This is a genomic window from Polaribacter sp., from assembly GCF_965660385.1.
Taxonomy (GTDB): domain Bacteria; phylum Bacteroidota; class Bacteroidia; order Flavobacteriales; family Flavobacteriaceae; genus Polaribacter.
Genome location: NZ_CBFHZT010000027.1, coordinates 1 through 42,413, shown reverse-complemented (window position 1 = coordinate 42,413; position 42,413 = coordinate 1). Strand labels below are relative to the sequence as shown.

General features: G+C 29.5%; 41 protein-coding genes and 1 pseudogene. 18 read left to right on the top strand and 24 right to left on the bottom strand.

The window, feature by feature from the left end; genetic code table 11:
• Nucleotides 1–171, top strand: a 171-nt coding sequence (locus ACTG3V_RS09685; RefSeq protein ID WP_439131966.1) for a T9SS type B sorting domain-containing protein, incomplete at its 5' end; no start/stop codon positions are given.
• Between the two features lie 248 nt (nt 172–419).
• Entirely contained in the window at nt 420–2,150 is a 1,731-nt protein-coding gene (locus tag ACTG3V_RS09680) for a glycosyl hydrolase family 18 protein (RefSeq protein ID WP_439131965.1), read from the top strand.
• A 75-nt stretch (nt 2,151–2,225) separates the two neighbouring features.
• On the opposite strand, the gene ftsY is transcribed toward ACTG3V_RS09680, so the two are convergent.
• From ftsY to ACTG3V_RS09640, 8 genes are all read right to left on the bottom strand, one after another.
• Nucleotides 2,226–3,197 (bottom strand): signal recognition particle-docking protein FtsY, encoded by a 972-nt coding sequence (gene ftsY / locus ACTG3V_RS09675; protein ID WP_439131964.1) that lies wholly within the window; start codon nt 3,195–3,197, stop codon nt 2,226–2,228.
• A 328-nt stretch (nt 3,198–3,525) separates the two neighbouring features.
• Nucleotides 3,526–3,678 (bottom strand): DUF4295 domain-containing protein, encoded by a 153-nt coding sequence (locus ACTG3V_RS09670; RefSeq protein ID WP_439131963.1) that lies wholly within the window; start codon nt 3,676–3,678, stop codon nt 3,526–3,528.
• Between the two features lie 52 nt (nt 3,679–3,730).
• On the bottom strand, nt 3,731–3,913 hold the full coding sequence (gene rpmG, locus ACTG3V_RS09665; RefSeq protein ID WP_439131962.1) for a 50S ribosomal protein L33: 183 nt from the start codon (nt 3,911–3,913) through the stop codon (nt 3,731–3,733).
• A gap of 83 nt (nt 3,914–3,996) precedes the next feature.
• Entirely contained in the window at nt 3,997–4,236 is a 240-nt protein-coding gene (rpmB, locus tag ACTG3V_RS09660) for a 50S ribosomal protein L28 (RefSeq protein WP_439131961.1), read from the bottom strand.
• An 84-nt stretch (nt 4,237–4,320) separates the two neighbouring features.
• Nucleotides 4,321–5,565, bottom strand: coding sequence for a competence/damage-inducible protein A (locus ACTG3V_RS09655; protein WP_439131960.1), 1,245 nt, complete (start codon nt 5,563–5,565; stop codon nt 4,321–4,323).
• Nucleotides 5,566–6,004: 439 nt separating this feature from the next.
• A complete protein-coding gene (locus ACTG3V_RS09650; protein ID WP_439131959.1) occupies nt 6,005–6,613 on the bottom strand; it encodes a fumarylacetoacetate hydrolase family protein in 609 nt (202 codons plus the stop codon).
• Nucleotides 6,614–6,696: 83 nt separating this feature from the next.
• Entirely contained in the window at nt 6,697–7,566 is an 870-nt protein-coding gene (purU, locus tag ACTG3V_RS09645) for a formyltetrahydrofolate deformylase (RefSeq protein ID WP_439131958.1), read from the bottom strand.
• A gap of 77 nt (nt 7,567–7,643) precedes the next feature.
• On the bottom strand, nt 7,644–8,483 hold the full coding sequence (locus ACTG3V_RS09640) for a 1,4-dihydroxy-2-naphthoyl-CoA synthase (RefSeq protein WP_109404960.1): 840 nt from the start codon (nt 8,481–8,483) through the stop codon (nt 7,644–7,646).
• Nucleotides 8,484–8,552: 69 nt separating this feature from the next.
• Between ACTG3V_RS09640 and ACTG3V_RS09635 the strand changes: the two genes are divergently transcribed.
• A complete protein-coding gene (locus ACTG3V_RS09635) occupies nt 8,553–9,710 on the top strand; it encodes an alpha/beta hydrolase-fold protein (RefSeq protein WP_439131957.1) in 1,158 nt (385 codons plus the stop codon).
• A 32-nt stretch (nt 9,711–9,742) separates the two neighbouring features.
• Nucleotides 9,743–10,762: a threonine aldolase family protein gene (locus tag ACTG3V_RS09630; RefSeq protein WP_439131956.1), complete on the top strand. Its 1,020-nt coding sequence runs from the start codon at nt 9,743–9,745 to the stop codon at nt 10,760–10,762.
• On the opposite strand, the gene ACTG3V_RS09625 is transcribed toward ACTG3V_RS09630, so the two are convergent.
• The 3 genes from ACTG3V_RS09625 to ACTG3V_RS09615 are packed head-to-tail and all read right to left on the bottom strand — an operon-like array spanning nt 10,759 to nt 12,389.
• Nucleotides 10,759–11,238, bottom strand: coding sequence for a hypothetical protein (locus tag ACTG3V_RS09625; RefSeq protein ID WP_439131955.1), 480 nt, complete (start codon nt 11,236–11,238; stop codon nt 10,759–10,761). The two genes, ACTG3V_RS09630 and ACTG3V_RS09625, sit on opposite strands and share 4 nt — an antisense overlap.
• A gap of 8 nt (nt 11,239–11,246) precedes the next feature.
• Nucleotides 11,247–11,891 (bottom strand): hypothetical protein, encoded by a 645-nt coding sequence (locus ACTG3V_RS09620; protein ID WP_439131954.1) that lies wholly within the window; start codon nt 11,889–11,891, stop codon nt 11,247–11,249.
• A 3-nt stretch (nt 11,892–11,894) separates the two neighbouring features.
• A complete protein-coding gene (locus ACTG3V_RS09615) occupies nt 11,895–12,389 on the bottom strand; it encodes an RNA polymerase sigma factor (RefSeq protein ID WP_439131953.1) in 495 nt (164 codons plus the stop codon).
• A gap of 120 nt (nt 12,390–12,509) precedes the next feature.
• On the opposite strand from ACTG3V_RS09615, the gene ACTG3V_RS09610 reads away from it, so the two are divergent.
• The 9 genes from ACTG3V_RS09610 (at nt 12,510) to ACTG3V_RS09570 (ending at nt 20,979) form a co-directional block, all read left to right on the top strand.
• Nucleotides 12,510–13,403: a MerR family transcriptional regulator gene (locus ACTG3V_RS09610; RefSeq protein ID WP_439131952.1), complete on the top strand. Its 894-nt coding sequence runs from the start codon at nt 12,510–12,512 to the stop codon at nt 13,401–13,403.
• Between the two features lie 62 nt (nt 13,404–13,465).
• Nucleotides 13,466–14,932 carry a phytoene desaturase family protein gene (locus tag ACTG3V_RS09605; protein WP_439131951.1) on the top strand — a complete coding sequence of 489 codons (1,467 nt, stop codon included), beginning with the start codon at nt 13,466–13,468 and terminating at the stop codon, nt 14,930–14,932.
• Between the two features lie 2 nt (nt 14,933–14,934).
• Nucleotides 14,935–15,777: a phytoene/squalene synthase family protein gene (locus tag ACTG3V_RS09600; protein ID WP_439131950.1), complete on the top strand. Its 843-nt coding sequence runs from the start codon at nt 14,935–14,937 to the stop codon at nt 15,775–15,777.
• 1 nt (nt 15,778) lies between these two features.
• Nucleotides 15,779–16,234: a sterol desaturase family protein gene (locus ACTG3V_RS09595; protein ID WP_439131949.1), complete on the top strand. Its 456-nt coding sequence runs from the start codon at nt 15,779–15,781 to the stop codon at nt 16,232–16,234.
• A 21-nt stretch (nt 16,235–16,255) separates the two neighbouring features.
• Nucleotides 16,256–17,734 (top strand): 1-hydroxycarotenoid 3,4-desaturase CrtD, encoded by a 1,479-nt coding sequence (gene crtD, locus ACTG3V_RS09590; protein ID WP_439131948.1) that lies wholly within the window; start codon nt 16,256–16,258, stop codon nt 17,732–17,734.
• Between the two features lie 2 nt (nt 17,735–17,736).
• Nucleotides 17,737–18,366, top strand: a complete 630-nt coding sequence (locus ACTG3V_RS09585) for a carotenoid biosynthesis protein (RefSeq protein ID WP_439131947.1) — start codon at nt 17,737–17,739, stop codon at nt 18,364–18,366.
• Nucleotides 18,366–19,517, top strand: coding sequence for a lycopene cyclase family protein (locus ACTG3V_RS09580; RefSeq protein WP_439131946.1), 1,152 nt, complete (start codon nt 18,366–18,368; stop codon nt 19,515–19,517). The genes ACTG3V_RS09585 and ACTG3V_RS09580 overlap by 1 nt, the downstream gene beginning before the upstream one ends.
• A gap of 83 nt (nt 19,518–19,600) precedes the next feature.
• A complete protein-coding gene (locus ACTG3V_RS09575) occupies nt 19,601–20,389 on the top strand; it encodes a metallophosphoesterase family protein (protein WP_439131945.1) in 789 nt (262 codons plus the stop codon).
• A gap of 2 nt (nt 20,390–20,391) precedes the next feature.
• Complete coding sequence (locus ACTG3V_RS09570; protein WP_439131944.1) at nt 20,392–20,979, top strand: hypothetical protein; 588 nt, start codon at nt 20,392–20,394, stop codon at nt 20,977–20,979.
• Between the two features lie 12 nt (nt 20,980–20,991).
• Here the strand turns inward: ACTG3V_RS09570 and ACTG3V_RS09565 are convergent, their stop codons facing one another.
• The 6 genes and pseudogenes from ACTG3V_RS09565 to ACTG3V_RS09540 form a co-directional block, all read right to left on the bottom strand.
• Nucleotides 20,992–21,720 carry an esterase family protein gene (locus ACTG3V_RS09565; RefSeq protein WP_439131943.1) on the bottom strand — a complete coding sequence of 243 codons (729 nt, stop codon included), beginning with the start codon at nt 21,718–21,720 and terminating at the stop codon, nt 20,992–20,994.
• A 26-nt stretch (nt 21,721–21,746) separates the two neighbouring features.
• The gene (locus tag ACTG3V_RS09560) at nt 21,747–22,364 is read right to left on the bottom strand and encodes a GDSL-type esterase/lipase family protein (protein WP_439131942.1); all 618 of its coding nucleotides are present in this window, start codon (nt 22,362–22,364) and stop codon (nt 21,747–21,749) included.
• A 104-nt stretch (nt 22,365–22,468) separates the two neighbouring features.
• Nucleotides 22,469–24,346: a hypothetical protein gene (locus ACTG3V_RS09555; protein ID WP_439131941.1), complete on the bottom strand. Its 1,878-nt coding sequence runs from the start codon at nt 24,344–24,346 to the stop codon at nt 22,469–22,471.
• A gap of 72 nt (nt 24,347–24,418) precedes the next feature.
• Nucleotides 24,419–25,498, bottom strand: a complete 1,080-nt coding sequence (locus ACTG3V_RS09550) for a 3'-5' exonuclease (protein ID WP_439131940.1) — start codon at nt 25,496–25,498, stop codon at nt 24,419–24,421.
• Nucleotides 25,499–25,525: 27 nt separating this feature from the next.
• Nucleotides 25,526–26,227 (bottom strand): annotated as a pseudogene (locus ACTG3V_RS09545) (YggS family pyridoxal phosphate-dependent enzyme); the annotation flags it as partial.
• A 24-nt stretch (nt 26,228–26,251) separates the two neighbouring features.
• Nucleotides 26,252–27,487 (bottom strand): DUF1015 domain-containing protein, encoded by a 1,236-nt coding sequence (locus tag ACTG3V_RS09540; RefSeq protein WP_439131939.1) that lies wholly within the window; start codon nt 27,485–27,487, stop codon nt 26,252–26,254.
• A gap of 173 nt (nt 27,488–27,660) precedes the next feature.
• On the opposite strand from ACTG3V_RS09540, the gene ACTG3V_RS09535 reads away from it, so the two are divergent.
• Complete coding sequence (locus ACTG3V_RS09535; RefSeq protein ID WP_439131938.1) at nt 27,661–28,092, top strand: DUF4268 domain-containing protein; 432 nt, start codon at nt 27,661–27,663, stop codon at nt 28,090–28,092.
• A gap of 86 nt (nt 28,093–28,178) precedes the next feature.
• Here ACTG3V_RS09535 and ACTG3V_RS09530 read toward each other — a convergent pair whose 3' ends face one another.
• The gene (locus ACTG3V_RS09530) at nt 28,179–28,517 is read right to left on the bottom strand and encodes a DUF4870 domain-containing protein (RefSeq protein WP_439131937.1); all 339 of its coding nucleotides are present in this window, start codon (nt 28,515–28,517) and stop codon (nt 28,179–28,181) included.
• Nucleotides 28,518–28,734: 217 nt separating this feature from the next.
• Between ACTG3V_RS09530 and ACTG3V_RS09525 the strand changes: the two genes are divergently transcribed.
• The 3 genes from ACTG3V_RS09525 (at nt 28,735) to mnmE (ending at nt 31,699) form a co-directional block, all read left to right on the top strand.
• Nucleotides 28,735–29,235, top strand: coding sequence for a Dps family protein (locus ACTG3V_RS09525; protein WP_439131936.1), 501 nt, complete (start codon nt 28,735–28,737; stop codon nt 29,233–29,235).
• 100 nt (nt 29,236–29,335) lie between these two features.
• The gene (locus ACTG3V_RS09520; RefSeq protein WP_439131935.1) at nt 29,336–30,217 is read left to right on the top strand and encodes a mechanosensitive ion channel family protein; all 882 of its coding nucleotides are present in this window, start codon (nt 29,336–29,338) and stop codon (nt 30,215–30,217) included.
• Between the two features lie 87 nt (nt 30,218–30,304).
• Complete coding sequence (gene mnmE / locus ACTG3V_RS09515) at nt 30,305–31,699, top strand: tRNA uridine-5-carboxymethylaminomethyl(34) synthesis GTPase MnmE (RefSeq protein WP_439131934.1); 1,395 nt, start codon at nt 30,305–30,307, stop codon at nt 31,697–31,699.
• A 524-nt stretch (nt 31,700–32,223) separates the two neighbouring features.
• Here mnmE and ACTG3V_RS09510 read toward each other — a convergent pair.
• The 6 genes from ACTG3V_RS09510 to ACTG3V_RS09485 form a co-directional block, all read right to left on the bottom strand.
• The gene (locus ACTG3V_RS09510; RefSeq protein ID WP_439131933.1) at nt 32,224–34,509 is read right to left on the bottom strand and encodes a CHRD domain-containing protein; all 2,286 of its coding nucleotides are present in this window, start codon (nt 34,507–34,509) and stop codon (nt 32,224–32,226) included.
• Between the two features lie 436 nt (nt 34,510–34,945).
• A complete protein-coding gene (locus tag ACTG3V_RS09505) occupies nt 34,946–35,137 on the bottom strand; it encodes a YgaP family membrane protein (RefSeq protein ID WP_439131932.1) in 192 nt (63 codons plus the stop codon).
• 1 nt (nt 35,138) lies between these two features.
• Entirely contained in the window at nt 35,139–38,345 is a 3,207-nt protein-coding gene (locus tag ACTG3V_RS09500; protein ID WP_439131931.1) for an efflux RND transporter permease subunit, read from the bottom strand.
• Nucleotides 38,346–38,357: 12 nt separating this feature from the next.
• On the bottom strand, nt 38,358–39,443 hold the full coding sequence (locus ACTG3V_RS09495) for an efflux RND transporter periplasmic adaptor subunit (protein WP_439131930.1): 1,086 nt from the start codon (nt 39,441–39,443) through the stop codon (nt 38,358–38,360).
• A 3-nt stretch (nt 39,444–39,446) separates the two neighbouring features.
• Nucleotides 39,447–40,763, bottom strand: a complete 1,317-nt coding sequence (locus ACTG3V_RS09490) for a TolC family protein (protein WP_439131929.1) — start codon at nt 40,761–40,763, stop codon at nt 39,447–39,449.
• Between the two features lie 393 nt (nt 40,764–41,156).
• Nucleotides 41,157–41,891 carry a DUF6263 family protein gene (locus ACTG3V_RS09485; RefSeq protein WP_439131928.1) on the bottom strand — a complete coding sequence of 245 codons (735 nt, stop codon included), beginning with the start codon at nt 41,889–41,891 and terminating at the stop codon, nt 41,157–41,159.
• Between the two features lie 238 nt (nt 41,892–42,129).
• Here ACTG3V_RS09485 and ACTG3V_RS09480 point away from each other — a divergent pair, with 238 nt between their 5' ends.
• Entirely contained in the window at nt 42,130–42,330 is a 201-nt protein-coding gene (locus ACTG3V_RS09480; RefSeq protein ID WP_439131927.1) for a hypothetical protein, read from the top strand.
• Nucleotides 42,331–42,413 lie beyond the last annotated feature (83 nt).

The window sequence follows — 42,413 nt, the reverse complement described above, 5'->3', positions numbered from 1 at the left end:
TATGGAAAATTAGTAGCGCAAGTGCCTATTGATAGCCAAGGTTGGAACGGAATTTATCAAGGAAACTTACTTCCTGCAGATGATTACTGGTTTAATATTACTTTAATTCCAACTGAAAATTCCAACAAACCCGTCATCAATAAAAAAGGAAATTTCTCGTTGTTGAGGTAGTAGGAATAGTTGTTTTCACCAAGATTCTGTCGTTATCTAATTTAAAGAAAAGAAATAAATGAACTTTAAAAGCTTATATTTTCTTTAAATAAATTATTATCATAATCTCAAAAAATACATTTTTTTTAATCAATAAATAAGAAAAATATATTTTTTATGAAACAAATTGAGTAAACCGTTTTTTTTTAACATTTTGTTTGGTAATTTATTTTTAAATATATTTGAAAAAATAAATTACCAAATCCATTATGAAATTAAAATTACTTATCACTCTTTTTTTTATTGGGACATTACTAGGTAATGCTCAAGTTATTTATAGTGACGAATTTGATGAAAACATCAATAAGCTTGCATCTACGAGTTCTTTGTCTTCAGTAATTAACTCTAATAATTTAGAAATTACAGGAAATGGAACTTCTGGTAGTTACCAAAACCTTGTTTATAATTTTCATAACTCAGGAACAAATACCACCATTAATGCATCTGCATCTCCAAAAATATATGTAAAAATTAAAGCTGAGAATTCACCCACAGTTCGTATAGATTTTGTAGATAAGAATGGATATTCAACTTCTTTGCATGGTCTTATTGCAACTCCTTCTTCTGAATATCAAATTTTTGAATTAAATTATACAGATAGACTTATTGATGGGGGCTATGGAGGCCCATGTACTTCAGGACCTTGTAACTTAGATCCAACTCAACTTACACAATTGTCATTCTATATTAACCCTGGTACTGGTGGATATACAGGTAAAATTAGTATCGAATGGATTTCTATAGGGGAATCTTTAGAAGTAGAGCCTGATCTTAATTTAAAGAATGCAAAAGTCATTGGATATTTACCTGATTATAGATTTAGTTTAAGTAATGAAATTGATTATACTAAATTAACTCATTTAATGATTTGTTTTGCAAACCCTGATGCTTCTGGAAATTTACAAATATCTGATTTCTCACAAGTTGTTGCTGATGCTAGAGCACAGAACCCTAATATAAAAATTTTATTATCATTAGCTGGAGGTGGTATCGAAAATACTCAAATAGCCAATTATTGGTCTAATCTCATAGATATTCCTGCAAACAGACCTGCATTTATTTCAAAAATCGTCAATTATGTAAACACACATAATTTCGATGGTATTGATATTGATTTAGAATTTGATTTAGTTACTCCTGGATATAGTGATTTTGTTTTGGAATTAAACACAGCATTAGACGCACACAATAAACTTATTACAGTTGCTTTTCCGAAAGTTTATTACACACATTTAACTCAAACTGCTTTAGAAGTTTTTGATTTTATTAACTTAATGGCTTATGATAATGCAGGTCTTTGGAGTGCATCTCCTGCTCAACATAGCTCGTTTACATTTTCGGAAGAAAATATCAATTTTTGGAAAACTACCGGTAAAATTAGCCCAGAGAAACTAATTTTAGGGGTTCCTTTCTACGGTCATAATTTTGATGCAAATACTTTTGTAACTTACGGAGAAATGGTTCAACAAAATCCTAACAATGCAAATGTTGATCAAATTGGAAACACTTTTTACAATGGAATACCGACTATTGAAAACAAGGTAGAACTGGCCTATAACAAGGTAGGAGGCATTATGATTTGGGAGTTGGGTCAAGATTCATTTACAGAAAACTCTTTATTAACAGCAATTCATGAAAAATATACTGACCTTAATGTAACAACTACTGGGTTAGGAAGCAATAGTACAACCTTATCTATTGAGGATAATTTAAATTTGGGTAATTTAATAAGCATTTATCCGAATCCAACAGAGGGAATTTTAAATATAAAGTCTGCAAATAAAATTAAGAATATAATTGTTTACAATACCCAAGGTAAGGTTGTAAATGTTTCTAAGTCTAAAAATTTAGATTTAAAAATATTAACAAGAGGCTTATACTTTTTAAAAGTGATTACCGAAAACAACAATATTATTACAAAAAAGGTCATCAAAAATTAAAAATAATCATTCAATGCAATTAGCAGCGAACCACTAAAAGGTTTAAAATTTTAATACTAAAATTAGTCCTTTTTTTTACTTAAAAAAAGAATCTACAAATTCTACTTTATTAAAAACTTGTAAATCGTCTATGCCTTCACCTACTCCAATGTATTTTACAGGAATTTGAAACTGGTCTGAAATACCGATTACAACACCACCTTTTGCTGTACCATCTAATTTAGTAACTGCTAAAGAAGTTACTTCTGTAGCTTTTGTAAATTGTTTGGCTTGTTCAAATGCATTTTGTCCTGTAGAACCATCTAAAACTAATAAAACATCGTGAGGAGAATTATCTACCACTTTTTGCATAACACGTTTAATCTTCGTCAACTCATTCATTAAATTAACTTTATTATGCAAACGACCTGCAGTGTCTATAATAACCACATCAGCATCTTGAGAAACTGCAGATTTTAAAGAATCGTAAGCTACTGAAGCAGGATCAGATCCCATTTCTTGACGAATAATTGGTACCTCTGTTCGGTCTGCCCAAACTTGTAATTGATCAATAGCAGCTGCTCTAAACGTATCTGCTGCTCCTAAAACTACTTTTAAACCTTGCTTTTTAAATTGACTAGCTAACTTACCAATTGTTGTTGTTTTCCCTACACCATTTACACCTACAACCATTAAAACATAAGGCATTTTTTTGCCATCTTTCTCAGAAATTTCTGGTATCGAAAACTCGGTTTCATTACCAATATTAGTTTCTGATAAAAGCCCAGCAATCTCTTCTCGAAGAATTCTATTGAGTTCGTCTGTACCAACGTACTTGTCTTTAGCAACACGTTCTTCAATTCGGTCGATAATTTTTAAGGTTGTGTTTACACCTACATCTGATGCTACCAATACCTCTTCTAAATTATCTAAAACATCATCATCTACTTTTGACTTTCCAGCAACTGCTTTCGATAATTTACCAAAGAAACTTTCTTTAGTTTTCTCTAACCCTTTGTCTAAGGTTTCTTTTTTTTCTTTCGAAAATATATTTTTAAAAAAACTCATTTTTCGAGTTGTTAATGGTGATTATTATTTTTTACTTGTCTAAAACTGTACCAATTTAAATAATTGACAAATTGGCTGTTAATCAACTCCTTTTGCAGACAAGTTGCGTTAGGGATTGTAGCATTTGTTTGAGCTCTTTTTTCTGGTTCCTGAATTTAATTCAGGAACCAGAAAAAAAGCGAGTGCGAAAAGCCCGACTTTAATCTTGAATGCTTTCAAGATAAAGTAACGCCCAACCTTTAAAAAATTTAATGATTAGGAAAAGTAAAGGTAAAAAAAAAGCTACAATCTAAAAGAATGTAGCTTTAAAATATTGTATAGTAAGTGATTACTTTTTTGCTAAAAAGTCGTTTACTTGAGATGGATCCATAATTGCTTCTACAAATGTATAAGCTCCTGTTTTTGGAGATTTCACCATTTTAATTGCTTTACTTAATCTCTTAGATCCTGTTTGTAACGATGCTACTGATTTCTTTGCCATTGTATAAATGTTTTAAATCTATGTGCTCTATTCTGAGTTCTAGATAGTTGTATTATTTAATTTCTTTGTGAACAGTCATTTTCTTTAAGATAGGATTGAATTTTTTAATTTCCATTCTATCTGGAGTGTTCTTTTTGTTCTTGGTAGTAATGTATCTAGAAGTTCCTGGTTGACCAGAAGTTTTGTGCTCTGTGCACTCTAAAATTACTTGAACTCTGTTTCCTTTTTTTGCCATCTCTATTCGAGTTTAAAAGTTTTAACGTTTAAAAGTTTGAAAGTTTTACAATTGAAAACTGAAACTGTAAACTGCGACTTATATTATTTTGTTAAAAATCCGTTTGCTCTTGCTTCTTTAATAACTGCAGAAATTCCTTTTTTATTGATATTCTTTAAAGCTGATGCAGATACTTTTAAAGTAATCCATTTATCTTCTTCCGGAATATAAAAACGCTTTGTCATTAAATTAGCGTCGAATGTTCTTTTGGTTCTATTTAAAGCTTTAGAAACGTTGTTTCCAACCATTGCTTTTTTTCCTGTTAATTCACAAACTCTAGACATCTTCTTACAGTATTTATAGTGTTATCTCTAAACGAGGTGCAAATTTACAAATAATTCTAAATATGAACAAAACAAATTTACTAATTATTTTAATATTTCTTTTTGAAGCAATTCTAAGGCCTTACTTACGGTTCTATTGATTACTTTTTCTCGGGGTTGCCCAAAATTGAATTTATCTACAAACTCATTTTTATCAGAAACAATGGCTATATAAACTAAACCTACACTTTTATCATTATGATCGGTTGTGGGCCCAGCATTACCTGTAACTGAAATAGCGTAATTTGTGTTAAGTTTTTCTTTAGCTCCTTTAGCCATTTGCAAAGCCACTTCTTTACTTACCACTGAATATTGTTCTATGGTTTTTGGTAAAACACCTAATAAATCGATTTTGGTTGCTGCTGAGTAGGTTACAAAACTACCTTTGTAATAAGCAGATGAACCTGCCACTGAAACTAAATTCGATGCTATTTTACCTCCTGTAAGGCTTTCTGCAGTACAAATGGTTTGATTATTTTTTTGCAACAACTCCCCTATTCTTTTTTCTAAAGAACTATCATCATCTAAACCTGTTATGATATCAGGAATTAATTGATAAACCTCTGCAACTTTTTCATTGAGTTCTTTTTCTAATAACTTTTTATTTTCGCCTTTGGCGGATAAACGTAAGCGAACTCTACCAAAGGATGGTAAATAGGCCAATTTGATATGCTTTGGCAAATTATCTTCAAAATCTTCAATAATTTCTGCAATAGTACTTTCTCCTTGTCCATAAGTCATTATAGTTTTATGAAGGATAAAGGGCAGTTTAAATTGTTGCTGAATTTTAGGCAAAACCTTGTTGGTAATTAATCCTTTCATTTCATACGGAACACCTGGTAGAGATACAAAAACAGTTTCATTTTCATAAAACCACATACCTGGCGCTGTTCCGAAATCGTTCATTAATAAGGTTGCTTTGGATGGCAGTTGCGCTTGATAACGCTGAATTTCTCTAAAAGGGTGATTTATTTTTTCAAAGAGTCCTTTAATATGTGTAATTACCTCTGGGTATTCTATAACTTTATCATCATTAAAAAATTTTGCAATTGTTTTTTTGGTGATATCATCTTTTGTAGGCCCTAAACCACCAGTTATAATAACGATATCAACTCTTTGCTGTGCCTCTTGCAATGCATTTAAAATGTGTTGTTGATCGTCTTGAATAGAGGTAATCTGATATACAGAAACACCTATTTTATTTAATTGTTGCCCAATAAACTGTGAATTGGTATCTACAATTTGCCCTATTAAAATTTCATCTCCTATCGTTATGATTTCGGCTTTCATTTTTTTTTAATCTAAAAATTTTAATATCCTAAGAAATTTATACATTGCTCAACCGTTATTTTTTATTCTTTTCCGATGTCATTTATTTTTGGAATAGCTGCATTATTTTTTTGCAATCTTTTCTTTATCAATATAAAGACAATAAATGAAACGATAATACTCAACACTATTGACAAGTTTCGATGATTGTCTAAATTTTGATGCACTTTAAAATTAGTAAACACACCATAAATCAAGAGATATACAATTCTAAAAATTAAACAAACAAAAAAACCAATACAAAAATAGAAGGCTTGATTTTTTTGGTATTTCTTGGCTAAAAACACAAAACTCCAGCCTATAAAAACAGAAGTTATAATTTGTATGATAAAATTGAACATTGCGCTAATTATCTATAAATTAAAAAAACAATATACTATTCTTCTTATACTAAGCCGAATTATTTAATCCTTATTTGAAATGCTTCTTTGCCTTCAATAATTCCTTTTAAATTATCATTTTCAGAAACATTACCCACTCCAGAAGGAGTTCCTGTAAAAATAATATCACCTTTTTTTAAGGTAAAATATTGAGATACATAGGCAATTAATTCGTCTATTTTCCACAGCATTGCATTTGTATTACCATCTTGAACCATTTCATCGTTTTTATACAATTGAAATTTTAAATTTTCTAAATCGAATTGCTCCTTTGGGTAAAATTCACCTACAACTGCACTTCCATCAAAAGCTTTGGCTTTTTCCCAAGGCAACCCTTTTTCTTTACATTTGGCTTGAACATCTCTGGCAGTAAAATCGATTCCTAAACCAATTTCATCATAATATTTATGTGCAAATTTGGCATCAATGTGTTTACCTACTTTATTAATTTTTACCAAAACCTCAACTTCATAATGTACATCATTAGAAAAAGGAGGAATAAAAAATGGATTTTTTTTAGGTAAAATTGCTGAATCTGGTTTTAAAAAAACAACAGGATGTTCTGGTTTCTCATTTGCCAATTCTTCTATGTGTTTTGCGTAATTGCGCCCAATACAGATTATTTTCATACTCAATTACTAATTTTAAATTACCAATTACGATTGCAATCCTTTATAGTTTAAGTTCGTAATTATTAATTCGTAATTATTTTTTACTCTCCAGCTTCCGGAAAAACTACTGCTCTATTTCCTGATACTATTATTTGATGATTTAAATGACATTTTACAGCTCTTGCCAATACCAATTTTTCGATATCTGCACCAATTCTTTTTAACGTTTGCGTGGTACTCTCGTGGGTTACTGGTTTTACATCTTGCTCTATAATTGGTCCTTCATCTAAATCTTCTGTGGCATAATGCGCTGTAGCACCAATTAACTTTACACCTCTTTCATAAGCTCTCTTATAAGGATTTGCCCCTTGAAAGGCAGGTAAAAAAGAATGATGAATGTTGATAATTTTATCTTTAAAATGATTGATAAAATCTGATGACAAAATCTGCATGTATCTTGCCATAACTACCAAATCTATATCGTTAACCTCTAGTAATTTTTTAACCTGTTCTTCTTGCTCTTTTTTAGTATTTTTTGAAACCGGTAAATGGTAAAAAGGCACTGCAAACATTTCAGCAATATGTCTTAATTTATCATGATTACTAATCACCATTTTTACTTCGCAATTCAACCTTCCTTCTTTATAACGCTCTAATAAATCGTATAAATTATGACTGGTATGTGAAACCATAATTGCAACATTTTGTTTTTTATCACCATAATGTACAGACCATGTAAATTGTAAAGGATTTGCTAAAGCTAAAAAACTTTTTTCTAAAGCTGATTTTGAAATCGCTGTTCCCTCTGCATTTAAACGAATACGCATAAAATACATATTCTCAACAGAATTTACATATTGCTGACAGCTTAAAATATTGAATCCTTTTTCATAAAAAAAACTGGTAATTTTTGCTACCAATCCTTTTTGATCTGGGCATTTTATTAAAAAAGTAACTACTTGTGATTTCATTCTATTTAATTATGAATTATTAATTTAAAATTACGAATCTAACATTGGTAATTTATAATTCTAAAATTTACAATTGTCTATGGTATCCATTTTTTAGGAAAATTAGGTTTTCTTTTTTCAAGAAACGCATCTCTTCCCTCCTTAGCTTCGTCTGTCATATAAGCTAAACGCGTAGCTTCACCTGCAAAAACTTGTTGCCCAACCATGCCATCATCTGTTAAGTTCATGGCAAATTTTAGCATTTTGATTGAAGTTGGACTTTTCGCTAAAATTTCTTGCGCCCATTCATACGCTGTACTTTCTAACTCATCATGAGGTATTACAGCATTTACCATTCCCATTTCATAAGCTTCTTGAGCCGAATAATTTCGTCCTAAAAAGAAAATTTCTCTTGCTTTTTTTTGCCCCACCATTTTAGCCAAATATGCAGATCCATAACCCCCATCAAAAGAAGTTACATCTGCATCTGTTTGTTTAAAAATAGCGTGTTCTTTAGAAGCTAAAGTTAAATCGCATACTACATGTAAACTATGTCCACCACCAACAGCCCAACCTGGAACCACACAAATCACAGCTTTAGGCATAAAGCGAATTAGTCTTTGCACTTCTAAGATATTTAATCGATGATACCCATCATCACCCACATAACCTTGATGCCCTCTTGCTTTTTGATCTCCTCCAGAACAAAAAGAGTAGACACCGTCTTTTGTGCTTGGTCCTTCAGCAGATAATAAAACTACCCCAATATTAACATCTTCGCCTGCATCATAAAAGGCATCATACAGTTCTGATGTTGTTTTTGGCCTGAATGCATTTCTAACATTTGGCCTATTAAAAGCTATTCTTGCAACTCCATTGCATTTTTTATAGGTAATATCTTCATATTCTTTAGCAGTTTTCCATTCAGGTTGTATCATAATTTTGTATTTTGGACGTTCATAAAGTGAACAAAAATCATCATCAGCAAAAATAAACATTCATAATTTATGATTAAGAAAACAGCCTCATTATTATTCATTCTTTTTTCTTTTGTAGGATTTTCTCAAAAAATAATTGAAAAAAGCTTGACATCTGAGATTTTAGAAACCACAAGAAATTTAAGAATTTATATTCCTGAAGGATATGAAAAAGATAGTATTAAAAACTATCCTTTAGCCGTAGTTTTAGATGAAGAATATTTGTTTGACACTTATGTGGGTAGTGCTGTATTGTTTGCAAAAAAAGATAAAGCCCCAAAACAAATAATAGTAGGGGTATCTATGGAAAAAACCAAAAACCTTGATATTGGCTTTAATCGCACTAATGGGCAATTAAACGCAGAAGCGAGATATTTTTATGAATTTTTAAGAGATGAAGTTATTTTTTATATGGAAAGCACTTACAGAACTTCTCCGTTTATTTCTTTAGTAGGTTATGGATATTCAGGGAATTTAGTTTCACATTTTTTAAAGGAAAATACGACTTTTATCAATTCTTTTATTTGCATCAATCCAAGTTTTTCAGATTTTATTGGGGGCGAATTGCAATCTTACAATTTAGGAAAGTTTGGCAAAGAAGATAATACATTTTATTTTTACACGAACAATTCATCATCATTTTCACCAGAAAAACAAGCTAAAATTAGCCGAGTTCAAAAAGGACTTAAAGGCCTAGATATTGAAAATTTTAATGTAATTAATGATGAAATTAACACAGCTAGCTCTATTTCTGCCATTGCTGAAGCAGTTCCAAGAGCAATGACTAAAATTTTTGAAATTTACTCTGCGATTTCTAAAGAAGAGTATGAGAAAAACATTAAAGATTTAGCCCCAAAAGATGCCATTTATTATTTAGAAAATAAATATTTAGAGATTCAGTTTTTGTTTGGTACAAATTTAGGCATCAGAGAAAAAGATATTTACGCCATTGAAAACATCATTATAGAAAAAGAAAATGGTGATAAGTTGAGAGATTTTGGTAAAATGATTTTAAAGCTTTTTCCAAGTTCGCCATTGGGTGAATATTATATAGGTAGATACTACGAAACAGGAAAAATGTATAAAAAAGCACTAAAATATTATAAAATTGGTTATGGAAAAATGGATCCTTCTGATCCTAATTCTGACGCTTATTATGAGAATATTTTGCGCTTAGGAGGACAGTAATGTAGTAAAAACAAATAAAGAATCGAAGAATAATGATTATAGATTTAATTTCGGATACTGTTACCAAACCTACTGCACAAATGCTAGAAGCCATGATGCAAGCAAAAGTTGGTGATGATGTTTTTAAAATGGATCCTACTGTAAATGCATTAGAAAGTAAAGTAGCCAATTTATTTAGCATGGAAGCTGCTCTTTTTTTTCCTTCTGGAACAATGGCTAATCAAACTGCCATAAAAATTCAAACACAACCAGGTGATCTAGTAATTTGTGACAAATACGCTCATATTTATAATTATGAAAGTGGAGGCGTTGCATTTAACTCTGGTGTTACCTGTAAATTGGTTGATGGTAATAGAGGAATGTTTACAGCTGAACAAATTGAAGAAATGGCTTCTGTTCAACCCCAAATCTATTTACCTTACACTAAAATGATTTGCGCTGAAAACACCACAAATAAAGGAGGTGGCGCTTGTTGGAATTTTAATGAATTACAAAAAATTAAAAAAATTGCAACAAAAAATAATTTAAAATTTCATTTAGATGGCGCTCGTTTATTTAATGCAATGGTGGCAAAAAATGAAACTCCAAAACAATATGGTGCTATTTTCGACACCATTTCTATTTGTTTTTCAAAAGGTTTGGGTGCACCTATTGGCTCTATGCTATTGGGTTCTAAAAAAGATATCAATCAAGCATTAAGAATTCGAAAATTATTGGGTGGAGGAATGCGTCAAATTGGTTTTTTAGCAGCTGCAGCAAATTACGCTCTAGACAATCATGTTAATCGATTAGCAGAAGATCATAAAAAAGCAAAAGAAATTGCCACTGTTTTAGAAACTTGTTGGTATATCACGAAAGTTGAACCCGTAGAAACTAATATTCTTATTTTTTATGTTGATGATAAAATTGGAGCTGATAATTTTATCCATAAAATGGCTGACAAGAACATTTTATTAACACCAATGGGAGAAGGCAAAATACGTATTGTAACGCATTTAGACTATACAGATGTGATGCACGAAAAACTTTTAAAAGAGTTAAAAAACTTTTAAAAATAAAATCGTATTACAGGAGATATTGGTGATGCAAAAATACTTTTATTCGTATCATATAAAACATCATAACGAATACCAAAAGCAAACCTGCCTTGATTGTAAGCAATACCTAAATGTAAGGCTGGAAAATTGGTTTTAAATGTAGTAAAACGATCTGTTTGTGAGGCAAAATGATACTCAAGATCGCCCGAAAACTGAATACCAAAATTAGTTTGAAATAACGAGATAATACTAATATTGTAAGCGTTTGTTGAAAAATCGCCTATTTCACGATACATATACCCTAAACCAGCTCCTGCTGCAAAACCGTTGTTAAAATTATATATGGCACTAGGTGAAATCCCTATATTGGTTTGATTTCCAAAACCTAAGGTAAACCCACCACCAAATTGCACATTATCCCAGAAATTTGAACGTTGAGAAAAGGTTGCTAAGGAAAAACTAATACAAAATAATAAGGCTATTTTTTTCATAACATAATTTAACTTAATGCATCTAATTTAGCCAACTCTTTATAATTTCTATTTAATTTTTTTAATAAAATTCCATAAACTATTTTGTAAAATAACCACAATAAAACTAAAGCTATCAACAAGAATATTATTTGTGAAACTATGGTGATAATAATGATTTGGGATGAATCTAAAGGCAAGTTTTCAGGATTCATAAATTCCATTAATTTTTCCGAATCAGAAAACATCACAATATTTAAAATTAGACTTGTTAAAAATACAGTCGCTAAATTGTAGAATACATAATATTTTACTGTTTTTCGAATACGTAAAATATTTCTCATCAGCTTTTTTGTATTGTCAGTTATCGATACTCTTTGATGGTTATTGTAAAACAGATATAAGAAAATAGTAATTACAACATAATGTAATACTAAAAATATGTTCATAAAATTAGTAAGATTCAATTCTTCATAAACCTGATAAAAACTATCTGGTATAATAAAATTTAACGCAGACCAAAATAAGAATTCCAAAATCCCGATAATAAAAATCCATTTTACAATAGATGATGATTTTGAATGCGCTAACTTATAAATATCTACTGTAGATAATTTACGAGTTTCTTCGGGTTGATTGCCCCAAATCTTTTTATAATTTTCTAATACATCCATAAATTATGGGTTTAGTATGTTTTTTAATTTCTCTTTTGCTCTATTCATTTTCACCCTAGCATTAACAGAAGTGATTCCTAGTGTTTCAGAAATTTCTTTATACGGTTTATCTTCTAAATACAAAAAAATCAAAGCCTTATCAATGTCATTTAAATTATGAATAGCTTTATACAACGATTTTAATTGCACTTCTTCTGTATCATCATAATCTGTAGCTTTAATTTTATAAGCAAAATCACTAATATCTTGCGTTTTAACTCTTCTAGTAGATTTTCTATACAAAGAAATGGCTGTATTTAAAGCCACTCTATACATCCAAGTACTAAATTTAGAATCACCTCTAAACTTTGGGTAATTTTTCCAAAGTTGTATAGTTATTTCTTGAAACAAATCATTGTGTGCATGTTGGTTTGTAGTATAAATTCTACAAATTTTATGCGCAATATTCTGATTTTGTTCAAAGTCTGATAAAAATTTAGTCTCTAAATCTTTCTGCACTTTAGCGATGATTAATTTTACATATAAGTAGCAAAGAAATAACAAATGTTACAATTATGTATAAATTTATTTTATTATCAAATAAATTTCCTAAATTTGTTGAACTTAAAAGGTAATAAATTGAACAATATAAAGCAAGATTTTACGATAAGAGATCTAGAAAACATTTCTGGTATCAAAGCTCATACAATCAGAATTTGGGAAAAGCGTTATAATTTGTTGCAACCTCGAAGAACAGAAACAAATATTCGATATTACACCCCACAAAATTTAACCAAACTATTAAACATTGTTTTATTAAATAATAACAATTATAAAATCTCTAAAATTGCGGCAATGTCTGAAGAGATGATTACCACAAAATCTAGGGAATTGGCATTTAGTGTTGCTACAAATGATGAAGCAATCAATTCGTTTAAAGTTGCTATGTTTCAGTTTGATAAAATTTTATTTAATAACACTTACAACAAACTTTTACATAAAAAAACCTTTAGAGAAATCTTCAAAGACATTTTTATTCCTTTTTTAGACCATATTGGTTTGTTGTGGCAAACAGAAACTTTATTACCAGCACACGAGCATTTTATTTCTAATTTAATAGCTCAAAAAATTCAAATTAATACAGAAAAACTACAGTACAGCATTGCAAATACAAACAAAACTTATGTACTATTTTTACCCGAAAATGAAATACATGAGCTGGGTTTAATGTATTTAAATTACGAATTAGTGCTAAGAGGTAATCATACAATTTATTTAGGTCAAAGTCTACCTTTAAATAATTTAAGCTATTTTTTAGATAGTAATCGCAAAATTTGTTTTGTAACTTCATTAACAATACAGCCTTATGATGATAAAATTGAGGAATATTTTAATGAGATCGCAGACGTAATGAAAAGCACAGACAATCAATTTATTGCTATTGGTAGAAAGGTTGAAAAAATTCAGGAAATGGATTTAACTGACAATATTAAATTGTATAAATCAGTTTCTGATTTGTTAAAACTCTTATAAAATTCTTGCCATTTTCATTTTTTGTTTGATTAATAATTATATTTGTTAAACAAAATCAATCAATGCATAACCAAATATATATTATAGGTTCAGGTTTTTCTGCCTTATCTGCTTCATGTTATTTATCTAAAGCAGGTTATAAAGTAACTGTACTCGAAAAAAATGACACTCTTGGAGGTAGAGCCAGACAGTTTAAGAAAGATGGATTTACTTTCGACTTAGGTCCCTCATGGTACTGGATGCCAGACGTTTTTGAACGTTTCTTTTCCGACTTTGGTAAAAAACCTTCAGATTATTACACATTAGATAAATTGAGCCCAGGCTATGAAGTGTATTTTGGTAAAAACGATTCCATTAAAATTTCAGATAAACTAAATGAAATTTATCAAATATTTGAAACTGAAGAAAAAGGTAGTAGTAAACATCTTAAAAGTTTTTTAGCATCAGCAAAAGCAAATTACGATACAGCTATCAAAGATTTGGTTTATAAACCAGGAATTTCGCCTTTAGAATTAGTTACAACTACTACAGTAGCCAGAGTAACTCAATTTTTTTCAACTATTAGAAAACAGGTTAGAAAAAATATCAAAAGTGAAAAACTTATTCAAATTTTAGAATTTCCAGTTTTATTTTTGGGCGCAAAACCTAGCAATACTCCAGCTTTTTATAATTTTATGAACTATGCAGATTTTGGTCTAGGTACATGGCACCCAAGAGGAGGCATGCACAAAGTAATTGAAGCTATGGTTACCTTAGCAAAAAGTTTAGGCGTTGAATTTGAAGTAAATGCAAACGTTGAAAAGATTATTGTTGATACTAATAAAAATGTAAAAGGGTTATTGGTAAATGGACAAGAAATTAAAACCAACTTAGTTTTAAGTGGTGCAGACTACCATCATACAGAAACCTTATTAGATAAAAGTTTAAGACAATACTCAGAATCCTATTGGAGCAAAAAAACATTTGCGCCATCCTCTTTGCTTTTTTATGTTGGTTTTGATAAAAAAATAAAAAATGCAAGCCATCATAATTTATTTTTTGATTCAGATTTTGATGCACACGCAAAAGAAATTTATGACACCCCAAAATGGCCTACAGAACCATTATTCTATGCAAACTTTACTTCTATGACAGATAAAACCTCTGCCCCAGAAGGTAAAGAAGCTGGTTTTTTCTTAATTCCATTAGCACCAGGCATTAAAGACACCCCAGAATTAAGAGAAAAATATTTTCATAAAATTATAGATAGATTTGAAGCATTAACTAATCAAAAAATAAAAGAAAACGTATTGTTTAAGAGGTCTTTTTGTGTAAAAGATTTCGAAGAAGAATACAACTCTTATAAAGGCAATGCGTATGGTATGGCAAATACATTATTACAAACTGCATTTTTAAGACCAAAAATAAAGAGTAGTAAAGTAAATAATTTGTATTTTACAGGGCAGTTAACGGTACCTGGTCCTGGTGTTCCTCCAGCTTTAATATCTGGTAAAATAGCAACAGAATTAATTATTAAAAAACAACACTAACTATGAAAGAATTATTTGACCTTGTTTCTAACGATTGTAGTAAACTTGTAACCAAACAATATAGCACTTCTTTTTCGTTGGCTGTAAACATGTTATCTCCTAAAATTAGAACCGATATTTACAATATTTATGGTTTTGTTCGTTTTGCTGATGAAATTGTAGACACTTTTCATGATTACGACAAACAAGTTTTAATGAGTAATTTTGAAAGAGATTATTACGTTGCTAAAGAACAAGGCATCAGTTTAAATCCTATTTTACATTCTTTTCAACATACTGTAAATCGATATAATATACCTGACGAAATGGTACAAGCTTTCTTAAAAAGTATGAAAGCGGATTTGCATAAAACAGAATACCAAACCAAAGAGGAATATGACGAATACATTTATGGGTCTGCAGATGTTGTGGGCTTAATGTGTTTAAAAGTTTTTGTTGATGGTGATGATGAAAAATATAACGAATTAAAGGATGCTGCAATGCGTTTGGGTTCTGCATTTCAGAAAGTAAATTTTTTAAGAGATTTAAAAGATGATTTTGAAGTTCTAAATCGCTCTTATTTTCCTAACATTAATTTAGGTGAACTAGATGCACAGTCAAAACAACTTATTATCGATGAAATTGAAGAAGATTTTGATTACGCCTACAAAAATGGTATTTTAAAGTTACCAGTAGAAGCCAAATTTGGTGTATATATGGCATATAGATATTATAGAAGATTATTAAAAAAACTAAAATCTGTGCCATCAGAAAAAATTATGGACACAAGAATTCGTATTTCAGACCCAATGAAAATTAATTTATTGGCAAGAAGTTATGTAAAATACAAGTTAAATATTATCTAAAATGATTTTCGCATTAATTACACTTATTACTTTCATTATAATGGAAGGAGTTACATGGTGTACCCACAAATATGTAATGCATGGCTTTGGGTGGTTTTTGCACGAAGATCATCATCAGCCAGGTTATCCACACGTATTTGAAAAAAACGATGCTTTTTTTGTAGTATTCGCTATACCAAGTTCATTATCTATTTTTTTTGGTTTAGAACAACAATTATTTTGGTTGGCAGCAATAGGGTTTGGAATTCTTTTTTACGGACTGGCGTATTTTTTGGTGCACGATGTGTTAATTCATCAACGTTTTAAATGGTTTAAAAACACCAAAAACAGGTACTTGTTAGGCTTGCGTAAAGCACATAAAATTCATCACAAAAATATGGGTAAAGAAGAGAGTCAATGCTTTGGTATGCTTTTCGTACCTTTTAAATACTTTAAAAAGCCTAAACTAAAAACATAGTTTTGCGCTTTCAATTCATTAATGGATATTCAAAAGAAAAAAGTAATTGTAGTTGGTGCTGGTATTGGTGGTTTGGCAACTGCCATACGTTTACAATCAGCTGGTTTTTTAGTAACCATTTTTGAAGCTAATTCATATTTTGGTGGTAAACTAACCGCTTTTTCTGAAAATGGGTATCGTTTTGATATGGGGCCTTCTTTGTTTACAATGCCTCAATTTGTAGAAGATCTTTTTAAAGTTGCAAATAAGAATAGTGCAGACTATTTTCAATACAAAAAAAAAGAAGTTGTCTGTGAGTACTTTTATGAAGATGGCACTCGTTTTACAGCAGTAGCAGATATGCAACAATTTGCTAAAAATGCAACTAAATCTTTTAATGTAGATGAAACTAAGTTAAAGAATTATTTTGATAAAAGTAAAAAAAAGTACGATTTAACAGCTTCTTTATTTTTAGAAAAATCTTTACACAAATTAAGCACCTATTTATCTAAAGACACCATTAATGCCATATTTAACATCAATAGTTTAAACATCAATACAACTTTACATAATTACAATGCTTCAGTTTTTAAAGACGATAAATTGATTCAACTTTTTGATAGGTTTGCCACTTACAATGGTTCATCACCTTATAAAACCCCTGGAATTATGTCTATGATTCCACATTTAGAACAATATTTTGGCACTTATTTCCCTAAAGGCGGTATGCACTCTATTACAAAATCTATGTATGAATTAGCAAAAGATATTGGTGTGCAATTTCGTTTTAATACTTTGGTTGATGAAATTATTGTAGAAAATAATGAAGCAAAAGGCATTATGGTTCAAGGTAAAAAACACCTCTCTGATATTGTAGTTTCTAATGCTGATGTAGTGCCAACGTATCGTAAGTTATTAAAAAAACAAAAGGCGCCAGAAAAAATATTAACACAGCCAAGGTCTAGTGCTGCACTTATTTTTTACTGGGGAATTGAAAAAGAATTTCCTGAGTTAGATTTGCATAATATCTTTTTTTCAAAAGATTATAAAAAAGAGTTCACCACTATTTTTGAGAAAAAAAATGTATGTAACGATCCTACAATTTATGTGAATATTACCTCTAAAGAAGAAAAAAACGATGCTCCAAAAGGTTCAGAAAATTGGTTTGTTATGGTAAATGTACCATCGAATACTGGGCAAAATTGGAACGAAATCATCAAAAGAACCAAAAAAAATGTTATCGAAAAATTATCTAGAATACTAAATATTGATTTTGAAAAACTCATTAATTTCGAATCCATTTTAGATCCTAGAAAAATTGAAACAAATACGCAATCGTATCAAGGCGCTTTGTATGGTGCCTCTAGTAATAATAAATATGCAGCTTTTTTAAGACACCCTAATTTTAGTCAAACTATAAAAAATCTATATTTTTGTGGAGGGAGTGTACATCCAGGAGGTGGAATTCCACTTTGTCTGCTATCAGGAAAAATTGTATCAGAATTAATAATTAAAGACTAAAAATGATTGCTAAATATAAACTCTATATCTCTATTTTTATTATTTGGTTATTCAATATTTCTGGTATAATTGGCATATTATCAACACATTCAGACTGGTTTTTGGTGTTAACACCTTTAAATTTAATGGTGTATTTTTTTGCAATACTAGTAAATTTAAAAAAGTTTAATTTCCGTTTTTTTCTAGCTTTTTCAATTCCTTTTTTTATCGGTTTTATAACAGAATTTTTGGGTGTAAATTATGGATGGTTTTTTGGAGACTATAAATATGGCGAAAATTTAGGATTTAAATTAGGCGAAGTTCCTATAATGATTTGCTTAAATTGGGGAATTTTAACAGTAATTACAGCTGATGTAGCAATAAAAATAACAGAAAATAAAATCTTTCGCTCTTTGTTTGGTGGTTTTTTAATGATGTTATTAGACGTAATAATCGAGATATCTGCACCAAGATTTGATTTTTGGGAATTTGAAAATGGAATAGTACCTATAAAAAACTATGTTGCTTGGTTCATAATAGCATCAATTGCACACTTTCTTTATAATTTATTTGAAATTAAGACTAATAAAAAAGTGTCACTCAATATTTTTATTGCCATTATTATCTTCTTCTCTACCTTTTTATTCTTTTAATGAAAAACTACGATTACATAATTGTTGGTGCTGGTGCTTCTGGTTTAATGATGGCATTTAGAATGGCAAATGATCATTTTTTTGATGATAAAAGTATTCTTATCATTGATAAAGAAAAGAAAAGTACCAATGATAGAACTTGGTGTTATTGGGAAAATGGCAAAGGCGAATGGGATGATATTTTACACACTTCTTGGGAAACTATAATTTTTGAAAGTGAAACGTATCAACTAAAAAAAAATATAACTCCATATACTTATAAACTCATCAGAAGTAGAAATTTTTATGAAAAAATATGGACTGTTTTAGATGAAAAAAATCATTTTGAGTTTCTAAAATCTGATGTAAAAAGCATTCAACAAGAACAAGATTTTGCAACTGTTACCACCAACAATTCAAAATATGCTACCAAAAAATTATTAAACAGTATTTTGTTTGATACTGCTTATTTGCAACAAAAAAAATATCCTGTTTTAAAGCAACATTTTGTAGGTTGGTTTGTGGCATTACAAGAAGATACTTTTAACGACAAAGCAGCTACTTTTATGGATTTTAAGATTCCACAGCAATACAACACACGTTTTATGTATGTTTTGCCATTAAGTAAAAAAGTGGCGCTTTTTGAATATACCTTATTTTCTGAAGAATTGCTTGCCTATGATATTTATGAAAAAGCCATAAAAACCTATTTAAAAGAAAAAAACATTACCAATTATACCATTATTGAAAAAGAAGATGGTATTATACCCATGACATCGTATAAATTTTGGGAAAAGAACTCTAAACATATAATTCATATGGGCACTGCTGGTGGATGGTCTAAAGCCAGTACTGGTTTTACATTTATGAATACTTCAAGAAAAACAAAGGAACTAACATCTTATTTAAAAACAAATAAACCACTTACCAATTTTCATAAAAAGTCCAAATATTGGTATTATGATTTATTACTATTAGATATTTTAGCTAAAAAAAACTACTTAGGTTCTTCGTTATTTACCAGGCTATTCAAAAGAAATTCTACAACTAAAATATTTCAATTTTTAGATGGTGATACTTCGTTTTTTGATGATTTGCAAATAATGTTAAATATGCCAAGGTTATTATTTGGTAAAGCTTTGTTAAAAAGAATTTTAACTCAAAAAAAGTAAAGAGTTTGTAAACTTTACCACTTTTTAACGATTATTTCAACAAAACCTTTCATCTTTTCTTTGTTTAAACTGTATTTTTGAGCATGAAATTTAATAAAATATATATTTTACTACTCACTATTCTAGGCTTAATTTCTTGCGATAATTTTTTTGAATATACCGTTTACGATGCTGAAGTAAAAGAGGAGCATAAACATACAACATCCAAAAATTTAGACCAACTAAAAAATATTAAAGTAAATGGTACAGATTTTAAATTTGCGTTTTTAACAGACGGTCATTACTACTATGATAATCTTAAAACAGTTGTAGATCACATTAACAAAAATGATGAAATACAGTTTGTAATTTTTGGTGGAGACATTACAGAACAAGCACTTTTAAAAGAATATGAGATTTTTTATGATATTATGCACCATCTTAAAAAACCATATTTAACTGTTATTGGCAATCATGATTACAATTCTAATGGTAATTTAATTTACTCAAGAATGTTTGGTGATTATAATTATACTTTTCAATTCAATAATAATAAATTTATTCTTTTTGATGATATTGTTTGGGAAAGTAAAAAAACTCCAGATTTTGATTGGTTGTCATCAGAATTAAACAATACTAATGCTTTTAATGAAGTATTTGTAATTGCGCACATTCCACCAAATGGTGACCAATTTACTAATGAAATGAGCGCCACTTATAAAAATATTATGACGAATAACAATGTACCATTATCAATTCATGGGCATACACATACGTATAATTACGAAAAAGGAGATGTTAGTTATTTAACCATACCTTCTTTAAAAGAGTTAGCTTATGGTATTGTTACAGTTAAAAATAAATCTTTTAACGTAGAACTTATAGAATTATAAAAATGAAAAAGCTATTTATATTATTTTTTATATTTCTTTTTTCTACACGTTTTTTTGCACAAGATGTTCAAGAAAAACAGAAATCTTGGTATGCACCAGATTATGCTTCTCTACAATTTGCTGGTAACATTGGTTTATTTTCTACAGGTATAGGATATGAAATCTATGATGATATCTGGTTTTTAGAACTTTTATATGGTTATATTCCTGAGTCAATAACTAAGGCAAAATCAACTCATTTAATTACTTTAAAAAATACATTTCCTATTTTTACTAAAAAAATAAAAAAAGAGTATTTTATTTCTCCGATTGCAGGTTTTACTGCCACTTATGATGCTACTACAAATACATTTACAACCTTACCTAGCCAATTTACAAAAGGTTATTATGTTTCTAACGCAATTCATTTTGTGATTTTTGGAGGATTCAAAATTCATAAAGATTTTGATACTAAAAGTTTTATAAAAGGAATAGATTTTTATTACGAAATTGGTACTGTAGAGTCTTATTTGTGGTATGCAATCACCTCAAAACAAGTACCCATGAGCGAGGCTTTTAGTTCCGCAATTGGAGTGAATTTTTATTTTTAGGCGCAATTAGTTTTACAAATATATTTGTACCATTTTCCTCCAATATCTGGCTTTATGAGCTCTGTCATCCCATTCAAAAACTTGATGACTTATTCCTTTTTCATGTAAAATATTTGACAATATATAATTACTTTCTAAAAATGGATCTTCTTTACCAATTACTAAAACAATATCCATTTTATCAATTTGTGCAATCAAAATAGGATCACTAAGGTTTTTTAAATATTGATTTGGCATATTAAAGTACACAAAATCGTTATGAAAACCGCTTAGCAAATCTTGAAAATATCCTTTAGATTCGGTTAAATCATATCTACCACTTAAACCTACAACTTTACAAAACAAATTTGGGTGACGCATTGCCACATTTACAGCATGATATGCTCCTAAACTACAACCAGCAGAAATTATACTTTTATTATTATTTATTTTGTTTGCTAAAGGTAAAACTTCTTCTAAAACATATTTTTCGTACTGAATATGTCTGTAAATTCGATAACCAGGATGCACAAAACTATTGTAAAAAGATTCTAAATCTACGCTATCAACACAAAATATTTGCAGATGACCGTTGTTAATTTTGTCCTCTAATGCTTTAATTACCTTCCAGTCTTCATAATCATAAAAACGCCCCATTCTCGGTGGAAAAAACAAGACTTTTGCTCCAGAATAACCAAATATCAGAAGTTCCATTTCTTTTTCGAGATTTGAACTATACCATTTATGATACTCGCGTTTCATAGGTTATTTTAAAGCATATAGCATTATTAAATATTTTCAAGGATTCTTTCTGAAAAAATAGCTTTCTTGGAATTCAAAGCTTTTTTAAGCACATCATAACCTTTACTATTAAAGTGTAAACCGTCTTCTTCAAAGTACTGATAATTAGGATTTCCGTTTTCATCTAACAAGTCTTCAAAAATATCAACAAAGAAAAAATTCTCATCTTTATACATTAACTTTTTAATACAGGTATTAGTATAATGCACACTATCTAACAAATGTTTACGAGCAATACTTGGTTTTATAGAAATAAAGGTACATTTTACATTGCCGTATTTTTGTCTTATTTTATGTAATAGATTTTCCAAAAATAAAACTACTTCTTCTGGGTGCCTTCCATCTCCTAAATCATTATCACCTGCATATATCACTATAGACGCTGGATTTTTAATACTTTTAAAAACTCGATCAAAAAACCATGTGCAAGCCGCTAAACTAGAGCCTCCAAAACCAAGATTTACAGGGTTATATTGACTAAAAACAGCTGTTAATTCTTTCCATAAAGTAAATGTAGAACTTCCATAAAAAATCATTTTAGGTTCATACTCTAATTGCTCTATTTCGCTCTCTATTCGTTCTAAATCTGGATGATACCAAAACATAAATCTTCTTTTTTAGTTGCTGGCTAATATAATATTTTATCACTATACTAGTAAACTATAGTTTTTAAATATAGTAACTTACTATTTTAGTAAACTCACTGAGTTTACTTATTTTTCTCTAAAATAATGTAGGAATTTTCAGCAATTATAATCTGTTTGTAAAATTCTTTTAATGCGAAATATTCATTAGATGGAAAAGTACTTTTTGAAATGACAATTCTAGAATATAAACTTACAATATCATTGTTCTTAACTACTTTTAAAACAAATAAACCGTCTTTATTGGGTAGTGAAATCGCGAAATTTTTAGGAAGTTGGGTAATTGTATAGTGCTCAGGTATTTTTAGACTTAGTACAAAATTAGATTTTCTTGTATATCCAAAATCTACAGGATAATTTCTTTCTTTAAGTTTAAAGGGATTTTGTTCTAATCTATCAAAGAAAAATGGATTAATTCTAATTTTATCACTTAAATCATCATCCATTATTAAGTTTACCTTAAATACCTCCTGCAACTTTTTTTCTAGGTTATCCTTATCGGTTACTTCGTAGTCTACTACCTCTACATCAGGGTTATCTTGTTCAAATTTTTCAACGAAACCATCATCCCCCAAATTATAAAGTATTTTTCGTTGACGTTCTGCTTCATAACCTTGTCTATGCAAAAGCAAACTGCCCTCAAAATCGCCTTCCTCATTCATGTCTAATTTGACTGATACATTTTTAACTGATGGGTATTTTGGTTGTAATTTAACCCAATTGCTTTCTTTTTTATAATTGATTATTCGTGCATTTCCATTTAACGTTCTAAAAGGAACTTGACCAAAAGGTAAAAAGTCATCTGTAGCGTCTAAATAGTAATCTTTTTCATCAATTTTTACTTTTACGATAAGGTAATTAAAATCAAAAATAACAGGATAAAGTGTTGTAGGTATTCCATGTTCTCTGGTAGATAAAATTACCAAATCAGACTCAATTTCTGCAGCTTGCAAAGTATTATATAAAGACAAATTAATTTCTCCTGCAGTACCTACTTTAGCATCGAAAGCTTGTTTTACATTTTCATCTTCAAAATTCCAATATCTATCATTCCAGGTAAAGTGATTTTTGATAAAATCATAGATTTTTTTGGCTTTTTCTAAATCGTTTTTAGTTAGTAAAATATCTTCTGGGATCTTTTTTCTAAAAAAACTTTTTTTAGATGTTTGATTGTTTAAATAAATCTTTTTAAATTTTTTATCTGCATCTTTCCAGGTAGATGTGTAATCTTCTACAACCCCTCTTGTGTCTGTATGACTCTCCAAATCAAAAGATAAATGAGAGATATAATTGTCTTTACTTAACATATAACCCTCTTCTTTAAAAGCAGGAATATTATACATGCCATAGGAATAAATTAAGCAAGCACCTTCTCCAATTCCATCTAAATAGACACATTTTTTATTAACTGATGGCTTGTCTTTATCAAGTTTTTGATAACCAGTAATTCTCACATTGTATTTATAATTACCTAAAATGGCAGCATCAAATTCACTTTTAATTTTAGGAATATCTGACTGAAAATACCAATCAGGAATCCCTAAATATGGAGAAATAATACTGTACGAATATTCAATTACACTACCCTCTTTAATATTTGGCATTGTAAAACGATGTGCTGTCCAATTTTTAGATTCTTCAACTTCAAAAATTTTATCATTATCGATTGGAGTTACATGCATAGCACCTGTATCAGAAATATTATAAGTCATTGCTTTAATGTCTTTTACCTTCTTTTTTTTATACAAGTCTATAGAAATATTGGCTTTATCAAAAGCTTTCTTATCTAGAATTTTAATACGATAATAATAATCTGTTCTTGTATTATAATCGTTCTTTGGGTCTAAATATACGTTGGCATGTTCATACAAAACTACAGCTGCAGCTGTAGAGTCTTTTTGGTAAACAGTCATTTTTAACTCATCTAAAGTGGTTTGTCTCATCTTAGATGATTTTTCTTTTTGAGAGTACATTATCATTGTTAATAACAATAATAATAAAGGCAATTTTTTCATTTAAAATCGAATAATTTTTTGAACCCTATTTCTATTTAAAAAGTTCTTTATAATGGTTTTAGCAATTTCAATATGCTCAACAGGCGTTAATACCGATTTTAAAATATCGATATTATTTTCTTGATATGCCAAATTGGTATATCCGTAACTTATTACTTTATTATTTTCAACAAGAATTACTGCATTTTCTTCCACTTCTCTACCCTTGTCCAAAATGATGAAATTATCGTGATTAAAATTATCATCTGAAATATTAAATTTTTTCTTGAAGTTAAATTTAGGTGATAAATTTTCTAAGGCAATATTATATTTTAAGCGAGTAAACAACTCATTACCTGTTTTATTGTAAGATACAGAAACAGCCCTATCTTGAATTTTTAAAGCTCGCCTTGTGGTTTTTAAAAACAGTTTATTGATTTCTACTTTGATGTTTTTTCCTCTACCTATAAAAATTACTTTTCCATTAGCATCGTGAATATAAAATATACCCAAAACTCTTGGTATTTCTTCAATTAAATTTTTAAGTTTTTCTTTTTCTAATCGCTTATCGAAATATTTAATTGCGTTTTGAATAATATCTTTTTTGGTATCTTTTTCTAATAATAATTTAAATAATTGAATGGTAGCTAAAGCATCTCCAGAAGCTCTATGCCTATCTGTAATTGGTATACCTAAAGATCGTGTTAATTTGCCTAAACTATAAGAGTTTTGATCTTGTATTAACTGCTGGCTCAACTCTACTGTACAGAGTGTATTCCTCTCATAATCAAACCCTAAACGCTCAAATTCTGTTCTTAAAATTCGGTAATCGAAAGCTGCATTATGGGCTATTAAAATACAGTCTTTAGTAATTTCTACAATACGTTTTGCTACTTCATAAAACTTAGGTGCATTTCTAAGCATTTTACTATTAATGCCTGTAAGTTTTACAACAAATTCTTGTATTTCTCTTTCCGGATTTACTAATGAAATAAACTGATCTACAACTTCGTGTCCGTCAAATTTATAAATGGCAATTTCTGTTATGCCTTCTTCATTAAATTTACCTCCTGTTGTTTCAATATCTAAAATGGCGTACAATATCTTTTTCTTTATTTTTTGCGAAATTTACTGATTATAATTTCGATGACCAAATATTGCACTACCAACTCTAACCATTGTACTTCCATTTTCAATAGCTAATTTATAATCACCACTCATACCCATAGATAAAACGTTCAACTCACAGTTTTCTGTATTCACTTTTGTTTTTAATTTTTCAAAAAGATTTTTTAGTGATGAAAATTCATCTTTTAACTGATTTTCATCATCTGTAAATGTGGCCATACCCATTAAACCCACAATCTTAATATTTATGAGTTCTGAAAATTCTTCTGAGGTTAAAATTGTAGTTATAACATCAAAAGACAATCCGAATTTAGTGTCTTCTTTTGCTATTTTAGCCTGTAACAAACAGTTGATAACTCTGTTGTGCTTTTTGGCTTCTTTATTAATAACTTTTAAGGTTTTTAATTTATCAACCCCATGAATTAAATCTACAAAATGGGCCATGTATTTTACCTTATTACTCTGTAAATGACCTATCATGTGCCATTTTATATCTTTAGGTAATGCATCATATTTATCTACCATTTCTTGTATTTTATTCTCACCAAAAACACGTTGACCAGCTTTGTAAGCTTCCATCAAATCTTCAACTGGTTTGGTTTTAGAAACCGCAACTAAGGTTACATTTTTAGGTATTGAATTCTTAATCTTTCTTAAGTTTTCTTTAATCATTATATTGTTATTTAGTGAATCTAAATTTAATTTAAAATCGCATTTTTAAAAATATCAAAATTCATATATGGTTAAACCACTGCGTAATTTTGGTTGAATATAAGTGGTTTTCGGAGGCATTTTTAAATTGGCATTGGCAACTACTTTCATTTCATCAATAGTTACTGGCATCAAACCAAAACCCACTTTAAACAAACCTGCATCTATTTTTGTTTTAATTGCTATTGAATTTGTTTTGTTTTGCGAATACCCAATTCTATCGTTATTCGTTAAATCATCTATACCTAAAATAGGATGCAACACTGTTCTGTATAAAATTTCTGCATCTAATTTACTTAAAGCATCTGTAAAATTGTACTTATTTTTTCTTAAAACTAATGCATAAAATTCACCATCAAGATACATGCTAAAATGATGCTTTTTAGGAGGGGAATATATTTGTTGCCCTTTATGTTCTATGCTAAAAACGGCATTTAATTTTACTAAAAAATCTTTCACAGAATTGCCATTTAAATCTTTTATAAATCGATTAAAAGCCGATATTTTTAAGTTTGATTCCGGAATTAAATAACTCATAAAAAAATTATAGGGCTCATTACCTGTATGATTTTTATTTTCTGATGCCAAATCTTTTGCCAATAAAGCAGATGAAGCAGATCTGTGATGCCCATCAGCAATATACAAATCGTTTATTTTGTAAAAACCTTCTGTAATTTGTTGTTTAACTTTATCATCTGTAATTACCCAAAGCTTATGTAATTGTTTATCGGTTGTAGAAAATTCGTACTCAGGTCTTTTTTTCTTTTCTCTTTTTATGATTTTCGATAAGTTTTCATCATCTTTAAAGGTAAGTAACACAGGTTCAGCATTAAAGCCAGTTACTTTTAAATAGTTTTCAAAAAGTTGTTCTCGTTTACCAATAGTTTCCTCGTGCTTTTTGATTTTGTTATTAGTATAATCCTTTACACTTGTAGCTGCTATAAGTCCGCAAAAAGTACTATTGTTATCAATGCTTTCGTAAATGTAAAATGAAGGAACATCATCTTGAATAAAAATTTGATTTTCTTTAAATGTTACATAACGATTGTGTACCAGCTGAAAACGTTGTTCACCAGAAACTTCTTGATGGTATTTATAACCGGGATTTATGATGTGTAAAAACGAAAACGGATTAAAATTTAATTTGGCACCTAATTCAGCAGGACTATAAAACTCATAAGATTTTGAGGAAACCAAAGCCACCTTATCTCTACTTGGACGCACTGCTTTAAAAGGTTTTACAATTGCCATTTATAGTATTATGTTTTTATTGAAAAGTCTTAAAAATTGAATCTGATAAACAAAATGTAAACTTATGAAAGCAAATTTAAAACTACTAAAAAAGGGCTATCTAATTTTGTAACCGTAATTAAAAATATACTACTTTTGAACTTTGTAAAATTGATTTTTTTTAACTAAGATAGATGTTCTCAAAAGAAGAGGCTGCTGTATTAAGAAAGGATTTTTGGACTAGCTTTGGGAAATCTTTTCCTAGAAAATGGTTATTGTACAACACCAAAGTAAAAGGTTTAGCATTTAAATTTGTAGCTGATAGAAAAAAAGCATTGGTTTGTTTAGATATTGACACTCCTGATGAAATAGCAAACTTATTGTATTATGACCAGCTTTTATCACTAAAAGGCTTATTAGAAAACGAACTTACTGATGTTATTTTTGACAACTCTTACCAACTTGATAACGGAAAAATAATCCATAGAATTTACGTACCTTTTAATGCAAAATTTAGCATTTACAATAAAAATACTTGGCGAGATTGTTATGAGTTTTACGTAGAAACTATGACTAAATTTGAGCTGTTTTATTATGAATATGAAGACATTATCAAAAATATATAATGTCTTTAAAGTATAAAAAAACAATTTTTGTACTTCAAAAAAAAATCGCCAAACTAGGGCGATTTTTTTGAATATTTTTTTAGTATTTATTTGATAAATTGAATGCTTAACGGATAAGAAGGTAACTCGTTATTACTTGCCTTAATAGCATTTACTATCGGAAAAATTAAGTAGAAAAAACCGATAGCAATTAAACCTAAAATACCCAAGCCCAATAATAAAATTAACGGAATACAAATTAATATATAAATAAACATCGAAATTCTAAAATTAATAATAGCTTTACCATGTTCGTCCATATCTATTATTTCATCTTTCTTTGTTAACCATAAAATTAAAGGCACAATAAAACCACCAATACCTGTTACAAAATCTAACAATTGGCTTAAATGAGTTAGTACTAATAATTGTTTGTCTTCTTTCATTTTATTTTTGTGTTTTAAAGTTTGTGTGCTCTTATAAGTCGCTAAAATAAGTGTTTTGTTACATTTTTAGTTCAAGAAACTTAACAATTAAATTGTAATCAAATATTTTTTTTCTGCATTTGAGTTAACAACAATATTATATGAGCAAATCTTACATATATATCTGCAGTAATTTTGTAATAGAAATAATTTTAACCTTTTAAACTATAATATATACATGGATTACTTAAACATAAACAATCAAAAAATACTACCAGTAGTAACAGAATTAAACGTTTTACTTGCAGATTATCACGTTTATTATCAAAAATTAAGAAACTTTCATTGGAATATTTTAGGGAAAAACTTTTTTGATTTACATGAAAGATTTGAAGTAATGTACAATGATACAAGAACTAAAATTGATGAAGTAGCCGAAAGAATTATCACCTTAAAATATCACCCAATTAGTAAATTATCAGATTATATTGAGGTATCTAAAGTAAAAGAGTCAAGCCCATTATTAACAGATGAAGAAATGGTAGCAGAAATCATTGGAGACCATAAAATTATCTTAGAACAATTGGGTAAAATAGTAGATAAAGCAGAAAAAGCAAAAGATGAGGGTACTATAGATTTAATGGGTGCTTACATTAGAGGTTTAGAAAAATCTACATGGATGTTAAATGCATGGGCTAAAGACACCAAAGAAGAATTAGATGCAAGTTTTGTTAGATAATATCCTTTAATATCATCTAAATAATATTTTACTAAGGTACTCACACATTTTATTGGGTGAGTACTTTTATTATCCATTAACAAAAATTTCTCAAAAAAATATGAATAAAATCTTAGAAAAATTAATGCAATGGAAAGAAGTTTTCATCGAAAATATACCCAATATTGCAATTGCATTAGTAGTATTGATTATTGCATATTTTAGCTCTAGATGGATAAGTACACTTGTAAACAAAGCGATAGGTGGTAAAATTGTACAAAAATCTGTAAGAAACCTAGTATCGAGAATTGCCTCTGCCATAATATTTTTATTAGGATTATACTTTGCAATGACAATCTTAAAGTTTGATGATACTTTAAAAACTATAGTTTCTGCAGCTGGGGTTTCTGGTATTGTTGTTGGTTTGGCATTACAAAGTACACTTTCAAATACCATATCTGGTATTGTTTTATCTTTTAGAAAAAATTTAAATATTGGAAATTGGGTAGAAACAAATGATTTTGCTGGTGAGGTGATAGATATAAATCTCAATTATTTTATAATTCGCGAAGCAGATCATAATATGGTTGTAATACCCAATAAAATGATTTTAGAGAGTCCATTTAAAAACTATGGATTAACTGAAAAGATGAGAATTTCTGTTGAATGCGGAGTAGAATATAGTGCTGATTTAGAAAAAGTAGAAAAACTTACCAAAGATGTAATTTCTGAGAATTTTAATCAAAAGAAATTAAACAAAGAAACTGAATTCTTTTTCACAGAATTTGGAGATAGTTCAATAAATTTTCTATGCAGGTTTTGGATAGATTCTACTAGTGCAATTCAAAGATTAAACGCAAAAAGCAAGGCTATCATTAAAATAAAACAAGCTTTTGATAACGAAGGTATTAATATCCCTTTCCCAATGAGAACCTTAGAGTTTGTAGATGACAACCAACTAAATATTAAAGAAATTGCTAAACAGAAATTAGCTGCTAATTAAAAAAAAACACCCATCATCTAAAAAGCCTAACCTATAAAGTGTTGGGCTTTTTTTATATCGTGATAAATCTTTATGTATTTTTGTACCATGATTCAAAACGATACCATAATTGCTTTAGCTACACCATCTGGAGTTGGTGCAATTGCCGTAATTCGACTTTCTGGTGACCATGCCATTACCATTGTTGATTCTTTTTTTAAATCGATTAAAAAAGGAAAATCACTTAAAAATCAGAAGACACATACCATTCATTTAGGCCATATTGTGCATAAAGATATTGTAATAGACGAAGTATTAGTTACAGTTTTTAAAAACCCAAATTCTTATACTGGCGAAAATGTGGTAGAAATTTCTTGCCACGGATCAACATTTATTCAACAAGAAATACTACAACTTTTTTTACAAAATGGTTGTAGAATGGCAGACAATGGCGAGTTTACTATGCGTGCTTTTTTAAATGGTAAAATGGACTTATCTCAAGCTGAAGCTGTTGCAGATGTTATTGCCTCCAATTCTGCAGCCAGTCATCAAATGGCAATTCAACAAATGCGTGGTGGTATTACTAATGAGTTGAAAGAATTAAGAGCTAAACTTTTAGATTTTGCTGCCTTAATTGAATTGGAACTTGATTTCTCTGGCGAAGATGTTGAGTTTGCAGACAGAACCCAATTTAAAGAATTGGTAGCGAAAATCACCTTTGTTTTAAAACGATTGATTGATTCTTTCTCTTTTGGAAATGCCATGAAAAACGGAATTCCGGTTGCAATTATTGGAGAACCTAATGTGGGAAAATCGACTTTATTGAATGCTTTGTTAAATGAAGAAAAAGCCATTGTTTCTGATATTGCTGGTACTACAAGAGATGCTATCGAAGACGAATTAATTATTGAAGGTGTTGCATTTCGATTTATTGATACAGCAGGAATTAGAGAAACTATTGATGTTGTAGAAAGTATTGGAATACAAAAGGCCTATGAAAAGGCAGAAAATGCACAGTTGATTATTTTTTTAATTGATGCCAATAAATACATCCACTCGAGTGAAGATTTTTTAGAAGAAATCAATACGATTACAAATCGTTTTCCGAATAAAAGATTGTTGGTTATTGCCAATAAAGTTGATACTTTGTCTTGTCATGATTTAGCTATTTTAGAATCAGAAATTGAGAATTTAATTTTGCTATCAGCCAAACAAAAAACAGGAATCGAAGAATTGAAAAACGAATTAACGTCTTTGGTAAACATTGGTGCGTTAAGTAACAACGAAACGATAGTTACCAATTCTCGTCATTTTGAAGCATTAAACAATGCTTTAGAAGCCATAAGCTCTGTACAACAAGGGATTGATTTAGAAATATCTACAGATTTATTTTCTATTGATATCAGGGAATGTTTGCGTCATTTAGGAGCCATTACTGGAGATTATGATGTAGATAAGGACATTTTAGGACATATTTTTTCTAATTTTTGTATTGGAAAGTAATTTATCTTTTTTTGATTTTAAGGAATTTGCTTATTTTGAAAACTTAAAAAAAGTATTACATTTACATTGTATTAAATTTATATATTTACATTTTTTACATTAAATAATTATTAACTTCTAATTCCCCCAATTATGAAAACAAATAATATAAAACGAATTTTCATCGTATTAATCTGTGCTTTAAGTCTTTATTTTTCAGGCAGCTATTTATTAGAAATGAACAACATAAAAAGCTTATTTGATGCTTTTAATGTTATGATATTCTTTACTTGTTTATTTCCTTTTTTATTCGTTTCAATAGCCTTAATTCGTAATTTTTTCAAGTCCATCTATAGATTAGCCTATCAATAAGCTATTAGTGATGATTTTATTTTGAGGTGTTTCGTTTCTTTATGATAGAAACGAAGCATCTTAATTGATAGTATAAAATTGATTTTTTTAATTTGAATAATTAAAAGAGAAAAGGAGCACTGCTACGAATGCAGTACTCCTTTTCATAATTAAAAACTAAAAAAAACTCTAAATTACCTTTTCACTACTTTTTTGGTAATTGTAGTTTTGTTCTTTTCATCAATAATATTTAATACGTATATACCAGTGTTAAAAGAGGTAAAATCAACTTTTAAAGTATTATTTTGTTTTGTATTTGTTTTGTATAAACGTCTACCAGAAACATCATAAAGTACAATACTTAAGTCAGACGATTGATTTGAATCCATTCTTATGTTTAAAACATTATTTACAGGGTTTGGGTAAAGCTGAAATTGATTTATACTTTCGTCATTAGTCCTTAATGCAGCATCTCGCGTTAATTCTAAAGTTAAAGAATTAGATGCTGTGGAAACACTTCCATCTGATGCCATTACTCTATGGTATAATGTTATAGAATTTCCCATTGCAACTCCTGCATCCTCTAAAATTGTATTGATTACGGCATTATCAGAATCAAAACTTAATGCTGCAACTTTATTATTTACTAATAAATTTGTGAATGTTTCATCTGTTGCCAATTGAAATGTATATACCAACAAATCGTTATTTGAATCTGTTGCTGCATCCCAAGTAACTTGAAATGGAGTATCTGCATCATCATTAATGGTTAAACTCGCATTGTCTACTGGACTTGTGATACTTGCTGCTTTAGGAAAAGCATTGTCATCTCTTAATACCTGTCCTCTTAATTCTCCAGCTCCATTTGTTGTGGTATGAATATTTACATAAACGCCTCCACTTAATAAGCTTGCTTTTTGTGATGCATCTATTGTAAATGTATTATCAACCGCGTTATAAATACCTCCTTTTAAATCAGAATCTACAGTAGCATTTAGTAAAATTGTTACGCCTCCATTACTTGAAGCGTCTGCCAAATGTAAGTGTGAGCCTCCTGCAACAGAAGCATCAAAATCTCCTTCTAATCCACTAAATCCTCCAGTTACCACTAATTGATTTCCTGTAATTTCAAACTGTACATTTCCAACTGCTGGAGATGTTATTGGCTGAACTTCATTTACACCAGCCAAGTTTGTACCTAAGTAAGTTCTGGCTAAAGGCAATACTTGTCCTCTTAATTCACCTGAAGCGAATTCTAAACTATGTACGTTTACGTAATAACCTCTTTTAAATAATGTTTCTATTTGTGCTGATGAAAAGGCAAACGTATTTTCTGATGGTGATAAAAAAGCACTTCTATTGTCTGATGATACTGTTGGTGTTAATACAAAATCTACACCTGCGTTTGTACCTGCCATACCAGAATGCAAATGCATTCCTCCTGCTATTGCTGTATTTAAATCACCCAATAAATTATTAAATGAACCACTCACAGTTACGTTTCCTAAACCATCATGAGTTAATACCAAGCGACCTGTGGCTGTTGAATTTATTGCAGGAACTTCTTGTGCACCCGTTAGTTCTGCTCTAAATATTGCTGAAGAAATTGGTGTTATTTGCCCTCTAAGTTCACCTGACATAAATGTGGTCGAATGTACGTTAATGTAGTTTCCGTCTGCTAATAAAGTTGCTTTTTGAGCAGCATCTAAAGTGAAAGCGTTTTTTGAAGCTTCTATTATTGCCCCTTTATTATCTGAATCTAAGGTTAAATCCAAAACAAAAATAACGTCTCCATTTTGTCCTGCAACTGCATCATGAATATGAGCACCTCCTGCAATACTTACTGCAACATCCCCAGATAAATCATCAAATGATCCCGAAACTGTTAATACATCTCCTGATAAATCAAAAACCAAATTACCATTTGCTTCTGTGTTTATTGAAAGTACTTCGTTAGTTCCTGATAAATTTGCTTGTAAATAATTGTCTGAATTAGGTAAAATTTGACCTCTTAATTCTCCACCAGGAAAATCTTCAGAATGAATATTTACATAAAGTTCTCTTGCGTTTAATGCTGTTACTTGATCTGTTGTTAATGCAAAAGTATTATTTGCTACTTCATAAGTTCCTGACCTTAAATCTCCAGAAATAGTGGTAGTTAATAATAATTCTACACCTCCATTACGCCCTGCTATAGCTTTATGGATATGAGCGCCTCCTGCTACATTGGCATCAAAATCACTTGTTAGTCCAGAAAAAGAACCACTTACTGTTAAAGTATTTCCATTTAAAGTAGCATTTACTTCACCATAAGCCGTTGTCAAAGCTGCTGGATTCTCCTGAACTCCACTTAGTTTTGCTGTAAAGTCTGTTTGAGCTTTTAATAAACTTACTGTGAATAGCAAACATAAGATTATGATTGATTGTTTTGTGTTAGATACCAAAGTATTTAACCTTTTTTTTTCGAGTAGTGTTTTCATCATTTAATATTATTTAAATTATTATTCTTCATAAATATGTACGATGCTTGAAGTAACTCGGTTTTAAATTTTTATGTTAAATAAATGTTAAAGGGATTTTGTAGCTTATTTTTAATAAGTTCTAGATTTAATAGATATGATTCTGATATGGTAATTTAAAATTCAGTAAAAAAACATAAAAAAATAATCATGAGTTTTTGATTAGGATTTTTTACAGGGTAATTTTTAAAGATTATATATCTAAATAATAAATAGAATTTTTAAATTATGTACTTTATATGGTTTTATATAGCTAAAAAGATTCGTTTGAAATGTATTGCAATTAAGGTATAGTAATTTTATTGTAATAAAAAGAAAACTGTCCATAATGCTAATATTATAGCTATACAGACAGTAATACTAATAAATTTAGAACTTATTAAATTTACAAACTCAATTACGCTTTTATTTTAAATACTTTTCTTAAAATATCATCCATTAAACACCATTTGGTTATTGAAGATTGTAAAAGGTTTGCACCTACAAAAGCCGTAAACCACAACCAATTGATGTTTACTGTTGCTGCCAATACTACACTTATTAAAATAAATGTACCTGCAATGGCTCTAATAATTTGTTCTCTTTTCATTTTACTTATAGTTTTTACGTTCAATTAAATAATACACTAATGGCACTACTAATAAGGTTAATATGGTTGCTGTAATGGTACCACCCATTAAAGAGATGGCTAATCCTTGAAAAATAGGATCAAAAATGATAACAAATGCGCCAATAACTACTGTACCAGCGGTTAATAAAATTGGTGTAGTTCTTACTGCACCTGCTTCAATTACTGCTTGTTTTAAGGGTGCCCCTTCTTCTAATCTTAAATTAATAAAATCGATAAGCAGCACAGAATTTCTAACCATTATCCCTGCTAAAGCAATCATACCAATAAATGAAGTGGCTGTAAAATATGCATCCATCATCCAGTGCCCTACAATAATACCTACCATAGATAATGGTATTGCAACCATCATCACTATTGGAGCTTTAAAGTTTTGAAACCATCCAACAATTAAAATGTAAATTAAAATGATAGCTCCACCAAATGCAGTTCCTAAATCTTTAAAAACTTCTAAAGTAATTTGCCATTCACCATCCCATTTTATGGTATAATCATCTTCGTATTTAGGTTGATTTAAGTAAGATTCGGTCAACTCATATCCTTTTGGCAATTCAATTTCATTCAACTTTTTATCCATCCCTAAAATAGCATATGCAGGACTTTCGAGTTCTCCAGCCATTTCTGCAGTTACATAAACAACACGCTTTTGATTTTTTCTATAAATACTCTTGGCACTTGTTTTTTCTTTTACATCTACCACATCACCAATAGAAATCATGGTACCTTGTTGCGATTTTATTTTTAATTGTAAAATATCTTGAACCGAAGATTTTTCTTTTTCATCTAAAGCCAACACCAAACCAATTTGATTTGCAGCATTTTCATTATACAAATTCGTAGTTTCTTTATTAGACAAAGCCAAATGCATGGTGTAGGTAACCTGTTTAGGTGAAATTCCATATAACATTGCTTTTTGTTTGTTTACCACAAACTCATATTCTGTTTGATTGTCTTCAACCATCCAGTCAATATCTACAACATCATCGGTTTGCTTTAAAATACTTTTTATACTATCTGCAATAGCCATTTGTTTTTGATAGTCTGGTCCATAAACCTCTGCAACTATGGTAGATAATACTGGTGGTCCAGGTGGCACTTCTACAAGTTTAACATTTGCCCCAAATGATGCACCAATTTTTTGAATGTCAGCTCGCATTGACTTAACGATGTTATGACTTTGAGCGCTTCTGTTGTGCTTATCAGTTAAGTTTACCTGAATATCTGCCATATTATTTCCTGCTCTTAAATCGTAATGTCTTACCAAACCATTAAAGGTTATGGGTGCAGATGTACCTATATAATTTTGATAATTTACTACTTCTGGCCTGTTAGATAAGTATTGAGAAATCTCTTTAGTTACTACAGCTGTACGCTCTAAAGTTGTACCTTCTGGCATATCAATAACCACTTGAAATTCGTTTTTATTATCAAAAGGCAACATTTTTACAGCAACGGATTTTGTAAAAAACATACTAAGCGAACCCACTAAAAGCAAGGTTGTTATCCCTAAAAAGCTCCATCTTTTTGTACGACTTTCTAGTAAAGGCTTCTCTAACTTTTCATAAATTTTATAAATAGTGGTTTGTTGTGGTGCTTTATTTTCTTCTTCTTCAATTGATGAATTACTTGACGTTTTATCTTTTTCACGTAAAAAGATAAAACCTAAATAAGGCGTAATTGTTAAGGCTACAAATAATGATAAAATCATAGCTATAGAGGCTCCTATTGGCATTGGACTCATGTATGGCCCCATTAAACCAGAAACAAATGCCATTGGTAAAACTGATGCAATTACTGTAAACGTTGCCAAAATTGTTGGGTTCCCAACTTCGTTTATGGCAAATAATGCAGCCTCTTTAAATGGTAGTTTCTTCATTTTAAAATGACGATGCATATTTTCTGCAATAATAATAGAATCGTCTACAACGATACCTGTAACAAACACTAAGGCAAAAAGTGTAATTCTATTCAACGTATAATCGAGCATATAATAACTCAATAAAGTAAGTGCAAAAGTAATTGGTACTGATAAAAATACTACCAAACCACCTCTCCAACCCATAGCCAACATTACCACTAAAGTTACTGCAATAATTGCCCCAATAAGGTGCATTAACAATTCAGATACTTTTTGCGAAGCTGTTTCACCATAATTTCTGGTAATTTCTACATGTACATCATCTGGAATTAAATTGGTACGTAAATGGGCTATTTTATCTAAAATAACATCAGAAATTTGCATAGCATCTGCTCCTTTTCTTTTCGCTATTGAAATGGTTACAGCAGGATATTCTGAATTATAATTTGTACTTTTTTTACTTGCTTTTCCAAAACCTAAACTCACATAATTTTGTGATATTTCTGGACCATCTATAATTTTAGCAACTTGCTTTAAATAAATAGGATTATGTTGTTGCACCCCAACAACTAAATTTTCAACATCGTTTTTATTTTCTAAAAACCTACCTGAAGTTACCAAGATTTGGTTATCATTTTTATTAAAACTACCCGAACTCATTTGTTGGTTGTTCGCTTTTACCATTTCTGCAACCGCTAAAAAATCTAATCCACTAGATGCTAGTTTATCCTTATCTAAAACTACTCTTAATTCTCTGTTTCTACCTCCAATTTGATTGGTAATGGCAACATCATTAATTTTTTCAATTTCGTTAGTAAGCTCTTGAGCAAGTTGTTTTAATTGATAATCATCATAATTTTCGCTCCACAAGGTTAATCCTAACATTGGCACATCATCAATAGCACGTGTTTTAATAAGCGGTAATGTTACACCTTTAGGCATCATATCCATGTGCTTATTTATTTCGTTGTATAATTTTACATAAGAACGCTCGATATCTTCGCCCACATAAAACTGTACAATTACCATTGCTTTCTCTTTCATAGAAGTAGAATATACATACTCTACCCCTTTAATGTTAGAGATTAATTTTTCTAAAGGTTTAACCACCCTAGTTTCCACTTCTTTCGGACTTGCTCCTGGATACCCTACAAAAATATCTGCCATAGGCACATCAATTTGTGGTTCTTCTTCTCTTGGGATTAAAAATGAACTATACACACCAATGATCATAAACACAATCATAAGTAGTACAGTAAGTTTTGAGCCTATAAATCCTTTGGCTATTTTTCCTGCTAAACCTTCTTTCATTTTCTTAATTTCTTAGTTTTCAACTTTAATATTTGCCCCATTATACAATTTACCATTGGCAAAATAGATGTAATCTTCTCCCATTGTTAAACCTGACAAAACCTCTACTTTATCTCCAAAATCTCTACCTAAACGCAACCATCTTAACAAAGCTGTATTGCTTTTACTTACTGTATAAACTCCTTGCAACTCCCCTTTTTTAACCAAGGCATTTTTTAGAATTAAAACCGCATTTAATTTGTTATCGTTACTTTTTACTGGAAACTGAACTGTAGCGAACATGCCAGATAATATTGGTGTATTTGTTACCTCTAACTGAACTTTCACCAAGTATTGTGATCCTGTATTTTTAGATGAACTGCTTACCTCTACAACTTTACCTTTAACTGTTTTTTGGAGAGATTTAATTAAAACATCTACAGCTATTCCTTTTGATATTTTAGAAATTTCACTTTCAGGTACCATCGTAATTACTTCGAAACCTGTATCTTCTTCTACAGAAACAAGTGGCATTCCTGGGTTTGCCATTGTTCCTTTATCTACATAAAGATTGGTAACAACTCCAGAGAAAGGCGCACGAATATTAGTATATGTAAACTGAGCAGTTATTTCATTCTTCATTTGCTCTACTGCTTGTAAGTTCGCTTTTGCCATCTTATATTGTGCAGTCATATCATCCATTTCTTTTTGAGAGATACTGTTTTGAGCTATTAAGTTTTTAAATCGTTTAAAATCTTTTTCTGCATTTTTTAATCCTGTTTTTGCTTTTAAAATATTAGCTTCAACTTGCGCTTTTTTGGCTTGTAAATCAGCATTATTTATAGCAATTAATAACTGCCCTTTTTGTACTTTATCGCCTACTTTTATATCAACTTTATCAATAAAGCCCATTATTCTTGTACTTAAGTCAGCACTATTTATTGCTTGAACTTTACCATTTGTTGAAATAAACAAATTGGCAGCATTACCTTTAACTGTTTTTGCTTTAACACGAATTGCAGGTAAGTTTTCTTGTTTTGTATTGTCTACTTTATCACTATTACAACTTGTAATGAGTAAAATAGTTAGGCCTAAAATTAGTTTTGTAATATTTTTCATGGTTTAATTTTTCTTGATTAGAAATTCTAAATATGCGTTAGTATAATTAAATTGATAAATGGTTTGGTAATAGTCCAATTCTTTTTGAACAAACATGGTTTCTGCTAGTAACACATCAGCCGTTTTCTCTAAACCTTCTTTAAATCTGTTGGTTTTAATTTTTAACATTTCTTCAGATTGCTCTACATTTAACTTTTTAAGTACTATCTGTTTTTGTAAATCGGCTAACTGTCTTTTGGTTTTATTTAAAGTTAATTCGCTCTTTGTTTTATATTGTTGATACTCTAGTTTAGATTTTTCAAAAGTGGCTTTACTTTGTTGTTGTTTTGCAAATCTTTTGGCTCCTTTAAAAATATCCCAGCTTAATTGTGCACCAACAATGTAACCATCTGCACTTGTAGCAAATGCATTATTATCATACAATTGATAACTACCAAAAGCGTTTAATCTTGGTAAAAAAGCAACCCTATTAGCATTATGCATTTCTTTATTAGCATTCACAACTAACTCCATTGCTTTCACATCTGAACGATTGGTAGATAGTTGAGCATCATTTAAAATGTTGGTGTTTTTAGCTACTAAACTATCTGTAGGTTTAAAAACAACCTCTTGTTTTTTATTCATTAAAAAGGATAAATAACCTGAGATATTTATCACATTACTTTTGGCTGTTTGTAACGAATTTTCAACCTCATTTACATAAACTTCTACCTCAAGAACATCTGAACGTTTTAAATAACCTTCCTTAAAATGATTGTTTGCAATTTGTTGTTTTGCTTTTGCGGTTTGTAAAGTTTGTTCTAAAACTGCAACACTTTTATAGGCCAATTGCAGGTTCATATATGTTTTTTTTACATCTAAAATTAAGTACTCTTTTCCTCTTTGAGTTTGCAAATAGGTTGCCTCTTTTTTAATTTTAGTGGCTTTTCGTTGATACAAACCATCCATATTAAATAAAGGTTGTTGCACCTCAATAATCGTAGAAAAATTTTGTGTTTGATTAGGGTTGTTTAATAAAACAGGATTAAAATCTGCCTGTGTTAAAATTTCTTGATTTAATTTAGCACCAAATGCAGCTAAGGGATTTGTTGTGACCATACCTGTGTGCGAAGCTGTAATGCTTGGCAAAAAAATAGCATTAGTTTCTTTAAAATCTGCCTTTGCTTTTAAATAGCTTTGATCAGAAATTTTAAGCGCTATATTTTGCTCTTTTACAGTTTCTATAAGTTCTGTTTGAGTAAGATTAACAACTTGTTGAGCAATAGCCGACTGAACTAAGCCTGCTAAAGCAATAAAGAATATTAGGTTTATTTTTTTCATTTCTAAAAATTATATGTGCAAAAATAGTTTGCCAATTTATTGTTTAGCGTAACTATTGTTACATAACAAAACCCTTTAAAGCCCAATGATCATAGCCTTTAAAAAAACCTATTTAAGCAGAAATACAGTTTTAGTAAAACAAAATCATTAAAAATAGTAAGTGTAATAGGATATATCACCTACCCTTATAAGATGAACTCAGAAACTCTTTAAATTCTATTATATAAAATTCTGAGCTTCGTAATTATTAGAAAAAGAAAAAATTTAAGTAATTAAAAATTCTTAACATAGCATCTGTTTTTAAAAAATGATAATTTCAATAAATGTCATAAAAAAAAGGTTTTAACATTTATAAAATGCTAAAACCTTTTTACAGTTTAAGTAATAGCTGTACTATTTTTTGGTCATTTTCATAGTAACTTTAGAGGCAACTTCTTGACCATTTACATTCATTTCCATGTCAATTTTAGAATCTAAAGGTAATCCAGAAGATTTTTCTATTTCTAAATTTCCTTTTATTTTTCCTGTAGCCATACCTCCAACATCACCAGAAACTACTACTATAACTTTATCTTCTGTAATTTCTTTTACAGTGTATATAAAATTCATTTTCATTCCTTTTTCTTCCTTTTCCATTGTCCAAGTACTCCCCACTTTTACAGCTTCTTCTGGATAAACTACTGAGCTAGATTGATTTGCCATATCTTCCATACCAGGAACATTGGGTTCAACTCTAATTTCATTTACTTCACCTCTATCATTGCCTTTGGCATACATTACCGCTTTTAACATTGGTGCTACTTGCATTTTCATCATTTTACCACCTGCATCCAATTCATCATCACTTTTGGTAGAATCGTAACTCAAAACATTACCACCTTGTAGCATATCCATAGTCATCTTTGTGAACTTCATCTCACTTTCGTAAGAATCACCTTGAACATCAACTATTTTACTATCCACAATTATCGTCATTCCCATAGACATTGCAGCTCCCATTTCTTGTTTAATAGTCATTGTATTTTCATAAACTGCTCCTTTTTCATAGTTCATTCTTAATACAACAGATTCTTGGGCTGTAAAAACATTTACATACAAGGTTAAAAATAATACTAACAATTTTTTCATTCTTAAGTTTTTTATTTATTAATAATTTCTTTGCCAAGGTAATTATTTTCTTACGTTTTGGGGTTGATATTTTTAAATATATCTTCTACTTTTTCTGTATTTCAATAAAATTTTCAATTGAAACCCTTTATTTAAATGTATCCCTAAAATTTTAAGTAACTTTAAATTTTTAATCAAATAACTATGCGTAAAAAATCTATCTTCTTTTTTTAAAGAAATTTTAATCATCATTATTGGGGTGCTAGTTGCTTTATTTATAAGTAATTGGAACGAAAACAGAAATAATAAAGAATATGTTGATAAAGCAAAAAACTATATTAAAAAAGAAGTTGTTAGAAATAGTAAAGATTTAAAAAATGTTGTTGATAAACATGATAAAACCATTGATTCACCATACCTTTTCACCAAAAGAAATGATTATTCAATTAGAGGTTTGTGATAATTATTTAAAACTCTAATTTTTAAATTCACTAAATAAAAAGTAACTTTAACCACTAAAAAAGAATGCTTTACTCAATAGCG

Excerpts from the sequence above, each read along its gene's own strand:
- mnmE (WP_439131934.1), top strand. The coding sequence starts at position 30,305 with ATGATTCAAAACGATACCATAATTGCTTTAGCTACACCATCTGGAGTT.
- ACTG3V_RS09555 (WP_439131941.1), bottom strand. The coding sequence starts at position 24,346 with ATGAGACAAACCACTTTAGATGAGTTAAAAATGACTGTTTACCAAAAA.
- ACTG3V_RS09570 (WP_439131944.1), top strand. The coding sequence starts at position 20,392 with ATGAAAAAGCTATTTATATTATTTTTTATATTTCTTTTTTCTACACGT.
- rpmB (WP_439131961.1), bottom strand. The coding sequence starts at position 4,236 with ATGTCTAGAGTTTGTGAATTAACAGGAAAAAAAGCAATGGTTGGAAAC.
- ACTG3V_RS09565 (WP_439131943.1), bottom strand. The coding sequence starts at position 21,720 with ATGAAACGCGAGTATCATAAATGGTATAGTTCAAATCTCGAAAAAGAA.
- ACTG3V_RS09595 (WP_439131949.1), top strand. The coding sequence starts at position 15,779 with ATGATTTTCGCATTAATTACACTTATTACTTTCATTATAATGGAAGGA.
- ACTG3V_RS09585 (WP_439131947.1), top strand. The coding sequence starts at position 17,737 with ATGATTGCTAAATATAAACTCTATATCTCTATTTTTATTATTTGGTTA.
- ACTG3V_RS09605 (WP_439131951.1), top strand. The coding sequence starts at position 13,466 with ATGCATAACCAAATATATATTATAGGTTCAGGTTTTTCTGCCTTATCT.
- ACTG3V_RS09490 (WP_439131929.1), bottom strand. The coding sequence starts at position 40,763 with ATGAAAAAAATAAACCTAATATTCTTTATTGCTTTAGCAGGCTTAGTT.
- ACTG3V_RS09635 (WP_439131957.1), top strand. The coding sequence starts at position 8,553 with ATGATTAAGAAAACAGCCTCATTATTATTCATTCTTTTTTCTTTTGTA.
- ACTG3V_RS09655 (WP_439131960.1), bottom strand. The coding sequence starts at position 5,565 with ATGAAAGCCGAAATCATAACGATAGGAGATGAAATTTTAATAGGGCAA.
- ACTG3V_RS09630 (WP_439131956.1), top strand. The coding sequence starts at position 9,743 with ATGATTATAGATTTAATTTCGGATACTGTTACCAAACCTACTGCACAA.
- ACTG3V_RS09620 (WP_439131954.1), bottom strand. The coding sequence starts at position 11,891 with ATGGATGTATTAGAAAATTATAAAAAGATTTGGGGCAATCAACCCGAA.
- rpmG (WP_439131962.1), bottom strand. The coding sequence starts at position 3,913 with ATGGCAAAAAAAGGAAACAGAGTTCAAGTAATTTTAGAGTGCACAGAG.
- ACTG3V_RS09500 (WP_439131931.1), bottom strand. The coding sequence starts at position 38,345 with ATGAAAGAAGGTTTAGCAGGAAAAATAGCCAAAGGATTTATAGGCTCA.
- ACTG3V_RS09680 (WP_439131965.1), top strand. The coding sequence starts at position 420 with ATGAAATTAAAATTACTTATCACTCTTTTTTTTATTGGGACATTACTA.
- ACTG3V_RS09535 (WP_439131938.1), top strand. The coding sequence starts at position 27,661 with ATGTTCTCAAAAGAAGAGGCTGCTGTATTAAGAAAGGATTTTTGGACT.
- ACTG3V_RS09530 (WP_439131937.1), bottom strand. The coding sequence starts at position 28,517 with ATGAAAGAAGACAAACAATTATTAGTACTAACTCATTTAAGCCAATTG.
- crtD (WP_439131948.1), top strand. The coding sequence starts at position 16,256 with ATGGATATTCAAAAGAAAAAAGTAATTGTAGTTGGTGCTGGTATTGGT.
- ACTG3V_RS09510 (WP_439131933.1), bottom strand. The coding sequence starts at position 34,509 with ATGAAAACACTACTCGAAAAAAAAAGGTTAAATACTTTGGTATCTAAC.
- ACTG3V_RS09600 (WP_439131950.1), top strand. The coding sequence starts at position 14,935 with ATGAAAGAATTATTTGACCTTGTTTCTAACGATTGTAGTAAACTTGTA.
- ACTG3V_RS09640 (WP_109404960.1), bottom strand. The coding sequence starts at position 8,483 with ATGATACAACCTGAATGGAAAACTGCTAAAGAATATGAAGATATTACC.
- ACTG3V_RS09580 (WP_439131946.1), top strand. The coding sequence starts at position 18,366 with ATGAAAAACTACGATTACATAATTGTTGGTGCTGGTGCTTCTGGTTTA.
- ACTG3V_RS09560 (WP_439131942.1), bottom strand. The coding sequence starts at position 22,364 with ATGTTTTGGTATCATCCAGATTTAGAACGAATAGAGAGCGAAATAGAG.
- ACTG3V_RS09625 (WP_439131955.1), bottom strand. The coding sequence starts at position 11,238 with ATGAAAAAAATAGCCTTATTATTTTGTATTAGTTTTTCCTTAGCAACC.
- ACTG3V_RS09485 (WP_439131928.1), bottom strand. The coding sequence starts at position 41,891 with ATGAAAAAATTGTTAGTATTATTTTTAACCTTGTATGTAAATGTTTTT.
- ACTG3V_RS09495 (WP_439131930.1), bottom strand. The coding sequence starts at position 39,443 with ATGAAAAATATTACAAAACTAATTTTAGGCCTAACTATTTTACTCATT.
- ACTG3V_RS09520 (WP_439131935.1), top strand. The coding sequence starts at position 29,336 with ATGAATAAAATCTTAGAAAAATTAATGCAATGGAAAGAAGTTTTCATC.
- ACTG3V_RS09575 (WP_439131945.1), top strand. The coding sequence starts at position 19,601 with ATGAAATTTAATAAAATATATATTTTACTACTCACTATTCTAGGCTTA.
- ACTG3V_RS09505 (WP_439131932.1), bottom strand. The coding sequence starts at position 35,137 with ATGAAAAGAGAACAAATTATTAGAGCCATTGCAGGTACATTTATTTTA.
- ACTG3V_RS09540 (WP_439131939.1), bottom strand. The coding sequence starts at position 27,487 with ATGGCAATTGTAAAACCTTTTAAAGCAGTGCGTCCAAGTAGAGATAAG.
- ACTG3V_RS09650 (WP_439131959.1), bottom strand. The coding sequence starts at position 6,613 with ATGAAAATAATCTGTATTGGGCGCAATTACGCAAAACACATAGAAGAA.
- ACTG3V_RS09670 (WP_439131963.1), bottom strand. The coding sequence starts at position 3,678 with ATGGCAAAGAAATCAGTAGCATCGTTACAAACAGGATCTAAGAGATTA.
- ACTG3V_RS09525 (WP_439131936.1), top strand. The coding sequence starts at position 28,735 with ATGGATTACTTAAACATAAACAATCAAAAAATACTACCAGTAGTAACA.
- ftsY (WP_439131964.1), bottom strand. The coding sequence starts at position 3,197 with ATGAGTTTTTTTAAAAATATATTTTCGAAAGAAAAAAAAGAAACCTTA.
- purU (WP_439131958.1), bottom strand. The coding sequence starts at position 7,566 with ATGAAATCACAAGTAGTTACTTTTTTAATAAAATGCCCAGATCAAAAA.